The 55666-nt window shown below is 55.5% G+C and carries 55 protein-coding genes (2 of these 55 running past the window's edge); 29 read left to right on the top strand and 26 right to left on the bottom strand.

Annotated features, from left to right (window positions below; translation table 11 throughout):
* A protein-coding gene (locus tag K3T82_RS30625) for a TetR/AcrR family transcriptional regulator (RefSeq protein WP_220197310.1) crosses the window boundary here: on the bottom strand, positions 1-70 show its beginning. The gene continues 557 nt to the left of window position 1, outside the view; only the first 70 of its 627 coding nucleotides appear in the window; the start codon lies at positions 68-70; the stop codon falls past the left edge of the window.
* A gap of 118 nt (positions 71-188) precedes the next feature.
* Between K3T82_RS30625 and K3T82_RS30620 the strand changes: the two genes are divergently transcribed.
* The 4 genes from K3T82_RS30620 to K3T82_RS30605 all read left to right on the top strand — a co-directional run bounded on the left by K3T82_RS30620 (position 189) and on the right by K3T82_RS30605 (position 2120).
* The gene (locus tag K3T82_RS30620) at positions 189-701 is read left to right on the top strand and encodes a pyridoxamine 5'-phosphate oxidase family protein (RefSeq protein WP_220197309.1); all 513 of its coding nucleotides are present in this window, start codon (positions 189-191) and stop codon (positions 699-701) included.
* A 35-nt stretch (positions 702-736) separates the two neighbouring features.
* On the top strand, positions 737-1156 hold the full coding sequence (locus tag K3T82_RS30615; protein ID WP_220197308.1) for a hypothetical protein: 420 nt from the start codon (positions 737-739) through the stop codon (positions 1154-1156).
* Positions 1157-1212: 56 nt separating this feature from the next.
* Positions 1213-1569, top strand: coding sequence for an ester cyclase (locus tag K3T82_RS30610; protein WP_220197307.1), 357 nt, complete (start codon positions 1213-1215; stop codon positions 1567-1569).
* A 122-nt stretch (positions 1570-1691) separates the two neighbouring features.
* Complete coding sequence (locus K3T82_RS30605; protein ID WP_220197306.1) at positions 1692-2120, top strand: nitroreductase family deazaflavin-dependent oxidoreductase; 429 nt, start codon at positions 1692-1694, stop codon at positions 2118-2120.
* Between the two features lie 86 nt (positions 2121-2206).
* Here K3T82_RS30605 and K3T82_RS30600 read toward each other — a convergent pair whose 3' ends face one another.
* Positions 2207-3799, bottom strand: a complete 1593-nt coding sequence (locus tag K3T82_RS30600; RefSeq protein WP_220197305.1) for an FAD-binding oxidoreductase — start codon at positions 3797-3799, stop codon at positions 2207-2209.
* 323 nt (positions 3800-4122) lie between these two features.
* On the opposite strand from K3T82_RS30600, the gene K3T82_RS30595 reads away from it, so the two are divergent.
* Positions 4123-4785: a DoxX family membrane protein gene (locus K3T82_RS30595; RefSeq protein WP_220197304.1), complete on the top strand. Its 663-nt coding sequence runs from the start codon at positions 4123-4125 to the stop codon at positions 4783-4785.
* Between the two features lie 362 nt (positions 4786-5147).
* Entirely contained in the window at positions 5148-6005 is an 858-nt protein-coding gene (locus K3T82_RS30590; protein ID WP_220197303.1) for a protein kinase domain-containing protein, read from the top strand.
* Between the two features lie 74 nt (positions 6006-6079).
* Here the strand turns inward: K3T82_RS30590 and K3T82_RS30585 are convergent, their stop codons facing one another.
* Both K3T82_RS30585 and K3T82_RS30580 read right to left on the bottom strand, forming a co-directional pair.
* Positions 6080-6580 (bottom strand): GNAT family N-acetyltransferase, encoded by a 501-nt coding sequence (locus tag K3T82_RS30585; protein WP_220197302.1) that lies wholly within the window; start codon positions 6578-6580, stop codon positions 6080-6082.
* Between the two features lie 82 nt (positions 6581-6662).
* Complete coding sequence (locus K3T82_RS30580; protein WP_220197301.1) at positions 6663-7127, bottom strand: hypothetical protein; 465 nt, start codon at positions 7125-7127, stop codon at positions 6663-6665.
* A gap of 382 nt (positions 7128-7509) precedes the next feature.
* Between K3T82_RS30580 and K3T82_RS30575 the strand changes: the two genes are divergently transcribed.
* Positions 7510-8226: a tetratricopeptide repeat protein gene (locus tag K3T82_RS30575; protein WP_220197300.1), complete on the top strand. Its 717-nt coding sequence runs from the start codon at positions 7510-7512 to the stop codon at positions 8224-8226.
* Positions 8227-8293: 67 nt separating this feature from the next.
* A complete protein-coding gene (locus K3T82_RS30570) occupies positions 8294-9001 on the top strand; it encodes a TPR end-of-group domain-containing protein (RefSeq protein ID WP_220197299.1) in 708 nt (235 codons plus the stop codon).
* 62 nt (positions 9002-9063) lie between these two features.
* Here the strand turns inward: K3T82_RS30570 and K3T82_RS30565 are convergent, their stop codons facing one another.
* Together K3T82_RS30565 and K3T82_RS30560 are read right to left on the bottom strand one after the other, a co-directional pair.
* Positions 9064-9942, bottom strand: coding sequence for a TIGR03621 family F420-dependent LLM class oxidoreductase (locus K3T82_RS30565; RefSeq protein ID WP_220197298.1), 879 nt, complete (start codon positions 9940-9942; stop codon positions 9064-9066).
* A 20-nt stretch (positions 9943-9962) separates the two neighbouring features.
* The gene (locus tag K3T82_RS30560; RefSeq protein ID WP_220197297.1) at positions 9963-10433 is read right to left on the bottom strand and encodes a nitroreductase/quinone reductase family protein; all 471 of its coding nucleotides are present in this window, start codon (positions 10431-10433) and stop codon (positions 9963-9965) included.
* Positions 10434-10570: 137 nt separating this feature from the next.
* Here K3T82_RS30560 and K3T82_RS30555 point away from each other — a divergent pair, with 137 nt between their 5' ends.
* Positions 10571-11194 carry a TetR/AcrR family transcriptional regulator gene (locus K3T82_RS30555; RefSeq protein ID WP_220197296.1) on the top strand — a complete coding sequence of 208 codons (624 nt, stop codon included), beginning with the start codon at positions 10571-10573 and terminating at the stop codon, positions 11192-11194.
* A gap of 36 nt (positions 11195-11230) precedes the next feature.
* Here the strand turns inward: K3T82_RS30555 and K3T82_RS30550 are convergent, their stop codons facing one another.
* Both K3T82_RS30550 and K3T82_RS30545 read right to left on the bottom strand, forming a co-directional pair.
* On the bottom strand, positions 11231-12193 hold the full coding sequence (locus K3T82_RS30550; RefSeq protein ID WP_220197295.1) for an ornithine cyclodeaminase family protein: 963 nt from the start codon (positions 12191-12193) through the stop codon (positions 11231-11233).
* Positions 12194-12302: 109 nt separating this feature from the next.
* A complete protein-coding gene (locus K3T82_RS30545; protein WP_220197294.1) occupies positions 12303-13361 on the bottom strand; it encodes an acyltransferase domain-containing protein in 1059 nt (352 codons plus the stop codon).
* 261 nt (positions 13362-13622) lie between these two features.
* Here K3T82_RS30545 and K3T82_RS30540 point away from each other — a divergent pair, with 261 nt between their 5' ends.
* The 4 genes from K3T82_RS30540 (at position 13623) to K3T82_RS30525 (ending at position 19154) form a co-directional block, all read left to right on the top strand.
* Positions 13623-15287 (top strand): serine/threonine protein kinase, encoded by a 1665-nt coding sequence (locus K3T82_RS30540; protein WP_220197293.1) that lies wholly within the window; start codon positions 13623-13625, stop codon positions 15285-15287.
* Positions 15288-15642: 355 nt separating this feature from the next.
* Positions 15643-17349: a serine/threonine protein kinase gene (locus tag K3T82_RS30535; RefSeq protein WP_220197292.1), complete on the top strand. Its 1707-nt coding sequence runs from the start codon at positions 15643-15645 to the stop codon at positions 17347-17349.
* A gap of 130 nt (positions 17350-17479) precedes the next feature.
* On the top strand, positions 17480-18412 hold the full coding sequence (locus K3T82_RS30530; protein ID WP_220197291.1) for an NADP-dependent oxidoreductase: 933 nt from the start codon (positions 17480-17482) through the stop codon (positions 18410-18412).
* A gap of 271 nt (positions 18413-18683) precedes the next feature.
* Positions 18684-19154, top strand: coding sequence for a hypothetical protein (locus tag K3T82_RS30525; protein ID WP_220197290.1), 471 nt, complete (start codon positions 18684-18686; stop codon positions 19152-19154).
* A 170-nt stretch (positions 19155-19324) separates the two neighbouring features.
* Here K3T82_RS30525 and K3T82_RS30520 read toward each other — a convergent pair whose 3' ends face one another.
* From K3T82_RS30520 to K3T82_RS30510, 3 genes are all read right to left on the bottom strand, one after another.
* Positions 19325-20593, bottom strand: a complete 1269-nt coding sequence (locus K3T82_RS30520; protein ID WP_220197289.1) for a hypothetical protein — start codon at positions 20591-20593, stop codon at positions 19325-19327.
* A gap of 59 nt (positions 20594-20652) precedes the next feature.
* Positions 20653-20976: a PadR family transcriptional regulator gene (locus K3T82_RS30515; protein WP_220197288.1), complete on the bottom strand. Its 324-nt coding sequence runs from the start codon at positions 20974-20976 to the stop codon at positions 20653-20655.
* 348 nt (positions 20977-21324) lie between these two features.
* Positions 21325-22113, bottom strand: a complete 789-nt coding sequence (locus K3T82_RS30510; protein WP_220197287.1) for an SDR family NAD(P)-dependent oxidoreductase — start codon at positions 22111-22113, stop codon at positions 21325-21327.
* A gap of 280 nt (positions 22114-22393) precedes the next feature.
* Here K3T82_RS30510 and K3T82_RS30505 point away from each other — a divergent pair, with 280 nt between their 5' ends.
* Complete coding sequence (locus K3T82_RS30505) at positions 22394-23704, top strand: CHAP domain-containing protein (RefSeq protein WP_220197286.1); 1311 nt, start codon at positions 22394-22396, stop codon at positions 23702-23704.
* A 118-nt stretch (positions 23705-23822) separates the two neighbouring features.
* On the top strand, positions 23823-24035 hold the full coding sequence (locus tag K3T82_RS30500; RefSeq protein ID WP_220197285.1) for a hypothetical protein: 213 nt from the start codon (positions 23823-23825) through the stop codon (positions 24033-24035).
* Positions 24036-24217: 182 nt separating this feature from the next.
* On the opposite strand, the gene K3T82_RS30495 is transcribed toward K3T82_RS30500, so the two are convergent.
* From K3T82_RS30495 to K3T82_RS30460, 8 genes are all read right to left on the bottom strand, one after another.
* A complete protein-coding gene (locus K3T82_RS30495; RefSeq protein ID WP_220197284.1) occupies positions 24218-25033 on the bottom strand; it encodes an alpha/beta fold hydrolase in 816 nt (271 codons plus the stop codon).
* Positions 25026-25607: a VC0807 family protein gene (locus K3T82_RS30490; protein WP_220197283.1), complete on the bottom strand. Its 582-nt coding sequence runs from the start codon at positions 25605-25607 to the stop codon at positions 25026-25028. Before K3T82_RS30490 ends, K3T82_RS30495 begins: the two co-directional genes overlap by 8 nt.
* A gap of 81 nt (positions 25608-25688) precedes the next feature.
* Complete coding sequence (locus K3T82_RS49275) at positions 25689-26282, bottom strand: TetR/AcrR family transcriptional regulator (protein WP_220197282.1); 594 nt, start codon at positions 26280-26282, stop codon at positions 25689-25691.
* 325 nt (positions 26283-26607) lie between these two features.
* Positions 26608-27555: an ABC transporter permease gene (locus tag K3T82_RS30480; RefSeq protein WP_220197281.1), complete on the bottom strand. Its 948-nt coding sequence runs from the start codon at positions 27553-27555 to the stop codon at positions 26608-26610.
* Positions 27552-28535, bottom strand: a complete 984-nt coding sequence (locus K3T82_RS30475) for an ABC transporter permease (protein ID WP_220197280.1) — start codon at positions 28533-28535, stop codon at positions 27552-27554. The genes K3T82_RS30480 and K3T82_RS30475 overlap by 4 nt, the downstream gene beginning before the upstream one ends.
* Entirely contained in the window at positions 28532-30046 is a 1515-nt protein-coding gene (locus tag K3T82_RS30470; protein ID WP_220197279.1) for a sugar ABC transporter ATP-binding protein, read from the bottom strand. The genes K3T82_RS30475 and K3T82_RS30470 overlap by 4 nt, the downstream gene beginning before the upstream one ends.
* A gap of 102 nt (positions 30047-30148) precedes the next feature.
* Entirely contained in the window at positions 30149-31246 is a 1098-nt protein-coding gene (locus K3T82_RS30465) for an ABC transporter substrate-binding protein (protein WP_220197278.1), read from the bottom strand.
* Positions 31247-31702: 456 nt separating this feature from the next.
* The gene (locus tag K3T82_RS30460; protein WP_220197277.1) at positions 31703-32341 is read right to left on the bottom strand and encodes a hypothetical protein; all 639 of its coding nucleotides are present in this window, start codon (positions 32339-32341) and stop codon (positions 31703-31705) included.
* 474 nt (positions 32342-32815) lie between these two features.
* Here K3T82_RS30460 and K3T82_RS30455 point away from each other — a divergent pair, with 474 nt between their 5' ends.
* From K3T82_RS30455 to K3T82_RS30445, 3 genes are all read left to right on the top strand, one after another.
* A complete protein-coding gene (locus K3T82_RS30455) occupies positions 32816-32989 on the top strand; it encodes a hypothetical protein (protein ID WP_220197276.1) in 174 nt (57 codons plus the stop codon).
* A 32-nt stretch (positions 32990-33021) separates the two neighbouring features.
* Complete coding sequence (locus tag K3T82_RS30450) at positions 33022-34221, top strand: MFS transporter (RefSeq protein WP_220197275.1); 1200 nt, start codon at positions 33022-33024, stop codon at positions 34219-34221.
* A 258-nt stretch (positions 34222-34479) separates the two neighbouring features.
* On the top strand, positions 34480-34806 hold the full coding sequence (locus K3T82_RS30445) for a hypothetical protein (protein ID WP_220197274.1): 327 nt from the start codon (positions 34480-34482) through the stop codon (positions 34804-34806).
* A 63-nt stretch (positions 34807-34869) separates the two neighbouring features.
* On the opposite strand, the gene K3T82_RS30440 is transcribed toward K3T82_RS30445, so the two are convergent.
* Positions 34870-35688, bottom strand: a complete 819-nt coding sequence (locus tag K3T82_RS30440) for an alpha/beta fold hydrolase (protein WP_220197273.1) — start codon at positions 35686-35688, stop codon at positions 34870-34872.
* 840 nt (positions 35689-36528) lie between these two features.
* Here K3T82_RS30440 and K3T82_RS30435 point away from each other — a divergent pair.
* Both K3T82_RS30435 and K3T82_RS30430 read left to right on the top strand, forming a co-directional pair.
* Positions 36529-38310 (top strand): ABC transporter ATP-binding protein, encoded by a 1782-nt coding sequence (locus K3T82_RS30435; protein WP_236031647.1) that lies wholly within the window; start codon positions 36529-36531, stop codon positions 38308-38310.
* On the top strand, positions 38307-40085 hold the full coding sequence (locus K3T82_RS30430) for an ABC transporter transmembrane domain-containing protein (RefSeq protein WP_220197272.1): 1779 nt from the start codon (positions 38307-38309) through the stop codon (positions 40083-40085). The genes K3T82_RS30435 and K3T82_RS30430 overlap by 4 nt, the downstream gene beginning before the upstream one ends.
* Before the next feature lie 266 nt (positions 40086-40351).
* Here K3T82_RS30430 and K3T82_RS30425 read toward each other — a convergent pair whose 3' ends face one another.
* The 3 genes from K3T82_RS30425 to K3T82_RS30415 form a co-directional block, all read right to left on the bottom strand.
* Positions 40352-42337 carry a serine/threonine-protein kinase gene (locus K3T82_RS30425; protein ID WP_220197271.1) on the bottom strand — a complete coding sequence of 662 codons (1986 nt, stop codon included), beginning with the start codon at positions 42335-42337 and terminating at the stop codon, positions 40352-40354.
* Between the two features lie 249 nt (positions 42338-42586).
* Entirely contained in the window at positions 42587-42913 is a 327-nt protein-coding gene (locus K3T82_RS30420; RefSeq protein WP_220197270.1) for an SCP2 sterol-binding domain-containing protein, read from the bottom strand.
* A gap of 139 nt (positions 42914-43052) precedes the next feature.
* Positions 43053-43742, bottom strand: a complete 690-nt coding sequence (locus K3T82_RS30415; RefSeq protein ID WP_220197269.1) for a LuxR C-terminal-related transcriptional regulator — start codon at positions 43740-43742, stop codon at positions 43053-43055.
* A gap of 565 nt (positions 43743-44307) precedes the next feature.
* On the opposite strand from K3T82_RS30415, the gene K3T82_RS30410 reads away from it, so the two are divergent.
* The 5 genes from K3T82_RS30410 (at position 44308) to K3T82_RS30390 (ending at position 48741) form a co-directional block, all read left to right on the top strand.
* Entirely contained in the window at positions 44308-45165 is an 858-nt protein-coding gene (locus tag K3T82_RS30410; RefSeq protein WP_220197268.1) for an AfsR/SARP family transcriptional regulator, read from the top strand.
* 71 nt (positions 45166-45236) lie between these two features.
* Positions 45237-46061: an AfsR/SARP family transcriptional regulator gene (locus tag K3T82_RS30405; RefSeq protein ID WP_220197267.1), complete on the top strand. Its 825-nt coding sequence runs from the start codon at positions 45237-45239 to the stop codon at positions 46059-46061.
* 279 nt (positions 46062-46340) lie between these two features.
* A complete protein-coding gene (locus K3T82_RS30400) occupies positions 46341-46841 on the top strand; it encodes a DoxX family protein (protein ID WP_220197266.1) in 501 nt (166 codons plus the stop codon).
* Positions 46842-46867: 26 nt separating this feature from the next.
* Entirely contained in the window at positions 46868-48139 is a 1272-nt protein-coding gene (locus K3T82_RS30395; RefSeq protein WP_220197265.1) for a sensor histidine kinase, read from the top strand.
* The gene (locus K3T82_RS30390) at positions 48136-48741 is read left to right on the top strand and encodes a response regulator transcription factor (protein WP_220197264.1); all 606 of its coding nucleotides are present in this window, start codon (positions 48136-48138) and stop codon (positions 48739-48741) included. Before K3T82_RS30395 ends, K3T82_RS30390 begins: the two co-directional genes overlap by 4 nt.
* A 415-nt stretch (positions 48742-49156) precedes the next feature.
* Here K3T82_RS30390 and K3T82_RS30385 read toward each other — a convergent pair whose 3' ends face one another.
* Positions 49157-49363 carry a hypothetical protein gene (locus K3T82_RS30385; protein WP_220197263.1) on the bottom strand — a complete coding sequence of 69 codons (207 nt, stop codon included), beginning with the start codon at positions 49361-49363 and terminating at the stop codon, positions 49157-49159.
* A gap of 87 nt (positions 49364-49450) precedes the next feature.
* Here K3T82_RS30385 and K3T82_RS30380 point away from each other — a divergent pair, with 87 nt between their 5' ends.
* Positions 49451-50611 (top strand): glycosyltransferase, encoded by a 1161-nt coding sequence (locus tag K3T82_RS30380; protein WP_220197262.1) that lies wholly within the window; start codon positions 49451-49453, stop codon positions 50609-50611.
* A gap of 326 nt (positions 50612-50937) precedes the next feature.
* Positions 50938-52047: a voltage-gated chloride channel family protein gene (locus K3T82_RS30375; protein ID WP_220197261.1), complete on the top strand. Its 1110-nt coding sequence runs from the start codon at positions 50938-50940 to the stop codon at positions 52045-52047.
* Between the two features lie 216 nt (positions 52048-52263).
* Here K3T82_RS30375 and K3T82_RS30370 read toward each other — a convergent pair whose 3' ends face one another.
* Positions 52264-52422: a hypothetical protein gene (locus K3T82_RS30370; protein WP_220197260.1), complete on the bottom strand. Its 159-nt coding sequence runs from the start codon at positions 52420-52422 to the stop codon at positions 52264-52266.
* A gap of 648 nt (positions 52423-53070) precedes the next feature.
* Between K3T82_RS30370 and K3T82_RS30365 the strand changes: the two genes are divergently transcribed.
* Positions 53071-53925, top strand: coding sequence for a trehalose-phosphatase (locus tag K3T82_RS30365; RefSeq protein WP_220197259.1), 855 nt, complete (start codon positions 53071-53073; stop codon positions 53923-53925).
* Between the two features lie 27 nt (positions 53926-53952).
* Here K3T82_RS30365 and K3T82_RS30360 read toward each other — a convergent pair whose 3' ends face one another.
* Positions 53953-55362 carry a hypothetical protein gene (locus tag K3T82_RS30360; RefSeq protein WP_220197258.1) on the bottom strand — a complete coding sequence of 470 codons (1410 nt, stop codon included), beginning with the start codon at positions 55360-55362 and terminating at the stop codon, positions 53953-53955.
* Positions 55363-55464: 102 nt separating this feature from the next.
* Here K3T82_RS30360 and K3T82_RS30355 point away from each other — a divergent pair, with 102 nt between their 5' ends.
* Positions 55465-55666: the start of a trehalose-6-phosphate synthase gene (locus tag K3T82_RS30355; RefSeq protein WP_220197257.1), read on the top strand. The gene runs 1223 nt beyond the window's last position; 202 of the gene's 1425 nt are visible here — the first part of the coding sequence; it begins with the start codon at positions 55465-55467; its stop codon lies off the right edge, out of view.

Here is a 55666-nt window from a genome sequence, read left to right as displayed (position 1 = left end):
CCGGACGGCGGCGCGGCCCCTCTTCACCGCTTTCCATACCCTCTAAGGCGTCAGGTCTATGTGTGTTCATAGTGACCAGTATACCTCACTCTCTCCCTTAACGCAAGAAAAACTTGCATTAGGCAGGCAGGCATGGTATGCTTAACGCAAGGCATTTTCGCGTTAACGACCAGTTGAAGGGAGTAGATATGGCCGACCAGCATTTAGCCTCCGAGAAGCCAGAGTTTGAGAAGGCCATCCGGCATCGGGAAGTACCCTTTGCGCTACCCGATGCCACCACGCCCGATGGGCAGCGCATTCTCAAGCGTTTGCGCGACGAGCAAACTATCTGGTTCACGACCGTCGATGAGGAAGGAAGCCCGCACGCGCTCCCGGTCGCTTTCGTATGGGATGAGGCGCGAGGCACGCTGCTCACTTATAGCGCGCCGCAGGGGGAGCGTGATCGTCTGGAGCATATCGCGCGCAACCCGCATGTGGGACTCCATTTTGAGATGGGCCATGACGCTGACCTGCTCGTCATGACCGGCGAGGCGTCCGTAAGCCGCGATGATCCCCCATCCAACGAGTGTCCCGCCTGGGTGGAGAAGTACCGAGACTACTTCGCGCGCCTGGGCATGAGCCTCGCACGCGCGGCAGAAGCGGCCCCGGTCTCTCTGCGCATACGCCCCCAAACCTTGCGCTACATGCGCAGCCCGTTCTAAAGGCTTCCAAATAGACCTGGAAAAAAGGAGGAATAATGGTTTCTTTAAAGGCTTCTACCGGGACCGTCGCGACATGGCGCGATAGGGTCGCAACTGGCCTGATGCTGCTTGCAGCAATAGGCGCGTTCATCTCGTTCGTGACTTCCATCACCTCGCTTGCCACGGCACATCCAGCCACACAGGTGGTAGAGATCTGGCGTATGTATGGCTTCTTCGTCTTCTCCGGTATCTATGTGCTTCTGGCGTTCTGGCCACGTAAGTATCCTGGCATCTGGGAATTGGCCATATTAGACAAAGCTGCTCTGGGCATAACCGGCTTTGTGCTTCTCGGTCGAGGGGTGGCGGATGCCCAGACCATTCTGATCTTCGATGGGAGTTTGGCTGTGATCACGTGCGTAGCCTATCTTCTCACCAGGGGATATACTGGTTGGTCAAGGCTGCGAGAGACGAAATAGACCTGATCTGAATGTTTGGAAAGCGGATAACCTCCCAGGCGAGAAAGATATGAAAGATGAGTAAGAACGAAGAAGCTAACAAAGCCGTCGTGCGACGCTATATAGAGATGTGGAACACGGGCGACGACTCGATAGCCGACGAGGTTCTTGCGCCGGGCTACATCGACTACGCGCACCCGGAGGTAGTGGGTCTCGCGAGCGTCAAGCAAGCGTTAGCCGCGACGCGCAAAGCCTTCCCCGACTTCCATATCAGCATAGAGTTCATGATAGGCGAGGGTGATATGGTCGCCCTACGCGGCACCATCCGCCGAACCCAGCAATCCAGCCTGCTCATCTCGCATGTGCTCTGGTTCGCGCGCCTCATGCAAGGCCAGATGGTCGAATGGTGGACCGGCACCGAGCGCGAAGGCTAGCAACCCTTTAATAGGGGAAAATAGTTTCTCTTCAGGGAGTGATTTGTAGAGAATGGGAAGTGATAATTTATAAAGTTGGATGCGCAACGTTCATTCAGTATAGGAAGAAAAAGGTATTTTTGATGGCTTTGTCTGATTTTATGGTGACTCTGGCTGATCGCACGATGACCTGGGTCTATGAAAAGAGTAATGGGCGGATCGGGAGTCGCCTGGGAAAGATGGGGATGTTGGTGCTCCATACGACTGGGCGCAAGTCTGGTGAGAAGCGCAGCCATACTTTGCAATATATGCCGGATGGCGATAATTATGTAGTCGTAGCCAGTAATGGCGGACAAGATCGTAATCCAGGTTGGTATCATAACATTCTCAGCGACCCGCATGTACATATCCAAATTGGAAGCCGTCAGCTAACCGCGCTGGCAACCGTGGCTGAACCGGAGGCGTATTCTCAGTTGTGGCCCCGGTTGATTGCTCAGAATTCCGTGTGGGAGACATATTCCAGGCGCACTACGCGCAAGATTCCCGTGGTGATTCTGAAGCCGTTGGGTTGAGCTGCTGCTGAAGCGACGCGGCTACATATGGGGGGCTGCTGAAGCGATGGGGCTCCATATGTAGCCGCGTCGCTTCAGCAGCAGCACTATTTCGCGGGCGGGATGCTCTGGGCGAAGTGGAAGAAGTTGTTGGGGTCGTAGCTGGCTTTGACATGCTTTAGGCGCGCCAGGTTGTCGCCATAGTAGGCTTGCTGCCAGTTGTCCAGGTCGGGATCGATGTAATTCTGGTAGGCGGTGCCGTTGGCATGTTGATTCATAGCTTGCCAGGTATCCTTCAGCCAGGAGCGATTCGCCGCCACAAGGTCATCGGCGTCGCCCGGCTCGTAGGTCGCGGTATATTGGGCCGCGAAGAGCGCGTCGCGGTGCGCGAAGGCTGTGGCATCCTTCGCTACACGGTTGATCACACCACCATAGGCGTCGATGCCGATGCCGCCTCCGACGAAGCTCCCGTTATTCTGCCTCTGGTTAATGGCGTTTACCAGGGCGTCGATGCCTGCGCGCGGTAGCTTGTTGCTGAAGTAGTGGGACTTGGCGATGTCGATTTCGCGCTGTATCTGCCCCTGGGGGTCCATACTGGGCAGGCGGCACTGCTCAACGCTCTTGCCATAGCAGCCAGCCTCGTAGAGCATGGCGTCGAGTACACCCGATTGGAAGACCGAGTTGCTCGTCGGTGCTATCCCGATCTGATTTATAAGTTGCTGTAACTGGGCGTTCGCGCCTGCCTCGTCGCCGACGTAGACGCCATTGACGCGCGCGAGTGGACCCGAGTTCTTGTCGGCGAGGAAGAGGAAGTTGGACCAGACCTCGTCCGGAGCCTGGGGGGCCCAGTTCTGCCAGGCATCGAAGGCGTCTGCCGCGTGCTCCCAGGCCCAACCAAGCGTAAAGAGGGTCACGGAGGTCAGGGGTTGGACCTTGAAGGTAAAGGAGGTCACGACGCCGAAGTTGCCGCCACCACCACCGCGTAGCCCCCAGAAGAGGTCCGGCTCGCTATTTTCATCGCAGGTTACGACGCGTCCATCCGCTAGCACGACCTGGGCGGAGAGCAGATTATCACAGGTCAGGCCATACTTACGCCCAAGCACGCCGATGCCTCCGCCCATAGTCAGCCCTGCCACGCCCACGGTAGGGCAGGAGCCAGCGGGCATGATCACACCCTGGTCCGTTAATGCCGAGTAGACGTCGATCAGGCGCGCGCCCCCACCGATGGTCGCGGTCCCGCCACCTGCGTTGACATCGATCTTGTTTACACGCGTCATATCGATGATCAGCCCGGTCCCCGTCGAATAACCCGCGTATGAGTGCCCACCTGAGCGGGGGGTGAAGGGCAGATTGAAGCGTTTGGCGAAGGAGAGGCAGGTCTTAACGTCGTCTACCGAGGTACAGTAGGCGATTCCGGCGGGTTTGATGCCGTCAAAGCGCGGATTAAACAACTGGCGCGCGGTCTCGTACTTTGAGCTATCTGGGCGTACAAGTTCACCCTTGAGATTCTGTCCCAGGCGCTTCCACTCGCTATTCGTTAGCTTAGGCGGTTGGGTCGGACTGGGTGAAGGTGTGGGGGTTGATGTGCTTACTGGCGCGTCCGTTCCACCACAGGCGACCAGCAGAGCCGAGAGTCCCCCGGCTCCCAAGGCGATAAAGCTTCGTCGATCAATACTGTGCAAGGGGCTGAATTTTGACATAGGTTTGACTATTCCTATTGTATAACTATGTATTCATATGAATAAAAGTAGTAGCTTATCTATAAGAACGTGAAGCGGAGTCAAATCGTCTCGGCAATAGCTCTTTAACCCTTTTCTCAAGCCCACGCGCGCAGCATCATCTTCACCCTCTCGCCCTTTGAAACTCATGCAAATCCCCCTGGTACTTTACCCGACTATATAGACCATTCCATGATGAGTGCTGACAAGCCTCCAAGAGATTTTCGGCGTGATTTGTATGATGATAATAAGGCTCGAAATGCGAGTCTACACAATTATATATATATAAGGAGTGCTATATTATTATGAAAGTCAGCATTTTAAAGAAACCCTATCGCGTCGACGCGGCCCCTCAGTTGCCGCTAGCGCGTCTGCTCTTCCGCGATGTGCGCCTCTCCTGGCTCTGGTTGCCCCTGCGCCTCTATATCGGTTACGTCTGGTTAAGCGCGGGCCTGACCAAGCTCACTGGCTATAGCTTTAGCCTCGACGCGCCCGTTAAGCCTGCCCCTGGTGGCGCGTGGGTCTTCAACGCGCATACGGGTGACGCCTTGCGGCATTTCCTGCTGGGTGCGCTTCAGAAGGCAGGGGGCGAACATGCCAGCGTCCAGGGTTGGTATGCGGCCCTTCTACATGGCTTTGTGCTGCCCCAAGCTGAGATTTTCACATATCTGGTCACCTTTGGCGAAGTGCTGGTGGGGCTGGGGCTTATCTTCGGCTGTTTCACGGGCCTTGCAGCCCTCTTCGGCCTCTTTATGAACCTGAACTATCTCTTCGCGGGTACCATCAGTATTAACCCGACGCTTGCCATCGCGGCGGTCCTGCTCATTCTAGCCTGGCGTGTCGCGGGCTATCTTGGTGGGGACCGTATTCTCCTTCCCCTTCTCCTGCCACGCATCGGACTCGATAAGATACCCCAATCAGGCTGGCGCGCACGCGAGCACAAGCTTGCCTGGGCCGACCGGAGTTGATGCGAAATAGAGAACGTTTCCACTTTACCTTGGTAGCTTGTTTGTGTATATTATGCTTATAAGTTATTTCTGGGTAGGAAGGGCTGCTCTGGTTGCGAGTGATGGAAACGTCATCAGCATGAGAGTGGTCAAGTTCTTCTCAGAAGAGGCAACCGCTCTGAAGTGCAGCCTATGGAGTGGTTGTTCTCGCTCACTCCGCTGCTAGCTTGCGAAAGCGTGTGCGCGGAGAGTGAACCGGAAGAGATTGGCTAGTACTGCGTGCGAGATCCAATCCCAGCAGCAGGCATCCAACACGATGCACTTGCGCGGGATCGTAGAAAGTGAGCGTTTTGCCCAGGGTTTCTCCAATTTAGGGAGTTTATATGGCCATCATGCTGGCGAAGGGTCGCTTTCGGATATACCAGATGTTGGTTGGGTCCGGGGTATTTGGCAGCGTCTATAGGGCGTATGATACCTTGAAAGATCGTGAGGTAGCAGTCAAGTTGCTACTGCGAACCCCCGCCAAGTTTCAGAATCTATACTCAGGGGAGGAGGAGTACGAGTTCATCGTCAAAGAGGAATTCAAGCTCCTTCAGGAACTTGCCCCTCTGGGAGTGTTCCCGAAGCCTATCGGCATCATCAGACAGAACAGGCTGCTGGGCATCGTCATGGAGTTCATTGAGGGTGAGAGCCTGATGGAACTCCTCAATGACGGGCCTCTCCCTGTGGAACGCGTGCTTGACTACGGCGTCCAGCTCGCGGAACAACTGGAAGCACTGCACACGGCTGGGGTGATCAATCGCGATACCCATCCGGGAAACATCATGGTTGTTCCCGATAGGACGATCCGTCTCGTCGATGCGGGTCTGATCAGGCGGGCAAGGAAGCGCGACCTTCGCCGGGAGCAGTGGATCAGCGCCATGCGTCTCAAGCTGAAAATCTGGGCCACCATGTATGGGCACGTGCCACCGGAGGTTGTTCGAGGACAAGGGCTGTCAGCGTCTCAAGAGCCGCTAACACCTCAGGCTGATGTCTATGGTCTGGGTGGAGTCCTCCTCGATTCGCTCCTCGGGCACAAGGTATTCGCGCCCAGTGAGCTGTGGCGCAAGGGAAGCGAGGACTCGCCCTCGTTGCCCATGGCGCTATGTGAGCTCATAGAGGCGATGCGGGACTCGCGCCCCGAGTACCGTCCGCTCATGGCGGAGGTGGGGTGGACACTGCGGACTCTGCGCGGTCAATAGTATCCGGGGAGCGCCTTCACTGGCGATGACGCTCTCCGGATATACCGGTCTCAAACCTTCTCCACAAATTAGCCTCAAGAGAGGAGTTTTGCCATCATATACTCATCGATATAGTCGCCATCGATCAACATCGTACGTCTCATCGTACCCTCAATCTCAAAACCACATTTCGTGTAGAGTGTAACTGCGGCTTGATTGTGGGTCATAACAGTCAACTCTAGGCGCAGGATGCCTTGTTGATGCGCCCAGTCTTCCATTGCCCTGAAAAGCTGAGTTCCAATTCCCTGTCCTGTAAAAGCTTGCAAAATGCCAACCACGATGCCAAGGCGGCTCCTATTGCGATGGCGCACTCCTCGTTCCCCAATCAGAAACCCAACCAGTCGCTCATCGTGTTCAGCTACAAGGATGAGCAGATGATCATGTGGAGGTTGGCTTAGAAATTGTTCTAGTTGTTGCTGTGCAAGCATAGCGTTTTCATCAGGCTCACGCAACATAAAAGTTGTTTCTTCGTTGACCAGTTTCCTGAGTTGGAGGAATGCCCCGGCATCAGACTCACAGAGCATACGGATCTTCATAAATAGTCTTCCTTTATTGGTACTTGGTTCGCCATATTATACTCCTTGCTCTGTGCTTGAGCCGTCTTTTTGTCGGGATTGATTATGCAATGGCTCTGGCTTTGCGCTGGGCATTAAAATATTTCACGAGCAGCGTGATACCAGTAATTAAGCTTACGAGCAGGACAATACTCAGGGGAATCCCTATCGCGTTGTAGATCTCCTCCTGCTGATCTATGGCCTTGTTCTTCTGCTCCACAATCGCGTTAATGCGATTATCGCTCTGGACCTTCTTCTGCGCGTCATACGTCTTGTCGATCTTTGAGGTTGAGCCATTCGTGGTGATTTGTAGCTCGCAAATATCGCTGGTCTTCATGGGCTTGCCATCGCAGGTAACTGGCGCGTCAGGTTGAGGGTCCGCTATCCCCTCGCTTGTGACGTGTTTGAGTTGATTGCCCCCCATCGAGAGGGGTACCTCCGCGAGTATGCTGATAATTGCGATGGCGAGAGCGATCAACCCCCATGTGAGAAGCTTGCGCGCTTGTGCGCCCCCAGTTTGTGCTTGCATCCTTGTCTCCTTCTTCATGTGGAAGAGGTATCTTGAGATTATTGAAAATAAGGTCTTATGCGAAAAACCAACGCCGCTGTCGCGGCTAGCGCAAAGCGCTCAGATTTTCGGATAAGGAATAAGTATGATAAACCTGGAACTTTAGCATACCTTGCTGTATAAATTCATGCAATCCTTTAGATAGGAGTACTATCGCGCTCTATCCTGCCTTTCTTCCCGCTGCCCTCCAAACGCTCCCAGATATTCCTCAACACCTTGTCTATGATGAGATTCGAGAAACTCACAATCTCGCCAGGTAACAGGGTCAACCTTGACCGCTTTTCGTGAGATACTACTCACTAGCGAAGTTGTTGTAGCGAAACATGCGGAAAAGGGGATATCTATGACTACACAGTCGATGAAGACCATCATCCTCGATCTTTTGCGACAGAGCCAGCGCGATGCCGTCGAGTTTGCGCAGGCGCTCGACGAGACCGAACGCAACGCCATTGGGACGCCGGAACTCTGGTCGGCGAAAGATCATCTGGCGCATATGACCTACTGTCTCCATCAGAACCTTATCCAAAAGGTAATCGGCGTCCTTCAGCAGGAGGAGGTAGCGCCGCGCGAAGCGGACGTTAACCAGATGAATGCGCGAGTGTTCAGGGAAAACCAATATCGCCCCTGGTTAGAGATTCACGCCAACTTTGAGCAAGTATATGCTGACCTCATCAAGTTAGCCGAGCGTGTCAGCGAAGCGGATATGATGGATTCTGAGCGCTTCCGCATCGTTACAGGAGGCTCTCCGCTCTTTACGGCTTTCCTGGGCAATGGTTATGAGCACCTTCTAGAGCATTTCATGCAGTATTATTCCGAGAGACAAGATCCTTCGCGAGCGCTACAGATTCGTGAGCAGTGTACCAATCGAGTCGTTCAGACCGACGCGCCTGCCTGGGTGAAAGGGTGGTTCCTCCTTAGACTGGCTAGCATTTACGCGCAGCAGAATCAGCGCGAGCAAGCTATCGCTCATTTACAGGAAGCATTGGCCTTTGAGCCTGATGTCAAAGAGTGGTTAGAGGAAGATCCTGAACTGGCTGCCTTATATGAACAATCAGCCTAGCTTGCTTTCTATGAAATGCTTCTCAATAGGGTGTTTTTTGTTATAAACCATGCGAAAGGGGACTACAATGGTCGCACACTCTTATAAGGCCCTTATCCTCGACCTCTTGAGCCAGGGTCATCATGAAGCGGAAGTCTTTGTACAAGAGCTCAGCGAGAGCGAGCGCAATGCGGTTGGGACCTCGGAACTCTGGTCCGCCAAAGATCATTTTGTGCATCGAACATTCTGGCATCGTGATCTCATTCACCAAATAAGGTCTTTCCAGTCGCATCAGGAGATGCCGCCGCGCGAGAAAAGCGCAGAAGAGCTGAACGAGATGGTCTTTGAGGATCAGAGGTATCGCCCCTGGTCTGAGGTCTACACCGAATCTGAGCAGACCTACGCCGAACTCATCGCCCTGTATGAAGAACTGAGCGAAGAAGATCTAACTAACCCTGAACGTTTCGCCTCGATTACTGGTGGCAGTCCGTTGTATAGAGACTTCCTGAATGGTTGCTATGAGCATGACCAGGAGCATCTTGTGCAGTACTATGCCGACCGTAACGATCTCCTGCGAGCCATTCAGATCCGCGAGCGGTGTGCTGAGAGAGTCCTACAGTCTGACCTGCCGGAGTGGTCGAAAGGGGATTTTCTCTATAATCTGGCCTGCTTCTACGCGAAACTAAACCCGTACACGAAGGCAAATGCACTCTTACAGGAAGCAATCGCTCTCAATCCCAATCTCGAAGAGCACGCCAAGAGCGATCCCGATCTAGCCGCCTTACGCAAGCAATGAGTTTTATCTAAAGAGGGGGAGCCATTGCGTCCGCAACGACTCCCCCTCTTCATTTCACTCCTCTACTTTCCGGCGAGACGAGCAATGACAGGGGCTAAGTGTTCCATTTGCGCGCTGGAGACCTGGATGTAGGAGAAACCATAGCGCTCGCGTCCCTCTAGTAGATGTTCTATGGCCTGCTCGGTACTCATCTTGCGCATGGGCATGCGGGGTCCGCCAGTGCGATCACCGATTGGTGCAGAGCTATCGGTCAGCTCAATGTCGTAAGCGACCTGGCAGAGTTCTATGTGCGCGAAGCGCTCGCCTGCCGCTTCGCGTATCCAGCCAATCTTCTCTTCAAGCGTGGCGTCCTGTGTGCCGGGCTGGCCCCAGCGTAGATTGGGCGCGATACAGTTGGCATGACGCGCGGCGAAGGTTAGCAGGCGACGTCCGGCGCTTCCAATAAAGATTGGTGGGTGAGGCTTCTGAGTGGGTGAGGGTGTGCCGGGCGCGTCCTTGAGAGTGTAGTATTTGCCCTCGAAGCTCACGCGCTCCTCCGTAAAGAGCCGCTTGATAATTTGTACCGCCTCCTCAACGCGCCCGACACGTGTACCCGCCGACTCAAAGGGAATGCCTAGCCGCTCGTAATCGTCGGGTCCCACGCCCGCGCCGATACCCAGTTCCAGGCGACCATCAGAGAGGAGATCGAGCGTTGCGGCATCCTTCGCCAGAATAGCGGGATGGCGCAGGTCGTTGCAGAAGACATAGCTCCCGACGCGCAGCGTGGTCGTAGCCTCGGCGGCTATGGTCAGCGCCGGGAAGAGCGCGAGGGGCAGCATGATGCGGTCGGGCATGAGCAGGCTGGAATAACCCAGGTCTTCAGCCCGGCGCGCGAAGTCAATCCAGGCCGCGCGACTGGCCTCCCCGCCTGTGACGACCCCAAAACGAAATGGTGTAGCCATAAAAATGCTCTCCTTCACTACTATTGTAGATGTATCTTTACCAGGGCAAAACCGCCTTGAAGTGCTCGGCGCAAATCCTCACGGTTCGGACGTCCATCGGCCTCGGCTTTAATATGCGCGAAGCGAGCCTGGGTTGGCGTCTGAGCCAGCATGTGCGTATAGAGGTCTGCGGCCTCCTCCTCCCCGGTGACAACCTCTGTCATACCGGATCGCACCTTCCCCTTTAACGCCACCTTTACCTTTGCTCCACCTCGCAGGTTCTTCCACCAACTACCACCAACTCCAATTAGCAGTGCATCAGCGTCGAGTCGCGCATAGCCAATCGGGATGTTATAAAGCTTGCCGCTCTTGCGGCCTGTAAATGAAATGACCAGCAGTTGACTATCCAGTAATCCATGTAGTGGCGAACGTAATACTGTGCGTGCGATAGGATTGAAGATCGCCTGTATAAGGCGATAGGATGCCTGATTGGTTGATGGTGTGGCTTGCATATTACAGGACTTCCTCTCTGCCGTGTGAGCTCTGGCTCTTTACAGCGGCCTTGGTACCTATTATTATATAGACACTCTGTCCAATGAATATTTAGCTAGACAGAATATACAATCAATTTCGTGAGGTGTCAAGTCCTATGAGTCCACGACCTTATCGCCTGGGGCAGCGTCAGGCGGCAATAGAACAGACGAGAGGCCGAATCATTGAGGCGACGCGTGAACTGCTTATGGAGAACGACGGTTTCAGCCGCTTCTCTATCGACTTGGTCGCGCGCCGGGCCGATGTTGCGCGCATGACCGTCTATCACCAGTTTGGCTCGCGCGTTGGGCTGCTTGAGGCTCTATGCGATACTCTGGCGGCGAATGGGAAGATGGAGTCGCTTGGTGGTGCCTTTCAGCTTGCCGACCCCTTTGAGGCTCTCAAACGCTATATCGCCGTCTTCGGCCATTTCTACGACACTGATCGGCTGGTCACGCGCCGCTTGCGCGCCGTGGCGACGCTCGACTCCGAATTTGGACAGATTATAAGCGAGCGCGATAGCTGGCGGCAGAAAGGCCTGACTGTGCTTATCCAGCGCGTTCATGAACAGCGTCCCTTTCCAAGTGCTGAAGCTGTCGCCGAAACCATCGCCGTCATGCTTACCCTGACGAGCTTCGAGAGCTTTGATACTCTGGCTGGTCCTGAACGCAGCCTGGAAGAGGTCGCACCCCTCATCCAACGCCTGGCACTCGCGACCCTCGACATGGCGTACAAGTCGTGAGTACGAGACGTATGGTAGCGCCTATGGGGTTGCTGGTTAGGAGAGAAAGTCGAGAGAGAGATGGGTGTGCTGCTGGGCTGCCTGATAGACATGCCAACATGCTACCAGATCCTGGAAGGCCAGTCCGACGCCTCCAAAGATGGTGATCTGCTCGGGGCTGCTCCGACCCACGCGCTGCCCGGCGATGATCTCGCCCAGTTCCGCGTGAATGGATTCGCGACCCAGGCCCACATTGCCGACCGCACCCATTGTTAACGCCAGTTCACGGTCATCGCACACGAAAAGGCCTGAGCGTAAGAGATCCGCCGCGACCTCTACCTTGCCTGGTTCGTCAGGCCCGAGAGTTGTGATGTGTGTTCCTGGTTGCACCATCCCGGCGAAGAGAAATGGCTGGCTTGCCCATGTTGAGGTGACGACTATATCGGCCTCGCGTGCTGCCTCTTCTGGCGAAGAAGCGATCATGACAGGTATACCCAGTTCAACCTCCATGTCCGCTGCGAAGCTCTCCGTATTCCGCTTGATCGTATCATAGACCCATGCTCGTTTTAGCGAGCGCACAAGGGTCAGACAACGCAATTGGAGGCGCCCCTGAACGCCCGCGCCGATGATCGCGGCGCTCTCGGCGCCTGGTCGAGCTAGCACGTCAGCGGCGAGCGCGCCCGCCAATCCTGTGCGCACAGCAGTAATCGCCGTTGAGTCCATAATCGCTAGCAGGGAGCCGTTCTCCAGGTCGTGTAGCAGTAGTACACCCTTGAGTGCAGGTTGAAGGCCGGGATACTTGGCATGCACCTTGACGGTATAGGCCGGGATAGTGGGGACCAACCCAGGAAAGATGAGCATCGCGCTTGCTGTCTCCTGCCCTGGTAGGGAGGAGCGCACTCGTAAGGCTGGCACTGAACGCTCTAGCGAGTAGGAGGCGAAGGCCGCGCGTAAAGGTGGCAGTAAGCTAGGTAGGTGTAACAGTGGCTCGATCTCTGTGCGCGTCAGAAGCATCGTCATGGTTTCTCTATCCTCTCTCTTTGATAAGCAACCTTTCTGCCATCATTGCAGAGCAAGCCTCACGATACAAGAGCCAATCGCGCTCTTCAGACCGAGCCATTTCTATGTCTTACAATGCGAACCAGCCTGCGCGACCTTGCCAGTGCTTTCCTGTGCGCAGATGGGCCACAACGGCCCGTTCGAGCGTGGTACGCTGGGGTAGTTCATTGAGATCAGGTTTGAAGCGCCTGAAGACAAAGCGCATTACGTCGTCATCGTCGCTCGCGATTATTCCTGGCACAAGGTGGAAGCGTTGCTGAAACTGGACCACATTGGAGGTCGCGGGCAAATATTCCGCGAGCTGGGGATCGAGCAGCCAGGAAGAGCAGCGCGCAAAGTGATAATCCTCTTCGGGGAAGTAGCGAGCGAAGAAGTCACGTGCCAGCCCAAGCGCCTCGTCAAGCGCGGCGGGTGAGATAGAACCCCCGGACTCAGGAATGTGAAGCGAGAGCGCGGGAGCGCCGGGAGTGGGCCATGAGGGATCGTTAGGTCTGTCATAAATGGGCCATTTGGAAGAGAAGCGCCAGCGCTCAAAGTGTAAGCGACCGAGCCGATAGAGGATGCCTCGGAAGTGGAGCGTGAACCACTCAGGCACATCGAGACCTGCTGTTCCAAAAATGCGTCGATGGATCGCGAGATGCTCGCCAAGGTCCGCGAGGGTCGCCTGGACCACTTCGGCGGGAATCCCACGCTCCTGGTGCAGAGCCTGTACAGCGGGAAGGGTCGCCAGGAAGACATAGACATAGAAGAGCCTGCCAGCCGTCCCCAGGGACTCCGGCAGCATACGCCAGGACTGACGCGGCGTGGTAATTGGCTTGTCCATGCGCGCTACAAGTTGCTGATGACAGCGCTCTAGCAACCACCAGAGTTCAGGCGTTCGCTCCGGTGAGGGCCAGTGCTCGATGATCTCAGCCGCGTCGGCGGGCGCGATACCCAAGCGCTCGAAGAGGGCTTCAACCTCACTCATTGCGGGTAGCTGTACTGGTGCCTGTGGCGCACCCTCAGCCTCCAATTCCAGCAGTAGAGGGCTGAAGGTATCATCCAGGCCCAAACGTGCCTGGACTGCCGCCGCGCTCAACAAGTCATTTTTCATATATCCATACTTATTGGTTTGTGATTGATCTTGCATAACTGATACCACATATCCTTATCTATCAATTTACATAATTCACTGCTTATAACCCTACCTTACTGTCTGCTTCCTGTCAATTTATGGGAGGTCTGGTTGCCCCTTTTCCTTCTTGACGCCTATTCTCTTTTACTCTACAATACATAGCAGGCAATTCATTCTTTATAAGAAGCAAGCTACCAATAATGGGCTAATAGTAACTGTGTCTCAAGGCATGTTTGAAGAACGTCTATGCTGGAATAGAGAACAAGAGGGTGTATTGTGGCTAATCTTATCGGGAAGCAATTGGGGAACTATACCCTGACGCAGTTGCTCGGGCAGGGAGGGTTCGCGGAGGTCTACCTTGGCGAGCATGTTTATCTCAAGACGCCCGCCGCCATCAAGGTCCTGCATGCCCAACTCTCGGGGCAGGACGATACCGAAAGCTTTCAGCGTGAGGCGCAGTACATCGCGCGCCTGGTCCATCCCAACATCATCCGTGTGCTCGATTTCGGAATTGCCGAGCAGGTGCCCTTCCTCGTCATGGACTATGCTCCCCGAGGGACGCTGCGCCAGAAGCACCCCCGAGGGACGCGCCTGCCTCTCAACACGATCCTTCCCTATGTGAAACAGACCGCCGCCGCGCTGCAACATGCCCATGATGAACGCCTGATCCACCGGGATATCAAGCCCGAGAATATGCTGCTGGGTCGCCAGGGTGATGTCCTGCTCAGTGATTTTGGGATCGCGCTGGTGGCGCAAAGCTCGCGCTACCAGAACACCCAGGACGTGATCGGGACCGTCGCCTACATGTCACCAGAGCAGATCCAGGGGAAGCCGCGATCCGCCAGCGATCAGTACTCGCTCGCCATTGTGGTCTATGAGTGGTTGACGGGTGTGCGTCCCTTCAATGGCTCGTTCACCGAACTGTGTACGCAGCATATGTTCGCGACCGTTCCGCCGATGCGCGAGCAGGTACCCGATATTTCGCCGCAGGTTGAGCAGGTCGTCAACATCGCCTTAGCGAAGGACTACCATCAGCGCTTCGGCAGCGTCAAAGCCTTCGCCAACGCGCTAGAGCAGGCGAGCCAGGGGCAAGCGCCAACCACCCCTCCACCTTATAATGTCTCTTCACCTCATAATCCCGTCATTCTCCCGCCCCCGAACTCGTCTAACCAGCCTGCTCATTCGGGCGAGCGCGCTCCCTTTCAACCAGCCGCCGTCGCGCCTCAGGAGCACGCCACGCCCTCTCAGCCAGCCGCCACGGTGCCGCAGGAGCATGTGACGCCCCCGCAGCCAGTACCATCGCATGCCCAACTACAGCGTAATGTGACGCCATCCGCCGCCTTCGTGCCGCCTGACAAACCACGTCAGCAGGGAGAACTACCCTCTACTCCCCAGGAGCAAGCCACCCCGGAGCGACGCCCTAATCCCTGGGGTCTCAGGGGGCCACAGATCACGGCTATGGTAGTTGCGGTGATTCTCACTTCCATTCTGGAATACATTGGCAGCAATTGGTACTTTGATGTCTACATCTCGAGTTTCGTTTTCAACTACTTGTTTGCCACTGCTATCGCACTCCTCTTTTTCTTCGGGACAAAGTTTGGCCCCTGGGTCGCTTTGGTGAGCGGGGTCGCTATCCTGGTCACGGACATCATGATCAATGGCTCCGGTTTATATTACAGTTACGGCATCCTTTACGCCGCGATGGGCTTCGTGGCCTCACTGGCCTATCTGAGCACGCTTGGCAACTATCGCCGCTTTGGGGCTCTCGCTCTCGCGGTTGGGACCAGCTTCGCGGGCTTGCTCCTCTATGTCGTTGGTATCAGCTATATATATTCCCGCAGTAGCTATGTTGCCACGAATAGTGGCATTTTTTCCCTGGTCCTGCTCGTCATCATGCTCCTGATCGCCAATCGTTTCAGCAAGTCGGGTATAAAGCGCTAATCGCGCCAGAGAGCGGGCATATTTTGTCGTGTACACGATGATATATGCCCGCGTAACCATGATAGTCGCGTCGCTAATACTCATTTTCCCTTTTCATACGTAGCCACATCGCTTTAGCAGTGGCATTCCTCTCCCCGATGCTGTATTCCCCTCCCCGAAAAGCCCGATATGTAGCCGCGTCGCTTGAGCAGTGGCACGCCCTTTCTTGACGAGCCTCAACTGATACTCTACAATACACAGCGGGTAATTTATTCTTTACCAGGAAAATAGCTACTAACAACGTATTATTATTGAGTGTATATTAAGGCAGGATTGAGAAACACTTACAATAGTTTAGAGAACAAGAGGATGCATTGTGGCTAATCTTATCGGGAAGCAATTGGGGAACTATACCCTGACACAATTGCTCGGGCAGGGAGGGTTCGCGGAGGTCTACCTTGGCGAGCATGTTTATCTCAAGACGCCCGCCGCCATCAAGGTCCTGCACGCCCAACTCTCGGGGCAGGACGATACCGAAAGCTTTCAGCGCGAGGCGCAATACATCGCGCGCCTGGTCCATCCCAACATCATCCGTGTGCTCGACTTCGGGATTGCTGAGCAGGTGCCCTTCCTCGTCATGGACTACGCACCCCGAGGGACGCTGCGCCAGAAGCACCCCCGAGGGACGCGCCTGCCTCTCAACACGATCCTTCCCTATGTGAAACAGACTGCCGCCGCGCTGCAACACGCGCATGATGAACGCCTGATCCATCGAGATATCAAGCCCGAAAATATGTTGCTGGGTCGCCAGGGCGATGTCCTGCTCAGCGATTTTGGGATCGCGCTGGTGGCACAAAGCTCGCGCTACCAGAACACCCAGGACGTGATCGGGACCGTCGCCTATATGTCACCAGAGCAGATCCAGGGGAAGCCGCGATCCGCCAGCGATCAGTACTCGCTCGCCATTGTGGTCTATGAGTGGTTGACGGGCGTGCGACCCTTCAATGGCTCGTTCACCGAACTGTGTACGCAGCATATGTTCGCGACCGTTCCGCCGATGCGCGAACAGGTATCCGATATTTCGCCGCAGGTTGAGCAGGTCGTCAACATCGCCTTAGCGAAGGACTATCATCAGCGCTTCGGGAGTATTAAAGCTTTCGCCAATGCGCTAGAGCAGGCGAGCCAGGGGCAGTCTCCGACGCCACCAACCTACAACGTCTCTTCACCTCATCATCCAACCGTCCTCGTGCAACCGAATCGGCCTCCTGCGCCTGCTCAATCGAACGAGCCTGTCTCTTTGCAGCAAGCCGCCACGGTGCCGCAGGAGCATGCGACGCCCCCGCAGCCAGTACCATCCCACGCTCAATTACAGCGTAATGTGACCCCTCCTGCCGCCTTCACGCCGCCTGACAACGCGCGTCAGCGGGGGGAACCATCCTCTACCCCTCAGGGGCTAGCGACGCCCGAGCGACGCCCAAGCGCCTGGACCCTTTCGCGTATCCAACTGACGGCTATGCTGATTGGTGTGCTTCTCAGTTTCATTGTGGCCTATATTGGCGTTCGATCTCCTGACGAACAACAGGAAGCACTCCTCTTTGCCGGTTCCTTTGCCCTGGCCTATTTCTTTGCTACCAAGTATGGACCCTGGGTTGGGATGCTGACCGCGCTCACTACTATGCTGACAAACGCCATATATTATAACGACAATTCCCAAGTAGCTATTTCGTTTATTATGCGCTTCACTGCCATGGCCTTTGTGGCCTCGCTGGCCTTCCTGAAAACGCATGGCAACTATCGTCGCTTTCTCGATATAGTTCTCGCCGTGTCCACAAGTTTCGCTGGTTGGGTAGTCTATGTGGCTGGTGCCTACTTTACACGTTTATTTTACAGTTCAGGACTGAGAAGTGAGCTCTTGTATGCCGATAACACCTTATCTCAGCTCTCAACTATCATTGAGCATATCGTCGAGGAAGTTACCGATAACTGGACCTATGATAGTAGTGGCCTGATTGCTCTTGTTGTGCTTATTGCTGCTCTCCTTGCCGCCAATCTCTTTAATGGCAAGACGAACAAGGCATCGTAGTGGCTAGCAATTCATTTTATGGCATGATGGTGTTTTACCATGCTTGACTATTGCCGTTCATCTTCTATACTGGATGCAGTATCAATGCGATGTACGGTCAGAAGTCAAGAAAAGAAAGATATAGCGTTCCATGACAAACTCAACCATGCAGGCTGTTCGTGTCTATAGCTATGGTGGACCTGAGCAACTCAAGCTTGAACAGGTGCCCCGACCCGAAGCGGGTGAAGGAGAAGTACTTCTACGGATACACGCGGTAGGGGTCGTGCCCGCCGACTGGAAGATCCGCGAAGGTATGTTTCAGAGCTTCTATACCCCCCAGTTTCCCTACATCCCTGGTAGCATCCTCGCTGGAACCGTCGAGGCTGTTGGTCCTGGCGTGACTGCCTTCAAGCCGGGCGATGCTGTCTTTGGCCAGAGCGAGCACGGCGCGTATGCCGAGTACGCAACCTCGAAGGTCAGTACACTTGCTCTTAAGCCGGAAGCCCTCAGCTTTGACGAGGGCGCGACCATTGCGGGTGGGGCTACGACCGCCTGGCAGGCCCTCTTTGAGCGGGGACAGCTTCAGGCGGGACAGAGTGTCCTTATCCACGGCGCGGCAGGTGGTGTCGGTCTCTTCGCCGTCCAGTTCGCCCACTGGAAGGGCGCGCGGGTCTACGCTACGGCTTCAACCTCCAACATCGACTTCGTGCGCTCGCTTGGAGCCGACGAAGTGATTGACTACACCACAACACCCTTTGAGCAAGTCGTGCGCGACCTCGATCTTGTCTTCGACACCATTGGTGGAGACACCCTTGAGCGCTCTTTTGACACCCTCAAGCGCGGTGGACAACTTATCTCTATCAACGCCGAGCCATCGTCAGAGAAGGCAAGCGCGCGAGGTATCCAGGCCGGTTTCTTTAGCGGTAACACCACCAGCGCCAATCTGAGCGAGATCGCCAGCCTGATTGCCGAAGGTCATGTGCGAGCCTTTGCCGGACGTGTCTTCCCCCTGGCTGAGGTGCATGCCGCCCACGAACTTAGCCAGCATGGGCACGGACGCGCCCGTATCGTCCTCCATCCCTGATCACTCCCCATACATCGTGACCCCTCAGCCTGAGCACCCTGGTACATTGTTCTTCGGAGAAACCCCAGGACGATAAGCGTGCGAAGCGAATGGTGATGCTTTTCAGGAGGGCTAGACTATGAATTGAACTTAGTCAGGAATCAATCCTGACTGAGCAATCAAATCTTACCAACATAGCCCCCTGGAAAGTGTTCCTCGTAGTGTAGCCCGGCGCGAGCCAAGGCTTAGCGCCTACATTTACAGAGCTCAGAAACCAGAAAGAGGCAAAGCTATGAATCTATTCGTGCTGCGTAAAACCCTATGCCTGGTTCTGCTCAGTGCTGTCATCGCCATCGCCTTCGTTATGGCAACGGCACCCCAAGCCTCCGCGACCAGTATCGTGCCTACAAAGGTTCAGACAACTGCAACCGAGAACAGAAGTAGCATTGGTCCGTATGGTGGGGGAGGCGGCTGGGGAGGTGGTTGGAGAGGTGGTTGGGGAGGCGGTTGGAGAGGCGGTTGGGGAGGTGGTTGGAGAGGCGGTTGGGGAGGCGGTTGGGGAGGGCGATGGGGTTGGGGAGGCGGTTGGGGACCTAGATGGGGCTGGGGAGGCGGTTGGGGACCCAGATGGGGTTGGGGAGGCGGTTGGTGGGGACCCAGATGGGGCTGGGGAGGCGGTTGGTGGGGACCCAGGTGGGGCTGGGGAGGCGGCTGGTGGGGTCCGAGCTATGGCTGGGGTGGTGGCTGGGGTGGTGGTTGGTAACCAGAACTCTTGTATTAACAGCATTAAGTAAGCGGAGATATGCGGTTGCATATCACTTCTTCAACAACCAATTGCAACCGCATATCCCCACTCCCGCATCCCCATATGCAGGCGCTCCGCTTTAGCGAGCGGCGATTCCAGCTTTCTCGGTTCCACCCCTGCTCAATGCCTTACCGACTTTGAGCCTGCATCATCTCAGGCTGGCTCTGCTCATCCTTCGGCGTGGCGGACGAGATGGTGCGCGAGGCACGCACAAGCATCACTCCAATCCCTATGGTCAGGGTCAGAGTCAGCAGCCCTAGAGAAATCATGAATGGGTAGCCCTGATTGTTCATGATGCGTCCGCTAGCTGTATAGTAGGATATTGTAAGTATCGAATGTGCATCTATCTGTGCCTGCCTGAGGATATTCCAGATCAACGTCGCGAAAGCGGAAAGTGCGAGCAATGCCGTGAAAAGCGCTGTATAGCGCATGAAACGACGCAGTAGTGGCTTGCTTAACTCATCCGTCATAAGCGCGAGTAAGAGCGTGCCAAAGCCCAGGAAGGGCAAAAGGTAGTATTGCAGATATATTATAGGGCTAAGATTAACAACAGAGGGCAGGTCGCTGAGAATATTTGTTCTGAAGAATGCACCCAGGAAGTAAATCAGTGCTGGGTGTAGCACGACCAGTGCCACCGCTACCAGCACCCCATTGCGACGTTCACGTATTGCCTCCCAACCTCTTGTCAAGCCAATGAAGAGCCCACACCCTATAAACTCAAGAGTGGCTATAATGGCCGAACGCGCGAAAAAGATACTAATGCCGTTTTGGAATATATGTGTTGGTAGAATGGTATTGGCATACGTATCAAATGCGGGAAAGAAGCTGATATGCGCGAAAGGGATATAGAGTAAAGGCAAGAGCAAGCAGGCTGCCGCGAGCAAGGCCCGTGCTCTGCGCCTGGATGGGGATGAGCTCTTAATAATACGGAGCACAAAGTAGAAATTGGCTGCTAACAGCAAAAAGAATACCAGATGTAGCGAGTAGATAGCCATACTATTACTCAGGAAACCCGGATCAGACCATGAAAACTGGGTATATGGCGACCCTATTTCGATTCCCATGAGATTGCTTCCAGGCTGCGTTCCCACAATTTTTACTACATCAATGACTTGTGTGTATGCCACCGATTGAGCTTGCCAGAGGAAGAGCGAAGCGGTGAAGGTCGCCAGTATGGTGACGAAAGCGATAACGATCTGTCTGGGGCTCAGGGAGGCGAAGAGGCTCTGTCGGTTTCGGTAGTGGGGATCGAGACGCGCATCAATGGCCCCGAAGAGCAGGTCAAGCAATGTCATTGGTGTTGCATCATGCTGCTCAAGCACGGCGAGCATTTCATCCTCATAGCGCTCACGCCAGGTGCGCGGATAGAGTTTGAGTAGGGTTCGATTGACTCTCATATGCGTTTCCTTGCTTCTATCGTGTGGCGAGCGTACGTCAATGCGCTCGCCGGGCGCTGTTAAATCGCCGAAAGGCGCTCGGAGCCAGTGGCGACAATACGGCTCATCGTGGCGATCTGCTCACGTAAGGCGGAAGCCCCGGCGGCGGTAATACGATAAGGTCGCCTCCGTTCCTCAGCAGGCAACGGCTCAATCCAGCCCCGGCGCTCAAGGCGCGCCAAGGCCCCATAGAGCGTACCAGGCTCAAGCTTCGTCCCGCTAAACTCGGCGATGTCTTCCATCATGGCATACCCATGCTTCGCCCCGCTCGCCAGGCTGGACAGGATCAGCAGCGAGGGATCGGAATAGTGCCCCGACTCAAAAGGGCTCTTTTCTCTGGCCATTGTTACTCCTTGATCTGTTATATAGTGCGAATGTATATCGTAAGAATTAGTAAGTGTGACTGAATAGTAACACATGGATTGCTCGATTTCAAGAGTGTTGACCAAATGGGGAATTTCCGGTTTGCGGCATGGAGGAAAGCCGCTGCTAAAGCGACGCGGCTACATATAGGGGGAGCATTCAAGGGAGAAGATACAAACGCGATATGTAACGGAGGTTGCGCTCACCTTCACGACCTCCCTCATCATATGTAGCCGCGTCATATGTAGCCGCGTCGCTTTAGCAGCGGCCTCTAAGCATAGCCACAATCCTCGCCCACATATGTAGCCGCGTCGCTTTAGCAGCGGCCCCTAGAAGACGCTGCGTACCACGCCACCGTCCGCGCGTATGGCTGCTCCATCGACGACTGAGGCCAGCGGACTACATAGCAGCGTGACCACAGTAGCCACTTCTTCGGGACGAATCAAGCGCTCAATCAGCGACGTGGGCCGATTCTCCTGCATAAACTTGCGCTCGGCTGCGTCTGGTTTTAAGTCAGGGAATAATGACTTTAACCAGTCATTGACACCCTCGGTCCGAGTGGGACCCGGTAGCACACTATTGACCGTGACATTCGTGCCCTTTGCAATCTCAGCCAGACTGCGAGCAAGCGAGAGCTGCATGGTCTTGGTCGCGCTATAGTGCGCCATTTCGGGCGCGGGCGCGATTCCTGACTCGCTGGATATAAAGATGACGCGCCCCCAGCGTTTCTCCATCATCCGCTTGAGATAGTGACGGCTAAGGCGAACTCCACTCATAATATTGACTTCAAAAATCTTCCGCCACTGCTCATCAGTTGTCTCAAAGAAGTCTGATGCCTCAATGAGACCCGCATTATTGACCAGAATATCAACATCGGGCTGCTCTTTGATCGCCCGCTCACATCCTTCACTTGTTCCCAGGTCAGCCACCAGGGTCGCGAACTGCGCCTGGGGGTCATTCGCCTGAAGCTCCTGCGCCGCCTTACGCACATTCTGTTCTGAACGCCCATTGAGAACGACCAGAGCCCCTTCATGCGCTAGAGAGGCAGCGATAGCCTTGCCGATGCCCAGAGAAGAACCCGTTACCAGTGCCTTTTTGCCTTTCAACTGCAAATCCATCGGTTATCTCCCTCAGTATGTAAATCGTACAGGTAATATCAAAAAAATCTATGTTTATTATATGAGACTTTCCAATCCATAGGAATAGAAGAGCTTTATTGTAGAATACACGTAGTAGTGTACTCAATTTGCACTTCATCTAGTACTAATATGTGTCATCATATACATATATTAGATGTCTATGTTATACTTGTTATAGTGCGTTGGGTGCCTAAACGCTTGCCAAGTTCATTGTCCTCTCTTCTAGGGTAAATTTCTTGTAAGAAACGAGGAAATACTCATGCAGGATGCAACTTCGATGAACCCCCCTTCAGAGGAAAGAAGACACCTAAGGACGGTATTTAGTACTCTATTCTCCATCATCGTACTCATTGCTTTTAGCCTGTTTGTTTCATCAAACTCCGCCACACACGCCGCTTCATCGACCCCCACTCAAACAACGATAACCCTCGATGGAGTGACACTCTCTGTTGATAGTAAGGCCGTGCCAGCGCCATTTGTGGTTTCTCAGCCAGATAACGCGGTGCAAATGGCTTCAGCGGTCGCCCAGAGGCCGTATCGCGAGTTCCAGATTGAGTCGATTCCCTTTTCAACCACTTCTTCAGTAGAGCGCTTCCCTGTCGCGGCGAGTGGGAAAGAGGGCAGTTTCCGCTCAATCCTGCACTCGTATCGCCTCTCCCAGGGAGGAACCGGGCTTGCCAGTCCCCCGACGATCACGATCTTTGGCAAGCAGGTTCAGGGAGAGACGAATCTTGTGCGTCTTCATCTGACGGATGCTAGCACGCTGCAAACGGCAGTTATGTCAGAGTATGTGGTTGAGGCTGGTAGCCGACTCTGGCTGATTCGCATCTCGCAGGAGCAGGTAAGCGATACCCAGATTTCAACTCTGGCTTCGCAGAGCGCGACCTTCGCGAATACCATCTCGGCTACTAAGATTAGCAGTACAAATCTCGGTCATCCCTCCACTCTGGTCGCTTCCCTGGCGCAAGAGAAAGCCAGAACGAGCGCTGTTTCTCCCAACGCCGTCAACCCTAATGCTATTGGAACTCCTAGCTGGTGGAGTGGTACATGTAATTACAATAACTTCTTGCGCGATACCGGCTGGGAAGCCTGGAAGATGAATAGCGGCTATAATGGCGTCTACCCCTGTGGACCTCGTCCCTCCGCAGGCGGACCCGACCATCTGGTGCAGTTCTATTCGGGCTCCTGGGGCGCGTACGAATTTGAGTGTGTGGAACTGGCATTGCGCTGGATGTATCAGGCCTATGGTGTCAAGCCCTACAAGGCCAATGGCAACCAGATCGTGAACAACTACAGTACCTCATACGGCGGGGGCTTGCGTGTCATCCACAACAATACCGCCTGCTGTGGCTACCCCAAGCCCGGCGATATATTGAGCTATTGCTCGACCTGTACCAATGGGCATACCTCTGTGACGATGAGTAGCAGCGTCAATAGTAGCGGAAACGGCTCAGTGACCGTAATGGAGGAGAATGCCAGCTATGGCGGTATGCAAACTCTGACTGTGACTAACTATGAGGTGCAGAATTCGCCTGAAGGCTGGATCTATGGCTATCTACGCCACGACTAGCGACAGGTAGTTATCCCATTCCCACCCAACGCACATAAATTGGAGGGGGAGAGACTCCCCGGACGCAGGTACACGTCCGGGAAGCCTCTCCCTACTGCCCGACTCAGACGCAGAGGTGGTGCCCCTGCGGCCTCGGCACGAACGTCTTGCCGGACGGGCAGGCGTTCGGGTTGCTGTCGCTGCCACCATCGCAGCTCGCGCCCATCGTCATCAGGGTGACGACTGCGACGAGTGCCAGCGCCAACAGCCTACGGCCTCGGGTCATCTTGACCTCCTCACACAAGGCGAAGGACCATCCCTCGCCTTTGACCGTATTATTCCACTCTCGTAAGAGCGGACCAGGACGGTAAACCTGGAGCATTTAGGCACGACAATATGCTTGTCGAGACCTCTCTCCCACGTGAGCTGCACAGGCAGATGTGTCCACATCCCGCGCTAATCACACAGACGGAGAATTGTTAGTACAGCGGTATTTTAGCACTTTCCACGCTCCCATATCCATAGCGCTTGGATTCACTTACTCATCTTGATGTATTCCCTCAGCTTTTCGGCAAATGGTGCCGGATATTCTCCGTATCCTCCATGCTTTCCCGGAAACTCCACAAAGGGCACATCCAATACTTCCGCCGCCTTTCTCGCTCCTCGATAGGGAAAGTACTCTCGACCTTCTGCTCCTCCGCCAAACAAAATTTTATCTTTAACGTGCCTCAATCCGTCCAGGTCAAGTTCATAGCTGTTTACAGCTTGAGCCTCATGGTAGATAAAAAAGGCCGCATTCTGACGTTTCCTCTCAGGAGCCATCGCCCGAGCCTGTCCACTTTCGTCATGGACTAGTGAACGGTCCAGACCAAGAGAAGCAGCGAAGCGCTGAATGGTCTGCTCTGGCGTTTCGTTCCGCCGAGGGCGTAAACCCCTGGAGGGTTCTTCCTCCAGGAATTTTCTCAGGGGTGGTTCGTGGGCGACGAGCAGGCGAATCTGTTCCTGGTGCCTCATTACTAAATCCAGACCAATCAACGCGCCGAGGCTACTTCCGAAGACATAGGCTGGCTCTGTGGTCAGGGCGGCAAGGAGACGATGCGCGTCATCGCTCTGGGTCTCTATGCTTACGATTGGTACCTCGCCCGGCTGGCCCAGGGGACTGCGTGCATAGCCACGACGATCATAGCTCAGTATGGTGAAATGCGGTTCAAGGAAAGAACCCGCTGCCTGAAAGCTTTCCGCGTCGCCTGATCCCCCGGCAATGATGAAAAGGACTGGACCTGAGCCGCGTGCCTCATAGTAAAGTTGTGCACCTGGCACCTGGATGAGACCTGACGTTCCTTTAGACATGTTGCCTCCTACTCCCGGTTCCCCGCATCCATGAAAGCAGCGCGATACCGAGGATGATTATACTCAATCCCGCGACCTTTGATACCAGGAGAAATGTGTCTGTAGACAGAGTGAGAGCCAGAATCAACTCAACAAGCGCATGAGCAGTCAACAGGAGGCCAGTACCAACGGTCAGCATGGTCACTTTTCTCCGCGTGAGAGGATTACTTGCTACCGCCTGATGGGTCTGGGCATTTACCCATTGCTCTGGTCGTATGAGCCGGAGGATGGAGAATAGAAGTGGTCTGCCTATCATGGAGGAGACCAGCAGGGTAAGACCGAGCGGCCCGGTCAGGAGCACGCCATGAGCCTTGAGAAAGACCGGATTTCCATTCAGGAGCCATGTGCCGAGGAGCCCCAGGGCAAAGCCCAGAGAAGCAAACGCCGCGATCCACTCGATCCTCCGTTTCCAGATCCACCAGAGCGCCACCCGCAGAATGGGAATCGCCGCCGGGATAGCGAAGGCAACCAGGTCATTGAGGCCCATGAAACGCAGAGCAAAGTACAACCCTATGGGGAGCGCTGTATCTACCACAAGCTTTAGTATTCCCCGCGCCGAAAACCAGCGGCCTGGTGGTCTGATTGCTGTTGTTGTTCCATATGAAGCTTATCCTTTCTACTCTTTCATGCTTGAGAGGATGGTTTGAATAACTTTTGTGATGAGGTTCGCCATCCTGTCTGGCTGCGGCAGCCCGTTATCAATCCAGGTCAGGAGCATACTAATGATCGTATCGCGGAGTAAAGCGGCGGCAAAATGGCGGTCCTGCTGGTCAGGAAGAAGTAGCTTGAGCCCGTTCTCGATAAACGTTTGCCGTAGAAGATGAAGGGCATCAGCATGAGCGCGGAAGGCAGGCTCACGCACGGCGTGTCGAAAGAGGAGTCGGAACGCATTCGGCTCTGACTGAGCGATAGCTATCAGAGGCACGAGGTAGTCCTTCAGATTCACCTCGTTGTGGGAAGATGACTGATCCTGATGCATTTTGTGCCCGAAATCTTCCATGATTGCGAGATAGATCTCTTTTTTGGAGTCAAAGTGCCTGTACAGGATGGACCGGCTAATACCTGCCTCTCGGGCAATATCATCCAGAGTCGTCGCATCATATCCATTTGCCACAAATGCATTCGCCGCACCGCGCAGAATGGACTCGCGACGTTCTTCGCGCTGCAATTTGGTATGCGTCTTTGCCTGTTTTATTTCCGAATCTGCCATAATACACCCCTCTGGAATGCCTATTTACCCGACTCCCGGTGTTTGAAGATAGAGCGAGCAACACAAAGATGAAAAGAATGGCTTCCTTTACGAAGAAGGAGTGCATGTCTACGTCATCGTGCCCGCGCTCTGAAGAGCCAGTACATGAGTCGCTAGAATATTTTGTATACTTTAGAGTGTACACTCTAAAGTATACAATGTCAATGCCCGTAGAGAAGCCCAGGATACCAGTAAAAATCGCTCATAGTGATTGGTATCCTGGGCTTCTCTCAGCTTAACGTTATCAGGCCCGTTGGCCCCTATCTTAGCTCATAAATAAATCCCTTTACGCCCGCAAGCGGCGCTGGCGACCATAGACCGCGAGCAAGAGCAGCAACACAACCCCGTAGACGATCATGCGTAGCGCCTCCGGCAACTGGACCGTCGTAAGCAGGCTGGTAAGTACCGTGAGGACCAGCGCCCCCGCCATAGTTCCGCCATAGCCCCCAACACCACCCGCCAGCAGGGTGCCGCCCACGACGACCGCCGCCACTGAGGGTAGCGTATATTGCTCACCCAGGTTCAGGAAGACCCGGTGCGTATAACCCAGCAGGATTACCCCGCCCAGGGCGGCGAGCAATCCGCTTAGCGTATAGGTTAGCACTACAACCAGCGAGACACGCACCCCGGAGAGCAGAGCAGTCGCGCGATTGACGCCAATCGCGAAGAGGTGCTTGCCATAGCGTGTGCGTTCGAGTAGGAGCCAGGTTCCCAGGCCAATGATGATCCAGAGCGGAAGCACCCCTGGAATGCCAAGTATCAGGGAGCCAGAGACTAGATCCGTGATAAATGGTGGTGCGTCCCCGATCATCTGCCCCTGGGTGACTGCCAGAATCAGGCCCTGTACCACCCCCGTCATCCCGAGCGTCATGACCAGGGGCGGGATGCGCAACGCGGTCACACCTATCCCGTTAATCAGGCCGATGAGCGCTCCCACTCCCAGCGCGAGCAAGAGCGCTGGGAGAAACAGCTCATTATGCCCATTGGTGAAGCGATAGATGATGATCGCGCCCAGGGTCACGACGGCCCCCACCGAGAGGTCGATGCCCTCGCCGCCGCTGATAATAACCAGCGTTTGCCCGATGGCGACAATGCCCAGGAAGGCCGCGAGGCGCAGAATATTGATCACGAGCCCGTAGTTGGCGAAACCCGGATGCAGTATACCCCCCAGCACAAACAGGACCACCGCGAGCAATAGCGCGCTCAGTGCCGAACTAATATGTATTCTTCTCATACCATGCGCCTCCTGACGAGCGAGACAAGGCCGGGTCCGATCAGCGCCACGATGATAATTAGTCCATTCACCAGCGTCTGCCACCATGTAGGGACATTCGCGAAGGCGATAATGCTCAAGATGAGATAGAGGATCACCGCCCCGATCATCGGCCCGGCTATCCCTCCCTGTCCCCCGCGCAGACGCGTGCCACCTATCACGACCGCCACGATAGACGAGAGCGTCAGGGGGTCGCCAATATGCGCGTCACCAGTGCCCGTGCTCAGAGTCAGGGCCAGGGCCGCGCATGCCGCGATCAAACCCGCCAGGGCATAGGTACTCAAGCGCATAGCGGAGACTGGCACGCCCGAGAGATAGGCCGAGGTCGCCACACCACCTACGGCATAGAGATAGCGCCCGTAGCGCGTGGAGCGCAGCAGGAGCCAGAGCGCCAGCGTGAGTGCAACAACCCAGAGCGCCAGCGGTATACCTAGCGCCGGGCTGCTATAGAAATCGAGCAAGCCTCCAGGCACACTTCCCCCTGGCGTTGGCAGGACAGTGAGAGCCAGCCCGGTGAAGATAAAGCTGGTCGCGAAGGTCGTGATGATTGGTTGGAAGCGGAGATAGGCCACGCAGAAGCCATTCAGCAGACCCGCCAGCAGGCCCGTTCCCATGCTTGCCATGATCGCCAGCGCCACCTGAGCCGCCGAAGGATTATTTCCCAGCAAGCGAATGAGCACGACGTTGGTGAGAGAGACAATTGTGCCTAGTGAGAGATCGATGCCACCCGCGATAATGACAAGGGCCTGCCCTGCCGCTAGGATCATCAGAGGCAAATAGGTGCCCAGATTGTTGTTGAGGGTCACTGGGCGGAAGAAGCGGGGCTGTAGGAAGTAGTTGATAAGTACCGCGATTACCAGGAGCAGCAGCGCCAGGGCAAAGGATTGCCGTGTGATGACGCGTCTCCACTGTGGCGCGCGCTCGCGAGTCAGCGTCTTCATACGCGCGAATCCTTTCCAGCGCTGCCCAGGCTGGCGGCGACCAGCTCAGTGCGCGTAAGTGTCTCGCCGCTCAGTTCGGCTCGGATGAGTCCATCATGCAGCACAAACACGCGATCACTCAGGCCCAGCAGCTCTTCATCCTCGCTGCTATAGATGACAATAGAGGCTCCCTGAGCGCGTAGTTCCGCTAGAAGTTGATAGATCTCGCTCTTCGCTTTGACATCGACCCCTTTGGTGGGATCATCGAGCAGCAAGATACGTGGCTCACGTAGCAGCCATTTGCCGAGCACCACCTTTTGAGCGTTCCCACCGCTCAAACTCCTCACAGGGTCCTGAAGCGATGCCATGACAATACCCAGGCGTTGGGTGATCTCGCTCGCCTCCTGACTGGCACCTCGCATATTGAGCGGCAAGCCATAGTGAGCCCAGGAGGGGAGCTGTAGGTTTTCCAGAATCGAGCGCACCGGGAGTAATCCCTCCTGTCCCCGGTCGCCGGGCACATAGGCCAGTCCCGCGCGCATCGCCTGACTTGGATGTGTGAAACGAACGGGCTTGCCTTCTAACGTGATTGTACCAGTTTTGGGAATCGCGCCAAAAAGGGCTTGTAGCACATCGCTCTGGCCCTGCCCTCGCAGCCCTCCCAGACCAACAATCTCCCCTTCATGAACCTGCAAACTCACGCCGCGTAATACCTTCGTGCGGAGATCCTGGACCTCCACGCGCACGCCGGAGCTTAGCGTCTCCTGCGTCTGTTTGGTATAGCGCTCCACTGCGCCTTGCTCAACCATGAGGCTCACAAGCTCGCTTTCGCTTGTCGTCGCAAGCTCTCGACTATCAACCGTGAGCCCATTGCGCAAGACGGTTGCCCGCTCGCACACGCGAAATATCTCCTGCATGCGGTGTGAGACAAAGATGAGCGCCATTCCCTGAGCCTTCCATTGTCCTATAAGCTCAAAGAGGCGCTCTACCTGCCGCTTATCCAGGCTCGCGGTCGCCTCATCTAGAATGAGCAACTCTGGCTGATGGCTCAAGGCCTTTAGAATTTCGACGATCTGGCGTTCATCCGAGGAGAGTGCTGCAACCAGGGTCTCTGGTTGTAGCAGATCGCTGACAGTTCCCGCGAAGAGATTGAGTAGATCGCGTGTCCGACTCTGAACCTCGCGCCGCCGGATCATGCTCAGGGCTAAGAGCGGCTCATGTGCCAGCCAGATATTCTCAGCCACCGTCATATCAGGAATCAGGCTCAACTCCTGAAAGACCTCAACGATTCCATGTCTTCGGGCTGCCAGCGGCGAGGTAAAGCGTACCGCCTGCCCATTCAGCACCAGTTGTCCCTTATCGGGGGCAACCGCGCCTGTAATGATCTTGCTTAAGGTACTTTTGCCGCTCCCATTGGCCCCCATCAATGCCAGCACCTCTCCTGAGCGGACCGTCAGGCTCCCGTTCGCTAGCGCCGTCACGCCTCCGTAGCGCTTGACAAGCCCCTGAGCCGAAAGTGACAACTTTCCCATACTGTAATAGACCAGCCTTACTACATCCATGCACACAACGATCAAGCCCATATGTAGCGAGGCCGCTGCTGAAGCGACGCGGCTACATATGGGCATTTTTATTTACGAGAAGTAGCTTTTGGCCTCGTCGTCGCTGATGTAGCCATCCAGGCAGTACGACGCGGGTTTGTCCTTCACCTTCGCGAACTCGCTCTCGAAGCTCTCGGGATCGACCTTGCCGGGAATCGGCACAAAGAGCGTGTTCTTCGGGGTTCCCTGTAGCGCATCCGCCTTGAAGTGCTTACCTTGCAAGAGTTGTAGCGCCACGCGAAGGCCGCTCACAGCCGCGCCCGGAGGATTCACCACGCCATAGGAGAGGAAGTCGCTATGCTTGCTCTTTACCTGCTGCCACAGTTGCATATAGCCTGCTCTGGCTTCGCCAACGACGATGGGCAATTTGCTCAGGTTGGCCGCTTCCAGAGCTTGCAGGACACCTAGCGCCATACCATCCTGTGACCAGACGGCGTCAATGTTGGGCTGGGATGCCAGCACGTCAGACATCTTCTGCTGTCCCTTGGCCTGATCCCAATCGGCGTTAATCTCGTTGACGACCTTGATACCGGGATATTGCGCCAGTACCTCTTTGACGCCGTTATAGCGGGCCTCATTCGCCGGATGGCCCTTGATGCCATTCACGACGACGATATTACCCTTGCCCTTCAGTTGTTCCGCCAGCCATTTCGCGCTCATGCGCGCCCACTCAGTCTGATCGATGACCACATTGGTTACATCGGGAGAGGTTACGGCCTGATCGACGCTGATGACTGTGATTCCGGCGTTCTTCGCCTCCTTAAATACCCCGTCGAGACCCGAAACGCTGTTCGGATCAACAATAATGGCGTCCACGCCCTTGTTTATCAGATTGCGGATTTGCTGAATTTGTCCCGGAACATCGGTATCGGCACTCTGAATAACGAGGTCTTTTGTCAGCCCCTGCTTCATATACTCGGCGTTAGCGCTTTGCAAATCTTGAATCATTTGTGTACGCCATTCGCTGCCCACAAAACCATTGGAGACGCCAATAGTAAAGGGGCCTTTGTTGTCACCATTTCCCGTCGCGTCGCCGCTCCCACCGCATGCCGCCAGCATTGCTACCAGCATGATGAGAAGCGCCAGTGGAGAGATATACCGGAAGAAGTGGAGTCGTTTCACCGTGTGCATTGAACCTCCCAGTTCAATAAATAGCGTGAGCAATAGAGTCTTGCTCAGCGAGGAACAACCCATTATGTAAGCGCATCAGCATTGATGCAGGGAACGTTCACAGTCATAATTCACGGATGAAGCGTGGTAAAACTAATAGGGGGAGATAAACAGAAAAACAAACTCTGGCTTATACAAAGGTATAACATATTTCACCCGTTTTGTGAAGCCAAAAGCGCGCGAACTCTTGCAAGGCTGCAATATGTTGCAACGAATTTTCGTGAAGAGGATACAAACGAGGATGGAATATGGTACAAGAAGCACTTCGATGCTGGCGAAGAACGTGGTTAATTACCTTTTCTTCAGGGGACGCGAATGAGCTTTACACGAAGGTGTGCCACACCTAAGAATAGCTGGGGATGGTACCCCGGCCCGCGAAATGCGGACCAGGGTACCCCCGCGCGCGATATGGCACGATCACCAGTACAGGCACACGACGTTCACGCGGAAGCCCTCCTTGGGCAGGCGGTCCGCCACCACCATGAACTCGGTGGGAGCGTCGTCTCCTTCCGGCATCTGGACCGTGAACTTCACCTTGCAGTTGTTGTGGTCCACCTCGACCGCAGAGGGGTTGAGTCCGACGGCGATGGCGGCGCGGTCCTGTGTGACCGCGCCCCAGGTCATGTCGAACAACTCGTCCAGGCCGACGAGCCGCTCCCGCTGCTCGTCGAGCCACTCCTCGCCGCCGTACAGCGACAGGACGGACAGCGAGTCACGGACTCCGTAGAACACCACGGAGGTGACGACGAACTCGCCTCCCGGTTCCGCCGAGGCCTTGAAGGCGACGAAGGTATTGCTGCCGAGTTCGAGGAGGTCGATGTAGAACTCGATCTTCCAGACCCCGGCGGAGGACTTCTTCGCCTTCAAGGTGGAGCCGAGGGTCGCCTGCCAGTAGATGTGCCTGGCATTGTCCTGGTTGAATTTACCCCGCTCAATGAGGTCATTGAGCCCCTTCAGAATGGCGGTCGCCATTTCGAAGACACTGGCGAGTTCCTTTTTCTCCTCGCCCTGGGACGAGAGGAATGACTGCATGGCACCCAGTCGAAGGATGGACATGATTCTCCCAATGGTCGTGCGGAAATCGCGGCTTGGTTGGTTGACGTCTTTTGGCGAGGATTGCTCTACGCCGGGAATAACGCCTCTCCCAGTGGTTCATGGAATGACAAAGCATCCCATCGGCTCGCCGAAACTGCGACTAGCCGCTTCCACTCTGCTTCTACTTTTCAGGAGCTAGAGCGGAAATTAAAAGTGTCGTTATTATATCATGCATCTATTGCCATATTCAACAAAAACTATAGCGTATTTAGCCTACACAGAAGGCCGAGAGTTTTGGGGGATAAGAGGGAAATAAAAAGACTGGTCTTTGAGGTGTGGATAGTGTATAAATAAACCCATAGCAGTAAGGCGTCGTTTCTAGCTCTTTTAAGGCCAAAACGGCGTCTCCTTTGGGGTATCGTTCTGCTCTCCCCAGAGGTCAGTTCATGTCATTTCCATTTTCCTGAGTTTCGGATCACCTGGGAATTACGGAGCATGGACGAAGAGATCGGCGTGCGAAGCGATCTTATTGAGCACTTTGTAATGACTCGCGCGAGCAACTCTGCGGCAGCATTGCAAGGGAACTACCAACGGACACTCTCGAAAAGCTCGTTAGAGCGTGAAGAAAGGGAAAATCACTCTGAGCGGGACAAGCTCAGGTACAAATAGAAACCTGGACATGAAGTGGGAGGTTGGGGATCGTGAATGTTCCCCCGAGCCTGCGAGTGCATAGCTTTCGCTGGTTCGCCGGAGTGCAATTCGTCTCGCAGTGCGGTTGGTGGGCGGAATACTTCGGCAAGAACATGCTGGTGTACAGGAACGAGGGCCTCTTGGGCCTCTTCGTTGTAGTTATAATGACCACATTCGCGCGGGCAGCTACTGCTCTGTGGGGTGGTCGCCTGGTGGACCGATTCTCGCGCTGGAGCGTCGTGGTTTGGACGCAAAGGCTGTTGATGGGAGAGGCACTGGTCCTGTGCTTGTTGCAGGGGATTGGTCTCCTGAGCATCTGGGTGCTCTGGGGTATGGCTGCCTTTGCCAGCCTGGTAGGCGGCGTCAACGCCAGCGCGGTAGGCGCGGTCGTGCGCGACCTGCTCGATGAGCGTGTCTACGCGAATGGCCTGTGGGTCAACTCGTTCGTGTTCAACATCGCGGGCGCGTTGGGAAGCCTGCTTGGCGGTGTCTTCTCGAACCCGCAATGGGTGATGTGGCTCTTCGCGTTCAACGCGGTAAGCTACCTGCCTATGCTCAACTTCCTGTCGCGTATGAAAGCCAAGAGGAGCGAGCAGGTCGCGAAGGTCGAGCGAGTCGACAAGGCTCCACTCTCACCAGCCCTGCGGTATATCCGTGGTCACAGGGAGGTCCGGTGGGCGCTGTACTTCTCCATCGTCTCCACCGTCTGCTGCACGAACGGGAACCTCATGCAGCCGCTGATCGCGGATAAACTGCTAGGCGGCCCGCAGGCGTATGCCCTGCTCCTTGGGGCGAACTGCGCTGGTCCCGTTCTTTTCACCTTGCTGCAAATGCGAGGTAAGAAGAATGCGACTCTGGGTCGTCTCTTCATCAGTACTGCGCTATATGGAGGGCTCGGCGTGCTCTATGGCGCGTCTTCCTGGATACCGCTCTCGATGGTCGCGCTCGCGGGTGCTTGTGGTGGTAACTGTGTCACTCAGGTCATGACGACGGCGCTGGTGATGTCGGGCAAGGACCGCGCGCTCGATGGTCGAATCCAGGGAATCATGCAGGCGATCTCGATTGGCGGTGGGGCTCTTAGCTCTATGCTCGCCAGCGGTGGGGTGGTGCTCTACGGCGTACGGTTTGTCGCTGTCGGGGCACCGCTTCTGCTCCTGTGCATTGCCATCGTGCTGTGGGTGATCTATCTTCGTTCTTCTCGAAAACTCTAGGGAGATAAGCGTCCCAGTGAGTGCCAGTAGTGTTGGCGCTCACTGAGGATGGCTTATTCATCATTGCACCCTCTGCCCGAAAGGAGATCTCGGCATAAAAAACTTATAAATCTACCAGGGAAGCAAGCAATGAACAAGCCCGGTACTCAGGCTGAAGCTGTAGACGAAAATATCTATTGTTGGGCGTTTAACAGACAACACAGTTCTTATAAGAATACTCTTGTTCTATCCGCATCTTCAAAAATGGAGGCATCCTCTATGGAACTCGTTCAGCAATACTGGTCTGCCTACTGGTCATTTGTGCTGCAAACCCTGGGTGGCTTTGGCATTCCATCAGAATATCAATTTCTCAGCGCGGTCGTTGTCACCTTTGTCCTTGCGATGCTTGTGCTCAAAGTTCTTAGTTCGATCTTTGGCGGTTCGTCGCATGGTTCTTCCTACTACCAGCCGAGAAGCGGATTCTCTGATCATGGATGGCACGCGATGAATAGCGCTCACCGAGCGCATCAGAACGCAGTGGATAGTGCTCACCGAGCACATCAGAATGCGGTACGAACACATAATAACATGATACATCGGCACTAATCGTACTGTGTTTGTATACCCTGGAAGTGTTTGAGAAATTGTAGAGATGACCCTAACAAGGATTCAGAGAGCTTCTTCGACGCGGTCTAGCCATTCGCCCATCAATGCATTGAAAAGCTGGCTCTGCTCGATATGTCCGTTGTGTCCGGCACGGTCGAGGACCGCGAAGGTGCCGCGAGGATAATTCTCCAGGATGCCCCAGGCATCGCGATAGCCGACTGAGGCATCCTGCCTGCCAGTAAAAATTAGCACAGGTTTTGCGAATGGTTGCGGTAGCTGATTCACCTCGAACGAAAAGCGGTAGCTCTGCTGGATTTTCTGCAAAAATGCCTGATCAGCCACGCGAAGGCCGGGGCGAATCTCGTCCCGAAAGCGCTGCCAATTATATTCGTCCTGGACCACTGCCATCGGAGCGAATTCTTCCGTGTCTTCTGGAGAAAGTGTGGCAAGAAACTCGGGATTGGCGACAATCGTCGTATGTGGTGGCAGGTCACGCCGCGCATGATCGGCAATCACCGCCGGGCAGATCAGAGCCATGCCTGCTACCTGCTCAAATTTGCGTGTGAGCACACCCTGACTGAGATACCCACCATAGGACTCGCCCGCGAGCAGGAAGCGCTGCTCAGGAATGATCGCATCGATAAAATCAAGGACCACCGCGAGCATATCATCGCTACTCTTGAGGTGCTCCGCACCCGGCGTTCGTCCCATGCCCGGCAGGTCTAGATAAATACGCTGCCAGCCTGGACGACCAGCAAACAATGGCTCCATACAGCCTGTCATTAAGCGATGGTCGGGGGTGAAGCCATGAATGGCAAGTATTGGTGTTCCACTTCCGTACGTCTCATAATAAACGGGGATGTCGCGCACAAGGCATTCCATGAAGAAAGAGTTCCTTTTTGTTTCTGTTTTTTGCAACCCATAGATTACTGTAGCTCAATGGCGTTGTGCTAGCTTCTCAAGCTCAGGAGAACTGAAAAATGGGTCGCGCTCTCAATAGAACAAAAGATTGATGGGTTTGTATTCCAGCACAAGACTCTTTTCCTGGATGTGTACTCACCCGGTCTCGGATTAACCCTCTCAATGAAACTGCTCTAGAAAAAGAGTGTCATAATACCCAATTTTTCGGCTAAAAACAAGGAGGTCACGTTCATTAATAGGCTTGACATCGGCGTTGCGCATGAGGTATGATTAATTCATCTTATTTATCGGAGGTACTATTTCATGGCTTTAACGACAGCGAAGGTGTTGCTAAGCTAAGTGAGCTGTGTCTACATCTAGTCCTGGTCGTTTGTTGTCTGCCGCTGCTAAAGCGACGCGGCTACATATGAGATGCCGTTGTTAAAGCGACGCGGCTACATATGGCATTGGTAATATAGCGACTGGACCACTATCGTTAGTTTGCTTGCGGAGAGGTTTCGCCCTCTTCGGTTTGCTTCTTTCCATTCTTCATCGACAGTCCACTTTGCTTCTCAGGCTTCACATGCGGCTTTATGGGTTCGCGCGAGTCAATGCTTCTCGCCAACATATGCTGCTTCCCGCCTACTTTTCAGCATCACCTTTTCCCCACCTTCTATAGTTGCGCCTTGTCGCAGCTATTCTTCGTGTACAAGACCCATTGAGCATAGCGTGTGCTTACACGTTGACAGCATAATCCCATATCCAGGCAGAAGATGCCTAACGTGTAATCGCTATGTTCTTGAGCAGAAGGACATAACTGTTTTGAAATTTCGCAACTGGCGTTTACTACTTACCTCTTTCTTTCAGACATTGAATCGCTACTGGCGGCTACTGGCTAACTATCTTCAGCCACAGTGGCTAAGAATGATCCTGCTGACCATCGTCCTCTTTGCGACCATTGGCGTACAGGTTGTCACGCCGCTGGTGACAGGCTACTTTATCGATCAGGCGACCTCTGGTAGAGCCATGAACGACCTGATTCTCCTGGCTTTGCTGACCATCGGTCTGGCACTGGTGGGGCAGGGGCTCGCGGTGGCTGAGACCTATGTGGCAGAGAATGTGAGCTGGACCGCTACCAATACGCTTCGTGGGGACCTGCTGGCTCACCTGCTCCGCCTCGATGCCTCGTACCATACCGCCCATACGCCGGGCGAGCTAATCGAGCGAGTCGACGGCGACGTAGGAACGCTAGCGCGTTTCTTCTCGCGCTTCGTGGTCTATGTGCTTGGCAACGGCATTCTGTTGCTGAGTGTGCTGGTGCTCCTCTATTCTGTAGACTGGCGCGTCGGGCTTGGGATGACCATCTTTGTGATCGTGGCCTTGATCGTCATGGCGCGCATCCGCTCGGTCGCGACTCCCGCGTGGGCCGCTGATCGACAGGCAAGCGCTGATTTCTATGGCTTCCTGAGTGAATATCTGGCGGGCCTGCAAGATATTCGCTCTAGCGGGGCTGGCGCGTTCGTGATGCGTCGCTGTGCCGAAATGATGCGCTCCTGGCTGGCAGCGACACGTAAGGCCATGATGTGGGGCTATGCGCTTGGGGCGTCCAGTCAGGGCCTATTCTTGCTCGGTACGGTGACCACTCTGGTCATCAGCGCTATCCTGTTCAGGAACGGTTCTCTGACTATCGGTATGGTTTACCTGATCTTCCAGTATACCCAGATGTTGCGCAGACCAACCGAGCAGTTGCGCAATGAGATTCAGGAGTTACAGCAGGCGGACGCCAGCATTATCCGTATCGAGGACCTGCTAAGTAGGGAGCCGCGCGTGCTCGATGGTCCTGGTGTCGCGCTCCCGTTGGGTCCCCTGGCTGTGGAATTTGATGGCGTCTCTTTCGCCTATGCCGAGGATGCTCCCCTCCTGCGTGACGTTAACATTTCGCTCGCGCCAGGTCGCGTGCTTGGCGTTGTCGGGCGTACAGGTAGCGGTAAGACGACGCTGACGCGGCTCCTGCTGCGCTTCTATGACCCCACGGCTGGCGCTGTGCGCCTGGGAGGTGTGGACCTGCGCGAAACCCATATCGCGGACGTACGGGCTCGTATCGGGCTGGTGACTCAGGAAGTTCATCTCTTTCAGGCGAGTTTACGCGATAACCTGACACTCTTTGACGAGAGTGTACCAGATGAAAAGTTGCGCGCTGTGCTCGATAACCTGGGGCTTACGGACTGGCTTCGGGAGTTACCGGAGGGACTGGATACCCAACTTTTATCCGATGGGGCGGGCCTCTCGGCGGGGCAGTCCCAGGTGCTTGCCTGTGCCCGTGTCTTGCTGCGTGATCCCGATCTTGTGATTCTAGACGAGGCTTCCTCGCGCCTGGACCCCGCCACCGACCGCCTGCTCCACACGGCGCTAGGTCGGCTGCTCGAAGGCCGCACCGGCATTATCATCGCTCATCGGCTGGATACTATTGCTTATGCCGATGATATTCTAGTTCTGGAGAATGGACAGGTGCGTGAATATGGCTCGCAAGCCGCCCTGATCGCCGATACTAACTCGCGCTTTGCAGGCTTGCTGCGGGTCGCGACCGAGGAGGTGAATGTATGAAAGCACTCCCAACTATCCGCTATGTCTGGATCATGACCCGTTACCGCTTCTGGCTGCATGTGGTTCATGGGGCCCTGTGGGGCGTCGCCGACCTGACAGATCTGCTTGTAGGCTGGTTCATCAGCATCTTCTTCGACGCGCTTACTCATCACGCGCTTGTACCCGAAGGGATACTGGGTGTGGTGCTGCTCCTGGTGCTGGTCGCGGTCGGTCGCGCAGTCATCATGCTCTGCGCTGGCCTGTCCGAGATCATCATGCGCTTCACAATGAGCAGTCTGGTTCGCCGTAATCTGCTACGAAACGTCTTGAAGCAGCCTGGTGCGCGGGCTCTGCCCTATTCCATAGGCGAGACCATTAGCCGCTTCCGCGACGATGGCTACGAGGCCGAGGACATCCTTGACTCGACCGACGAGATTGTCTGGGGGGCCCTGCTTGCCATAGTGGCCTTTGTTGTGCTCCTGTTTGTCGATATGCGTATGACTCTGATTACCATCGTGCCCTTGATCGCGGTCTCGGTTTTCGCGCGCTGGATGAGTAATATCCTGGCTCGCTACCGTGAAGCTAGCAGTCAGGCAACCAGTCAGGTCACGGGTGCCATTGGCGATATGGTAGCGGCAGTGACGACGCTTCAGTCAGCAGGGGCCGAAGAGCGGGCCTTGAAGCGATTTCGTCGCCTGAACGAGCAGCGACGTTCAAAAATGCTGATCGACCGCGTGGCGACGCAAGCCCTGGATGCCATTACGTCCAATGCCGCGAGCATCGGTACAGGCTTGATTATGCTGCTAGGTGCCAGCCGTCTGAGCGAAGGCAGTTTGACGGTCGGTGGCTTTGCGTTCTTTGTGACATACATGACCTTCATCTCTGACTTTACCTCCGGGTTCGGCAATTTCCTGGGTCGCTACAAGCAGGCAGGTGTCTCGTTCAGTCGCATGAACACTCTCTTAGGGGACGCTCCGCCCGAGGCCCTGGTCGAGCATATCCCGCTCCACCTGCGTGGTCCTCTGCCCAGTGTGCCACCTGTGGAACGGAGCGAGTCTGATCGCCTGAGTCTTGTGGAGGCGCGAGGCCTGACCTATCGCCATCCGCAATCGGGGCGTGGTATCTCCAATGTTGACCTGAGCTTGCCACGTGGTAGCCTGACGGTAGTGACGGGTCGCGTCGGCTCAGGCAAGACCACGCTGCTGCAAACGCTGCTTGGCCTGCTCCCGCAGGACGCGGGTGAGGTGCGCTGGAATGGTCAGCTTGTAGAGGACGCGTCCACCTTCTTTGTGCCGCCACGCGCCGCCTATACGGCCCAGGTGCCGCGCCTCTTTAGCGAGACGCTCAGGCAAAATATCCTTCTGGGTATGCCTGAAGATACCGTGGCTCTCTCCAGCGCTGTCCGTGGCGCGGTCCTTGAGCGAGATGTGCAAGCCCTGGAAGAGGGCTTTGAGACGCCAGTAGGCACACGCGGCGTCAAGCTTTCGGGTGGACAGGTGCAACGCACGGCGGCTGCACGTATGCTGGTGCGTGAGGCCGGGCTGCTCGTAATCGACGACCTCTCAAGCGCGCTGGACGTCGAGACTGAGCGAGCCCTCTGGGACCGCATCTTCGAGCGCGAGGACGCGACCTGCCTCGTCGTCACGCATCGGCGCATCGCTCTACAACGCGCTGACCATATCATCGTCCTCAAGGACGGCAAGGTCGATGCTCAGGGCACGCTCGCCGAACTCCTTGCTACCAACGAGGAGATGCGTCGCCTCTGGCACAGCGGCGATAAGGTTGAGCAAGTTTAGCCCGTGATGAAGAAGGGTGCAAAAAAGTTTTCGCGAAAACTTTTTTGCACCCTTTTCGGGGAGTGCCGCTGCTAAAGCGACGCGGCTACATATGGGATGTTGTGGAAGCCGCTGCTAAAGCGACGTGGCTATATATTTGGGGTGCTGTGGAAGCCGCTGCTAAAGCGACGCGGCTACATATTTGGGGTGCTGTGGGGCGCAACATCGGTGGACACTTACGATCCCGATTCTTCCCCATATGTAGCCGCGTCGCTTTAGCAGCGGCACTATCTACCCCGTTCGTGAAGTAGCTTGAGGACGCGTTCCATTCTAGAGCGAGCGTTTGGATGCTTGGGATTGAGCCGTAACGTCTGCTCATAGGCGATGAGGGCCTGCTCATAAAGCCCTAGCTGGTAGAGCGCATTCCCTCTGTTATAGTGGGCTGAAGTTTTGTTAGGATCAAGGAGGAGCGCTTGCTCAAAGGTGACGAGAGCCTGCGCATATTTCCCTAGATCATAGAGATTAAGCCCTTTATTGTAATACGCATTTGTGTCCTTCGGATTGATGCGAAGAGCCTGGTCATAGCTAGCATTAGCCTCTTCGAAGCGCTTTAACTGGCTGAGCGCGTTTCCTTTGTTGAAATAAGCGTCAGCCTGATCAGGTTTGAGGAGAAGAGATTGGTCGAAGGCCGAGATAGCCTCTTCGAAGCGCTTTAACTTGTTAAGCATTCTTCCCTTGTTGAAATATACATCAGTCTGGTTAGGCTTGAGGAGAAGAGATTGGTCGAAGGCTGAAAGCGCCTCCTCGAAGCGCTGTAACTGATCGAGTGCATTTCCTTTGTTGAAATACGCGTCAGCCTGGTCAGGTTTGAGGCGAAGGGACTGTTCAAAAGCCGTAATGGCCTCCTCGAAGCGCTTTAACTTGTTAAGCGCATTCCCCTTGCTGAAATACGCGTTCGTCTGGTTGGGTTTGAGGTTAAGAGACTGGTCAATGGACAAGATAGCCTCTTCAAAGCGTCCTAACCTGTGAAGTGCATTCCCCCTGGCTAAAAACGCGTCAGCCTGATTGGGCTTGAGGAGAAGAGATTGGTCGAAGGCTGCGACGGCCTCCTTGAAGTGCCCTGACTTTTGAAGCGCGTTTCCTTTATTGTAATACACATCAGTCTGATCAGGCTTGAGGCGGAGAGACTGATCGAAGGCCGCGATGGCCTGCTCATAGTGCCCTAATCGGTTGAGTGCATTCCCTTTGCCGAAATACGCCTCCGCGAAGTTGGGATCAAGGCGGATGGCTTCCTCATAGGATGCGAGAGCCTCTTTATAGCGTTCATTTTTAAAGTGCTCAATTCCTTGCCGCCTGCATTCTCGCGCGTTCGCCTGGGGCGCTTGCGTGGAAGGCTGCTCCTTCTGTCCACCCGCGACTATAGTTGGCAGATGTTGCAAGGGAGCGTTGAGGGCCTTGAGGAAGGTCTCTATATCTGGATAGCGCTGGTCGCGCTGCTTGGCGAGCGCCTTGAGAAGAACCGACTCGCATTCGGCGGGGAGCGCGGTGTTGTATACGCGAGGCGCAGTCGGTTGGACATTGAGATGGTGATATTGGTAGGTTGGGATGCTTGGGACTTCCAGGTCAAAGAGGTGATGCCCTGTGAGCAGTTCATAGGCGATACATGCCAGGGAATACAGGTCACTCCTGGGGCTGACATAGCCCTCGAATTGTTCTGGAGCCATATAGGCGGGCGTCCCGCTTATCTCTCCTATATTTCGGGTGCCGCTGGTCTCCAGCATGACCGCGATCCCAAAGTCAGCCAGCAGGGCCTCGTTACGCGCGTTGAAGAGGATATTGGCGGGCTTGAGGTCGCGATGAATAACCGCGTGCTGGTGAGCATAGGCCAAACCATGTCCCATGTGCAAGATCCATTGCATCGCTTCATGAAGGGGGAAGGGATGTCCGGCCTGAGCGCGAATTCGCTCGTTAAGCGAGCCGCCCGTGGCGAATTCGGTCGCTAGATAGGGCTGGCCCTCATAGATACCAGCGTCAATGATCGGCAGGATGAAGGGATGCTGCAACTTTCGCAGTAATTTGGCCTCTTGCAGAAAGCCCTCCCGCTCCTGTGGAGACGTCAGGTGCATGTGAAGCAACTTGAGAGCTACAGGTGGGTCATCATCAAAGATAGCGTGTTGGGCTCGGAACACGCTCCCAAAGCTGCCACTTTGAACTTCAGCAATTAGTGTATAGTTCCCTATCTGTCGACCGATGAAGGCGCGATCATGAGGCATCGTAAGAACACCTTTACATTCTTTGTGGATGTATCTTCTTTGAGGAACGTAATTGTGTCTTTATTATAGTCGAAATTTTATACTCCCCGCAACTATAGAACAGGTAGCTAACTATAGGGTGTGAGATTAAGAAGTTACAAAGCCGCTGCTAATGCTCATTTAAAATTTCATCTGCCAACAATAGCGCTCAAAATTAGGGATGAAATATGAAAAGGGCATTAGCAGTGACATTCATCATGCGGCCTCTGCTCAGGCGATGGCTTCTGGGAAGAGCTGAGGCAACTTGATCGCTATCGTCATATCGCCCTTTACTTTTAGCTTTCCTGTCATAAAGGCTTTCATAGAATCAAGCCTTCCCTCCGCGATAGCCAGCCAGTTCTTGGCGCTTACGGTGAAGATAATATCGGGGTCCTCTGTGCCACCTGGGATCATCTCGCCCACACCATTCTCGATCTTAAAGGCCCAGGTTCCAGTTTCATCGCCAGTGATATTCCACTGGATGGTTTTGGTCATCCCGGCGGCAGCCTCGGCGTTCATTCGGGATGGCATCATAGTAAAAAGCTCGCTAATAGTCATGATTGTGCATTCCTTCCTTTGCTATTTTCAGGCATGCTGAGGCAAATCATCCTCCATGGGAAGATTGCCTATACTGTCTTGTAAAGACTATTTAGGCAACTTACTTGAGAATGACTTGCCTGGTAATTTTTTCAATGCCTTAGAATTGCAAAGCCTGAATACGCACAATCGTTTCTGCTCGCGAACGAGTCTGGAGCTTCTCATAAATATGCGTAAGATGCTTCTCCACGGTTTTTTCTTTGAGCGAGAGGCGCTGAGCTATGTGGATATTTGATAGGCCCAATCGAAGTAAAGGCAATACCTGAAGCTCGCGCTTGGTAAAGTGGAGTGGCACATGCGAAACACGATCATTCAAGATCTCGCGTGCGCGCTGATCCAGGAAGGTGTTTCCAGAGGCGGCGGCGATAAGGGCTAACTCCAGGTCTCGGCAGGACGCTTTCTCACTCAGTAAGCCTTGAGCACCACTTTTGATCAGAGGAAAAGCCGTTTCGGGACGCAATTGTTGCTGAATAACGACAATTCCTGAGATTGTTTGTGCTTTGCGCGTCTCGCGGATACATTCCAGGCAGTCGCCAACACCAATCGAGCTGCCTATGACCAGTACGTCTCCTGGTTTGATGGTCTCAGATGCCTCTTGTGCCTGACTTACACATGCGGAGATCCGTATTTGAGGGAGGCAGCGGATCATCTGTTGTAATCCTTCTCGCAGCAGAACATGCGCCTCGACAATGACAACCTGTACGGCTAGTTCCTTTCGCCCGTTGTCATTACCGCCGGCAATCGTGTTCTGCATGAACGAAGAAGATGACCTCCCCAGCTCTTGAAGCATTGTCTCTCCCCTCTTTACTACAAGATTACGATGTTTCGTCACGAAGAAGAGCGCTCGCTTGGCATGCTCCTTTCAATTGCTTTTTAGTTACTGCCAGGGAGTCAATAGAAAAATTGTTTTTTCAGGCGTAGCATACATGACACTTCTTCGCAATAGTTTCGCGAGGATGTGCGGTTTTTCGCATCGGTTTCGCAAATATGACCCTTTTGCGCGCCCCACATTTTCGTTTTCTTGCCTATTTTGATACCAGGCGCAAGGAGTGAGGCGACCACTTTCCAGACATTTAGAAACGATATCGCGCTTGCTCTCATGAGGTCTCTGGCTTGTTTTCGCGTTTGTCGAGCTTCAAGAATATACGCGAATAGTGCATATGTGAGCACATGGTACAGGGATGGTTATTCATGCCATCAGTGCGAAAATAAATATAATGCGCGCTAGGGGAAATCCCTCCTAAAACTAGCGGAATGGCAGGGTAGTGGCATACACTTCATTTCGCTATACTTACCAACAAAGCAATCTTTTAGAAGGGATGTCTGTCTATTTTCAAAATCATCAGGAGGTTATCATGCAAGCGACCTCAATCATACAGAATGCAAGTCGTGAGCCTGTGCATCCGCGAGAGTTTGAATACCAGGCTGCCTACCGCGCCTATCTCTTTGGCCCATTCCGACTTTTGCACGGAACTCAACCAATTGGTGAGCTGATGCGGAGGCGGAATAAGGCGCGCATGCTCCTCAAGTGGTTCTTGCTCAACTCCGGCAAATTGGGATCTACGGACGAGTTTATCGACCTATTCTGGCCCGATATACCACCAGAGAAGGCCCTGAACAATTTTCACGTCACTATCCACTACCTGCGCCGCATGCTTGAGCCCTCATTGAACTCCAGGCAAGAATCACACTTTATTCATCGGAAGCCCAACAACTTCTACTGGTTTGAAATTGACGAGAGCTGGTGGGTTGATACAAATGACCTGGAGCTGCTGCTACAACGTGCCCGTGAGTATGATGCGCGAGGCGATGAGCGCCGATCCGCTTACTATTACCGCAAATCCGCGCATTATATCAGCCAGGGATTTCTGCCAGAAGATGAATGCGAGCTCTGGCTAGGTCCGTATCGCAATCGCTATAAACATACCTATCTTCAGGTGTTAATGCGTTTGATCCAGATCTACAGCCAATTGAATGAGTTAGAAGATATGCTAGAGTACGCCTATCAATCGATATTGATAGACCCCTATAGCGAAAAGGCGGTGCGAGCCATTGTCGAAGCCCACTTACAGCAGGGAAATATCACGCTTGCTCGGCAGCGACTCGATACGTTTTGGAATTTCTTGCACGCCAATCTGGGGCTACATCCGAACAAAGAGCTCTCTCTGCTACGTGAGCGGATTCGCGCCTTCGCCCCTCCGACACTCGAATAAGAAGGCACTGATGGTAGTAATTAAGCAGTGCGGCATTAACCATCGCGGACACTGGAGGTACCATGTCACCTATGTTTGGAAGTTCTTTCGCACGGAAGGAACATCACCCATCTCTCGCTTCTGCTCATTATAGTGCGTACCTTTTTGGTCCATTCCGCGTCCTCCACGCGAAGCAAGCACTGGGGGAGCCTACATGGAGACGCAATAAAGCCAAGGCGCTCCTGAAGTGGTTTCTGCTCAATCCGGGCGAGCTTTTCTCCGTAGAACAGCTCAGTAAATTGTTCTGGCACGACTCACATCCGAAGGTCGCGGCTAGCAACCTGCATGTCACGCTTCACTACTTGCGCCATGTATTAGAGCCTTCTCTCACTTCTGGACAGCTCTCGACATTCATCCACCGCAATCGCTACAACTATTATTGGTTTGATCTACATGACGACTGGTGGACCGACATTGCCGATGTATATTACCTTTCGACCCAGGCTAAGGAGGCCGAACAACAGGGAAATCTTGCCAGAGCGTTCGCGCTCTACAATCAACTGATCGCTTATTATAAGCTCACATTCTTGCCGGAGGACATTTACGAGGACGCTTTTTCTTCCTATCGTCGCCAGCATGAATATGCCGCGATCCAGACGCTTGAGCATCTGATGCGGCTTTCTACCAGGATAGAGTATTACGATGAAGCGCTCTCCTGCGCGCTCTATACCCTCTCCATTGATCCCTACAATGAGAGGGCGGTGAAAACGCTGGTCCATGTGCATCTACAACAGGGCAATACCACCGGGGCGCTCTGCCAGCTCAACGAATTTGAGCAGATGTTACAGCAGGAAATGGGGATTCAACCCGGCAAAGAGATTATGGCGCTACGCAACGTGATCCTGAACGCCCGTTAACGCTTGCTCTCTGCCCGCCCAACAAACGCTCTTTGACGACTCAAAGGCGATCTTCCGCATAGTTGTCCAGGGCATGTCATGTCGCTCATCAATCCAGGCCGAAAATCTATCACGTAGAGGCCCCTGAAATCTCCTCACCCGTGAGTTTTGTCATGGTCAAATGGGGAGGAATTTCACTTCTCCTCCCACGCGAATGCGGGTACACTCTTGAGGAGGCAAGATGCGGGCGCAGGGAGAGAGTGTAGAGACTCGTCTGAGAGCTAGAAAGAGGTAGGCGACATGGCAACGAGATTCAGCTCAAAATTGAGGCTTCATTTTCAAGCAGGCTCGCGCCTAAATCTGAAAATGGCAGGCTATTGGGTGACCACTATCATCATCACGCTTGAGCTTCTGGCGGGTGGCGTGACAGACCTGATTCATGGACCAGCCCTGCTCTTTGTGGGCGACCCTGTTGTTCTCGTCCTGGCACAGCTTGGCTACCCGGCATACCTGCTTACGATCCTGGGGATGTGGAAACTGCTTGGGGCTACTGCTTTGCTTATGCCGCGTTTTCCCAGGCTCAAGGAATGGGCCTATGCTGGCACCTTCATCGAGCTAACGGGAGCCGCCGCGTCAAGCGTAGCGCGTGGTGGTAGCCCGGACCAACTTATTGCCCCCCTTGCCTTCGCGCTGCTCACGCTCGCTTCGTGGGCGCTTCGCCCTTCGGACCGTATCCTCGGCGCTCTCCTTCCTCAGAGGGGTGGTGATACAATGCAAGCGGATGTCCAGCAACAGCATTGACGGTAGCGGCAAGAAGGGACACTGCTATGCGAGCACAAGGCGAGGGCTCATGGGGCACAAAGCAACACACCCGGCAGGCGACGGACACAACGAGCGACGAAGTGATGAGAGAGAGTGGTATCACCCTCCTCCTCTGGCGGCTCTATCAGATCTTCTGGATGTTGATCTGCCTGTACTTCCCCCTGGCATCTCTGCTAAGCAAACCCGATGCCGGGCTACGCCTCGCGGTGAGGAGTGCTGCTCTGCTCTTCTTCGCGATCAGCTATACCTGGACCATGTGGTCACATCCCGCGAGCCAGGTCACGCGAACCCGCCACCGTTCCCACGTGTCGGTCCTTCTCCTGATTGTCCTCTCTCTTCAGGTCGCTATATTCGGCATCCTCGATGATTCCGCCTGGCTCTGGTCCTTCCTTGGAGTGAGTGCCATCGCTGGCGCAGTGCTTCCCATGCGCCTTGCGGGTATCATCGTCGTACTCCTGACAGCCATTCCGTTCCTTATTACTATCAGCACGCATGGCGGTTTCGCGGGTATTGATTGGTGGTGGCTCATCGCGCTAATGCTGCTGGTGCGGGGGCTGGGTCTGGACATGATAGGCGTATCGCGCATGGGCAGCGCCATTCGCGAATTGCACCTGACGCGTCAGAGGCTTGCTCATTTGAAGGTGGAGGAAGAGCGCCTGCGCCTGGCGCGCGATTTGCATGATTTGCTAGGGCAAACCCTTTCGGTGATTACCCTCAAGAGCGAACTGGCGCGCAACCTGATTACGGAAGATCCCGCGCGCTGTGCCAGAGAACTCGCCGAGATCGAACAGGTTGGGCGCACGACGCTCCGCGAGGTGCGTAAGACCGTCGCGGATTACCGCCAACCACGCCTCGCGAGCGAACTGGACGGAGCGCGGCAACTGCTCGAAGCAGCGGGAATTGAGTCCTCCATCGAAGCGTTTGCCGGAGAACTTCCCCAGTCGCTAGACTCAGCCCTCGCCTGGACCGTGAGAGAAGGGGTCACCAATGTCATCCGTCACAGCCGGGCGCGACACTGCTGGCTACGCTTTGAGCGTAATCAAGAATATATAGGAATGGAAATGCTCAACGACAGACCAGAGACAGAAGGCGCGGACGTACAAACAATCAGCCAGGGGAGCGGATTAATTGGCCTACAAGAGCGGGTAGGTGCCCTGGGAGGAAGCATGGAAGTTGGTTCACTCCTGCTAGCAGGCGAACCCCATTTTCGTTTACGCGTCGAGCTATCAACGCAATCCCAGCTAGAGGTAGCAACAGGACCGGAGGAGCAACCATGATTCGAGTACTTTTGGCGGAAGACCAGGCGATGGTACGTGGGGCCCTGGCGGCATTGCTGAGTCGAGAAGCCGATATCGAGGTCGTCGCGGAGGTTGCGCGAGGTGATACCGTTGTCGAAGCGGCTCTGACCTCGCGCCCCGATGTAGCGTTATTAGATATCGAAATGCCAGGGGGAAGCGGACTCGAAGCATCCCATGCCTTACGAACTGCTTTGCCAACGTGCCGCATAGTGATACTCACCACCTTTGGGCGGAGTGGCTACCTGCGCCGGGCGATGGAGAGCGGAGCCGTTGGTTTTCTACTCAAGGATGCCCCCGCCTCCGAACTCGCATCCGCGCTGCGACGCGTCATGAGTGGGGAGCGCGTTGTCGATCCTGAGCTAGCCTTGCTGGCCCTCTCAGAAGGAAACAACCCCCTGACTCACCGAGAGCGAGAGGTGCTCAGCGCCGCGCTCCCAGGACTCAGTCACGCCGAGATCTCCACGCGCCTGAGCTTGTCCGAAGGGACCGTTCGCAATCACCTATCTGCCGCAATGCAGAAATTGGGCGCGCGTAATCGTATGGAAGCGGCACACATTGCCGAACAAAAAGGGTGGTTATGATCTAGTTTCGCTCATATTCACGTTGTTTACTAGAGAAGATTGAAAGAGAAGCATTACTCACAATGAAGCATGAAGCATAATACCCTTACTCTTTATAGGTTGCTCGCTTCACGCCTCAAATCCACCGAATACGATAAAAAATATAGAACAAATGAACCTCGTTGGGGGCCTTCTCACGCATATTAAGAGTTGTATTTTTCGCAAAAATATGCTACAGAGATAAGTGTAAAGTATTAGCGGTGTAGCTCTCTTGACACAAGATTGAGCAGGATAACAGTGCTTCCTTGCAGCCGTAGGCGCGGAAGTTCGACTTTCCCTCTCTTGCGGTACAAGATGTGAGCAGCGCCCAAACAATCCTCGCAGCCATAGGCGCGGATTGCATTTAGTGATTCCTCAATTATTAATCCACGTATCCTCAAACCGCTAAGTAGTTTTCCCAGCTTAAGAAGAGGAGACTTAGAAGCGTGAGCTTCAGAGCCTTCACTTTGCCGTGCTCAGGGCGACCAAAGAGGAGAGAAGCAGCTCTTAATAGCTGAACCGTCTCTTCTCCTTCCTGGTCCTGATCCGGTAGCCAGGAACCACTTAGCCACTCACAGAAGGGAACAGTAAAAGCCAGCAACACCTTTTATCCACTTTCTCACCCTGCACCAAGCCTCTCGATTAGTACCGCGAGAGGTTCCCCTACCCATTCCTAACGGAAGGATCCGTAGTGTCCTACGCAGGGATCGACGAGATCTACCATCTAGGGACTCCCTGGTACAAACTCCCCTTCGGGGGAGCCCAGCAGGCGATCTCGACCCTTGTCGAGGGTCAGGTCGAGCAGTCCAGCGCGACGGTCTACGTGGCCGGGCCGCGTGGAAGCGAACTCCCGCGGGGAGCAAGGCTCATCGACATGGGCCGACCGCTGTCGGAGTGGACCTCGTGGACGGACCTTAACAAGGCCCACGAGAAGCACGAAGAGATGCTCGGCAAGCTCGAGCGGGAGATGGCACGGCGCCCGAACGCCAGGAGGATCATCAACGTCCACTTGAGCTACTCCGAAACCGAGCTTCTCCTGAGGCTCCGCGAGCTGGAGCTGAGGGTACCGGTCGTGATCACCAAGCACACCGTCTACCCGTCGCTCCTCCCAGGCGCCAGCGGCTGGGACCGGAGCAAGGACGCCGGCATCATCAACCAGTTCCCGACGATCGCGATCAGCGAGCACGAGCGCCGGACGGCCCCGAGTTTCTTCAAGATCGTCGGGGTCGTTCACCACGGGCTACCGAAGACGTACTTCGACAACCAGTGGCACGGCGAGCGTGAGGGCGGTTGCACCCTGGGGACCTGGTTGCCGCGCAAGGGCTTCTATCCCGCCTTCCAGGCGGCGAAGGAAGCTGGAGAAGAGCACTTCCAGGCCGCGGGGATCTGCAACACCCGCGATCAAAGGGCGTATCGAGCTCTAATCCAGCGGGACTTCATCGACCAGGGATTCGGCGAAGACGTAGGCACCATCAACGACCTCAAGAAGAAGCTGAGGTGGCTGGACAGCCATCGGTACAACCTGACGCTTCTTCAGGAGCCCGAGCCCTTCAACTACACGCCAGTCGAGGCTCAGGGGCGAGGAAACATCGTCATCGCCACCAACGAGGGGGCGATGCCGGAGCTGATTGAGGACGGCGAAAGCGGCTTCATCGTCCCCAGGGGCGACTCCAGGGAGGTCATCAGGAAGGTCGCGGAGCGCATCCGGGACATCAACCGCATGTCGTCTCGCGACATGGACCGCCTGGCGCAGCGCATCAGCGCTGGAGCCGAGCGTAAGTTCTCCGCGCGGGCAATGGCTGCGGGGTACGGCAGAATCTACAGGGAGGTGATCCGGAACTTCCGGGGCTGACGGTCTGATTACCTGACGCTCTCGGAAATACTACCGGGAACCAAGTTTTATCCAACTTATTCAATTACCAATGGGTGTCCTGGGCGAGCCGAGCATATGACGGCTCGCCCGGGCGCCTGCCCTGTCCGACTCCGACTCAGAAAGTGGAAAACCTTACAACAAGTTCAACAAGTTCTGCAAGCACAACGGCAACAAAGGCAACACCTTTTATCCACCATCGACCCTAAGGGGTGAGTGCTTTGCGGCACACAAGGGGCTGGCTCGGCCGGCTCTCGCGCAAGACAGAAAACCGGTACTTCTGGCTGGCTACCAGGGTTCCGAGTCTCATGGCTAGCGTGCTTTTTACAACTTTTGTTCTGTCCCTACTGGCTCTCTACATCGCCGGGGGCGTCGGGTTGGTCAACCTCGACACCCTCCACCTGCCCGGGTTCCTCAACCGGATCTGGGGCTTGTTCCTGGAGGACCCCGGCACATGGAGCGCCATCGCCAGTGGTGGCTTCGCCATGTTCTTCTCCCGCGTCATCGTCGTCACCGTCAAGCCGCTCGAAAAGGACATCGCGCGGATGTGGTGGATCGACGACAGGCTCATCCCGGTCTTCAGGAAGCGTAACCAGTCGCAGCAGCGCCTGCGGTTCATGGTCCGCGTGGTCTACGCCGCGCTCACGCTCCCCTACGGGGGCATGATCCTGACCATGATCAGCCTCTGGGGCGGCTTCTGGCTGGCCGGATTCCTGCTGGCATCCTTCTACACGTACACCGCAGTGGACACCGTGAAGACGGGCGTCTACGCGTTGCTGCAGCAACCGCCCGGCGCGGTGCTGTATGCTCTGACCCGGATCTTCATGTTTGGGGTCGCGCGTGGTAAGGAGAAGGAGAAGGCTCGTGCGACCCTCCAGGAGGTACGTGCCAAGGACCCGCAGCTCTTTGGGTCTTTCGGTCCCAAGCTGCGGCTCTCCCAGGAGTTCTACCTGCGGTGGGTTCCACGGATACTGGGCATCTCCCTGGCCCTCTTCGCGGGCTACGGTGCCCTGCTGTTCAGTGGCTTCGCCTCCGGTACGTCCCCCCAGGCGTGGCAGATCACTTCCGTGTTGGTCTGCTCGATCGTGGCGGGCATTCTGATCGGCTGGTGTGGCTGCTGGCTCTCCACGCTGGTCGTGTGGGTCAACACCTTCGGTCGGCCGCGCACGAAGGAAGACTGGTGGGGGGTCAACAAGGCAGCGTTTGCCGCGATGTGCGGTTCCACACTCGGCCCCATCTCGCAGGGTGTGGGCTTCCTGATGGCAGCGGTGCTCGGACACGGCCAGTCCCAGGCCATCCACCTCGGTCTCTACGTGTTCTTCGGGCACGTCGTCGGAGACCTGCTCTCGCAGATCGTCGTCCTGGCTACGGCCAAGCAGATGAGCGGAAGCCCGAAGCAGGGCGACGATACGCAGTGAGCACCTCCCGGGGAGCCGATCACGTGGTCGGCCCCCCGGGAACGTCCCCCGACACCACGGGGTGAGGCATCGGAGAACTTCTCTCCGGTGACCTCCTCACGTCATCGCGGGATATGACCCAGAAACACCTCCCTGATCCGCAAGTCGGACGCGGGAGGTGTTTTTGGCCTACCATTCTATAAATAATCGTTCCTTAAAAATGAATTTATTTTGTCCCTATTTTCTCCTGGTAGAGGCAACGCTAGAATGATAAGGTTCAAGTTGCGGCTTCTCCTGTGCTTTCATGCCAAAGGACGACTGAAATTGCTGCTCCACCTGATCGCTGAGAAATAAATGCGCGATATCCTGGCAGTTATCGTTGCGACCTTGCTGCATATAGGATCGTCCAATGTAAAAAAGATTAATAGATTGTAAAAAAATACTGAGCAAATGAATCGGCCTGGGAAGCGCTTCGAGATACCAAGCAGGTTGTATTTTTAACAAAAATATGCTACAGAGATAAGTGTAAATCTTTAGCGGTGCAGCTCTCTTGACCCAGGATTTGAGCAGGATAACAGTGCTTATTTGCAGCCATAGGCGCGGACGCACGACCTTCCCTCTCTTGTGGTACAAGGTGCCTTGTACCCAAACAATCCTCGCAGCTGAATGCTCGGATTGTCTTCAAATCCCCTTAAATTTTCACCCATGTACATCCAACTTCGTACAGCTAAAACCGCTCAGCGGTTTCTCAAGCTTGAGAAGAGGAGGCCTGGAAGCGTGAGCTTCAGTGTCTTCGCCTTATAGTGCTCAGGACGAGCAAAGAGGAGAGAAGCAGCATTGGGCTCTTACGCGCATCCCTGCGTCGCCATTCAGGCGACACCAGGGGTCGGTAGAGAGCGCGGTTGATCGTCTCTCTTCCTTCCTGGTCCTGATCTCTCGCAACCAGGAACCACTTGGCCGCTCTACAGAAAGGAGCAAAGCAAGAAGCCACACATCAACCGTGTGGTCCTGCAAGAAAAAAACAACGACCCCGAAAGGGAAGAAATGCAGCACTTCACGGACGCCCAGATCGCCGAGATGCAGCGCAACACGGCAAACGGTGGCACCACCCTGGTCCTCAGCGACTTCGACGGGACGCAGTGCGAGCTCGACGACAAGAACCCCGACAACGTCGCTATCGACCCGAGGTGCCGGCAGGCGATGCGAGTGTTCTCACGGCTGCCGCTGGTGAAGGCCGGTTTCCTGTCCGGTCGCGACATTCCGACCTTGCAGATGCTGGTCGGGGTCGAGGGCCTCATCTACGTGGGCTACCACGGGCTCGGCCGGGCCGATAAGTTCCCGGCGAGGCTGAACGACGTGACCTTCGTCCCCGAGGCTCGCCCGTTCATCGAGCGGAACCGGACCCTGGGCCAGCAGGTCGGGCAGGTGCTCTTCACGCTGGGGCTCTCCGAGTCCGTCATCATCGAGGACAAGGTCGTCTCGCTCGCCATCAACATCGGCGGCGTAGGCACCAAGGCGACCCAGAAGAAGGTCGCGGCGGATATCGAGCGCGGCCTGCGCTCGTTCGCCGAGCAGCTCGGCTACCGGTACACGTATGACCTGACCACTATCGAGTTCCGCCCGAACGTGCCCCGTAACAAGGGCACGGGGTTGATCGAGGTCGTGCGTTCCGTCGGGGCCGACTTCGTCCTGTTCTTCTACGACAGTGAGACAGACCTGGACGGGCAGAAGGCCCTCGGGTGGCTGCGTGACCAGGGCATCGGCGGCATCGGCGTCGTCGCTGAACGCAACAACACCGATCGGGAGCTGCTGGCGGCGGCGGACCTTCGGGTTCCCGGCGTTCCCGGCGTGCGCGACTGCCTGGTGGACCTCACCACGAAGTTGCGTCGGCGGGTCTGACGCCATACAGAGCGCTTCGACCTGAAATCAGTTCTGGACAAGGGTTGGAGCGACAAAGATAGCGGAAAGCTTGTTCGGACATATATCCGAACACTGGGTAATGTAGTGGAGGAAGAAGTGGCGGATTTCCGCTCCGAGCACCAGCGGTTCGCGCGTACGCGCGCGCTGCTGCGTAAGCTCGTCATCAAGCGCGAGTGGTTCGCGCGCGGCAGTACCGCGTTGGGCAAGCTCGTACTTGTCATCGCGGGTCTCGCCATGCTGGGCGTCTTCTGGCGTCCCGGCCTGACCCTCTGGGGTCTGGGCACGGCGATCCTCATCGGAACGTCGGCCATCGCCGGTTTCGTCGGCATGCTCCTGGGTGGCCGGATCAACCTCTACACAGTTGAGCTCGGTCGCCACCTGCGGGAGAACGTGGACGAGAACGACGCTACGCCCCGCCCTCGGCTCACCATCCGGAGCCTGGGGTCGACGATCCTGATGGGTTGCACCATCTTCGTCGGCTTCATCGGCCTCGGGTGGCGTGACCGGTACACGGACTACCGGGCGCGTCGTCTGCAGCAGAAGGCGGGCGGGGAGAAGTCCTCGTCCCGTCCGACGCAGCAGACGGGACCGATGAACGGAAGCGAGATCTGGGTCGGCCTCGTCGACCCGGTGTGGGCTGGTGGCCTGGGCTACCCCATCGCCAACCTGCTCGCGTCGAAGCTGGGTCTCGCCTTCGGCTATATCCCGGCCATGCAGGCCCTGCTCAGCGACATCACGGGGCTGCGCAGGTGCGACCTGCTCTACGAGCGCGACGAGCAGCCGTCGAAGAAGTGGCACATCTACGCCGCGTGGACGACGGCCCTGCTCATGCTGCTCTCGGGCGCGGGTCTGGTCCTGGCCCTGCTCGGTGTGCCGCTGCTGGGGATCAACCGGGGGGCGTTCGTGTTCTACACGCTCGTCCCTCTCAACACGGGGCTGCAAGCTCTGTGGGGTCCCTGGCGCTGGGCGCGCAAGCACGACCACAAGCTGGACGGCCCGTTCTGGAAGCAGTTCTTGGCGGGCATGCTGCCCATCCTGGGTGGCATCCTGTTCAGCGCGGTCTGCGGCATCACGGTCGCGGAACTGATCGGGCACGCCTTCAGCAGCGTGTACTCCGAGGCCACATACGGCCACCTGCTGATGTACCACTACGTGCAGAACTTCCTGTCCATCCTGGGGCAGGAGACGACGCAGGTGATCATCGGCGGGATCGGGGTGCAGATGCTGCTCAACCCCAAACTGCGACCCGTCTACTGGCGGGTGTGGGGCGGTCTGGTGGCGCGCGCCTTCGAGCTGTTCCGGGACTGGCTGATCGGGCTGGTGACCCTGCGCTGGCTGCGGAGTCAGATCCGTAAGCGGCGTCGGTCCAACTAGCCCGGGCCGGGCACGCGAACCACAACCCCGACGAGGTGGCATCGGACTTCTCCGATGCCGCCCCGTCTCATCCCCATCCCATCCCCTGAGGGGTTGACCGTATACCGGTGGCCCCTCCTCCTACCCTCTAGGAGCGTGATTCTGGTGCCTCGTCGCATCATCGTTGTTTCCAACGCTGGTCCCGCCAAGTTCAAGGGCAGCGAAACCGAACTCTCCGCTGGCGGTGTCGTGACCGCCCTCAAGGGGCTCGGCTCCGCCCTGAACACCTGGATTCAGGTCCCGTCGACCTCCACCGAGTTCGGCATGGCCTCCAGGGGGGGCACGGCGAGCGTCGACGGGATCAAGG

The sequence above is a fragment of the Ktedonospora formicarum genome (genome assembly GCF_016587355.1).
GTDB lineage: Bacteria > Chloroflexota > Ktedonobacteria > Ktedonobacterales > Ktedonobacteraceae > Ktedonobacter > Ktedonobacter formicarum.
The sequence above is the reverse complement of the archived record's forward strand: the minus strand, read 5'-3'. Positions and strand labels throughout refer to the sequence as shown.

What these genes read in the sequence shown, in the direction of transcription:
- K3T82_RS30440 (WP_220197273.1), bottom strand. Translation starts at nt 35,688, where the DNA reads ATGGAATGCCTTGTGCGCGACATCCCCGTTTATTATGAGACGTACGGA.
- K3T82_RS30415 (WP_220197269.1), bottom strand. Translation starts at nt 43,742, where the DNA reads ATGCTTCAAGAGCTGGGGAGGTCATCTTCTTCGTTCATGCAGAACACG.
- K3T82_RS30425 (WP_220197271.1), bottom strand. Translation starts at nt 42,337, where the DNA reads ATGCCTCATGATCGCGCCTTCATCGGTCGACAGATAGGGAACTATACA.
- K3T82_RS30575 (WP_220197300.1), top strand. Translation starts at nt 7,510, where the DNA reads ATGACTACACAGTCGATGAAGACCATCATCCTCGATCTTTTGCGACAG.
- K3T82_RS30470 (WP_220197279.1), bottom strand. Translation starts at nt 30,046, where the DNA reads ATGGGAAAGTTGTCACTTTCGGCTCAGGGGCTTGTCAAGCGCTACGGA.
- K3T82_RS30505 (WP_220197286.1), top strand. Translation starts at nt 22,394, where the DNA reads ATGCAGGATGCAACTTCGATGAACCCCCCTTCAGAGGAAAGAAGACAC.
- K3T82_RS30465 (WP_220197278.1), bottom strand. Translation starts at nt 31,246, where the DNA reads ATGCACACGGTGAAACGACTCCACTTCTTCCGGTATATCTCTCCACTG.
- K3T82_RS49275 (WP_220197282.1), bottom strand. Translation starts at nt 26,282, where the DNA reads ATGGCAGATTCGGAAATAAAACAGGCAAAGACGCATACCAAATTGCAG.
- K3T82_RS30365 (WP_220197259.1), top strand. Translation starts at nt 53,071, where the DNA reads ATGCAGCACTTCACGGACGCCCAGATCGCCGAGATGCAGCGCAACACG.
- K3T82_RS30600 (WP_220197305.1), bottom strand. Translation starts at nt 3,799, where the DNA reads ATGTCAAAATTCAGCCCCTTGCACAGTATTGATCGACGAAGCTTTATC.
- K3T82_RS30420 (WP_220197270.1), bottom strand. Translation starts at nt 42,913, where the DNA reads ATGACTATTAGCGAGCTTTTTACTATGATGCCATCCCGAATGAACGCC.
- K3T82_RS30605 (WP_220197306.1), top strand. Translation starts at nt 1,692, where the DNA reads ATGGCTTTGTCTGATTTTATGGTGACTCTGGCTGATCGCACGATGACC.
- K3T82_RS30480 (WP_220197281.1), bottom strand. Translation starts at nt 27,555, where the DNA reads ATGAGAAGAATACATATTAGTTCGGCACTGAGCGCGCTATTGCTCGCG.
- K3T82_RS30475 (WP_220197280.1), bottom strand. Translation starts at nt 28,535, where the DNA reads ATGAAGACGCTGACTCGCGAGCGCGCGCCACAGTGGAGACGCGTCATC.
- K3T82_RS30410 (WP_220197268.1), top strand. Translation starts at nt 44,308, where the DNA reads ATGCAAGCGACCTCAATCATACAGAATGCAAGTCGTGAGCCTGTGCAT.
- K3T82_RS30550 (WP_220197295.1), bottom strand. Translation starts at nt 12,193, where the DNA reads ATGACGATGCTTCTGACGCGCACAGAGATCGAGCCACTGTTACACCTA.
- K3T82_RS30400 (WP_220197266.1), top strand. Translation starts at nt 46,341, where the DNA reads ATGGCAACGAGATTCAGCTCAAAATTGAGGCTTCATTTTCAAGCAGGC.
- K3T82_RS30390 (WP_220197264.1), top strand. Translation starts at nt 48,136, where the DNA reads ATGATTCGAGTACTTTTGGCGGAAGACCAGGCGATGGTACGTGGGGCC.
- K3T82_RS30570 (WP_220197299.1), top strand. Translation starts at nt 8,294, where the DNA reads ATGGTCGCACACTCTTATAAGGCCCTTATCCTCGACCTCTTGAGCCAG.
- K3T82_RS30460 (WP_220197277.1), bottom strand. Translation starts at nt 32,341, where the DNA reads ATGTCCATCCTTCGACTGGGTGCCATGCAGTCATTCCTCTCGTCCCAG.
- K3T82_RS30445 (WP_220197274.1), top strand. Translation starts at nt 34,480, where the DNA reads ATGGAACTCGTTCAGCAATACTGGTCTGCCTACTGGTCATTTGTGCTG.
- K3T82_RS30395 (WP_220197265.1), top strand. Translation starts at nt 46,868, where the DNA reads ATGCGAGCACAAGGCGAGGGCTCATGGGGCACAAAGCAACACACCCGG.
- K3T82_RS30620 (WP_220197309.1), top strand. Translation starts at nt 189, where the DNA reads ATGGCCGACCAGCATTTAGCCTCCGAGAAGCCAGAGTTTGAGAAGGCC.
- K3T82_RS30495 (WP_220197284.1), bottom strand. Translation starts at nt 25,033, where the DNA reads ATGTCTAAAGGAACGTCAGGTCTCATCCAGGTGCCAGGTGCACAACTT.
- K3T82_RS30530 (WP_220197291.1), top strand. Translation starts at nt 17,480, where the DNA reads ATGACAAACTCAACCATGCAGGCTGTTCGTGTCTATAGCTATGGTGGA.
- K3T82_RS30510 (WP_220197287.1), bottom strand. Translation starts at nt 22,113, where the DNA reads ATGGATTTGCAGTTGAAAGGCAAAAAGGCACTGGTAACGGGTTCTTCT.
- K3T82_RS30525 (WP_220197290.1), top strand. Translation starts at nt 18,684, where the DNA reads ATGAATCTATTCGTGCTGCGTAAAACCCTATGCCTGGTTCTGCTCAGT.
- K3T82_RS30610 (WP_220197307.1), top strand. Translation starts at nt 1,213, where the DNA reads ATGAGTAAGAACGAAGAAGCTAACAAAGCCGTCGTGCGACGCTATATA.
- K3T82_RS30360 (WP_220197258.1), bottom strand. Translation starts at nt 55,362, where the DNA reads ATGCCACCTCGTCGGGGTTGTGGTTCGCGTGCCCGGCCCGGGCTAGTT.
- K3T82_RS30515 (WP_220197288.1), bottom strand. Translation starts at nt 20,976, where the DNA reads ATGGCCAGAGAAAAGAGCCCTTTTGAGTCGGGGCACTATTCCGATCCC.
- K3T82_RS30405 (WP_220197267.1), top strand. Translation starts at nt 45,237, where the DNA reads ATGTTTGGAAGTTCTTTCGCACGGAAGGAACATCACCCATCTCTCGCT.
- K3T82_RS30560 (WP_220197297.1), bottom strand. Translation starts at nt 10,433, where the DNA reads ATGCAAGCCACACCATCAACCAATCAGGCATCCTATCGCCTTATACAG.
- K3T82_RS30545 (WP_220197294.1), bottom strand. Translation starts at nt 13,361, where the DNA reads ATGCAAGATCAATCACAAACCAATAAGTATGGATATATGAAAAATGAC.
- K3T82_RS30520 (WP_220197289.1), bottom strand. Translation starts at nt 20,593, where the DNA reads ATGAGAGTCAATCGAACCCTACTCAAACTCTATCCGCGCACCTGGCGT.
- K3T82_RS30585 (WP_220197302.1), bottom strand. Translation starts at nt 6,580, where the DNA reads ATGAAGATCCGTATGCTCTGTGAGTCTGATGCCGGGGCATTCCTCCAA.
- K3T82_RS30590 (WP_220197303.1), top strand. Translation starts at nt 5,148, where the DNA reads ATGGCCATCATGCTGGCGAAGGGTCGCTTTCGGATATACCAGATGTTG.
- K3T82_RS30375 (WP_220197261.1), top strand. Translation starts at nt 50,938, where the DNA reads ATGGCTAGCGTGCTTTTTACAACTTTTGTTCTGTCCCTACTGGCTCTC.
- K3T82_RS30555 (WP_220197296.1), top strand. Translation starts at nt 10,571, where the DNA reads ATGAGTCCACGACCTTATCGCCTGGGGCAGCGTCAGGCGGCAATAGAA.
- K3T82_RS30615 (WP_220197308.1), top strand. Translation starts at nt 737, where the DNA reads ATGGTTTCTTTAAAGGCTTCTACCGGGACCGTCGCGACATGGCGCGAT.
- K3T82_RS30580 (WP_220197301.1), bottom strand. Translation starts at nt 7,127, where the DNA reads ATGCAAGCACAAACTGGGGGCGCACAAGCGCGCAAGCTTCTCACATGG.
- K3T82_RS30370 (WP_220197260.1), bottom strand. Translation starts at nt 52,422, where the DNA reads ATGCAGCAAGGTCGCAACGATAACTGCCAGGATATCGCGCATTTATTT.
- K3T82_RS30595 (WP_220197304.1), top strand. Translation starts at nt 4,123, where the DNA reads ATGAAAGTCAGCATTTTAAAGAAACCCTATCGCGTCGACGCGGCCCCT.
- K3T82_RS30430 (WP_220197272.1), top strand. Translation starts at nt 38,307, where the DNA reads ATGAAAGCACTCCCAACTATCCGCTATGTCTGGATCATGACCCGTTAC.
- K3T82_RS30455 (WP_220197276.1), top strand. Translation starts at nt 32,816, where the DNA reads ATGGACGAAGAGATCGGCGTGCGAAGCGATCTTATTGAGCACTTTGTA.
- K3T82_RS30565 (WP_220197298.1), bottom strand. Translation starts at nt 9,942, where the DNA reads ATGGCTACACCATTTCGTTTTGGGGTCGTCACAGGCGGGGAGGCCAGT.